The organism is Dietzia sp. NPDC055343 (genome assembly GCF_053645265.1).
The window spans coordinates 111,571-155,137 of sequence record NZ_JBSHMJ010000006.1; the positions used below are offsets into that span (position 1 = coordinate 111,571).

The 43,567-nt window shown below is 69.3% G+C and carries 44 protein-coding genes (1 of these 44 cut by a window edge); 17 read left to right on the forward strand and 27 right to left on the reverse strand.

The features are described 5' to 3' along the window. Positions 1-217, reverse strand: the 5' portion of a protein-coding gene (locus ACWIE7_RS04945; protein ID WP_452099609.1) for an IclR family transcriptional regulator. The gene continues 563 nt to the left of window position 1, outside the view; the window shows 217 of its 780 coding nt (coding positions 1-217); the start codon lies at positions 215-217; the stop codon falls past the left edge of the window. A 121-nt stretch (positions 218-338) separates the two neighbouring features. Here ACWIE7_RS04945 and ACWIE7_RS04950 point away from each other — a divergent pair, with 121 nt between their 5' ends. From ACWIE7_RS04950 to dmpG, 3 genes are all read left to right on the forward strand, one after another. Then, positions 339-1,796, forward strand: a complete 1,458-nt coding sequence (locus tag ACWIE7_RS04950; RefSeq protein WP_454068698.1) for a DUF222 domain-containing protein — start codon at positions 339-341, stop codon at positions 1,794-1,796. A gap of 76 nt (positions 1,797-1,872) precedes the next feature. Continuing rightward, on the forward strand, positions 1,873-2,790 hold the full coding sequence (locus tag ACWIE7_RS04955; RefSeq protein ID WP_454057020.1) for an acetaldehyde dehydrogenase (acetylating): 918 nt from the start codon (positions 1,873-1,875) through the stop codon (positions 2,788-2,790). 5 nt (positions 2,791-2,795) lie between these two features. Beyond that, complete coding sequence (dmpG, locus tag ACWIE7_RS04960) at positions 2,796-3,860, forward strand: 4-hydroxy-2-oxovalerate aldolase (RefSeq protein ID WP_230931043.1); 1,065 nt, start codon at positions 2,796-2,798, stop codon at positions 3,858-3,860. Between the two features lie 92 nt (positions 3,861-3,952). Here dmpG and ACWIE7_RS04965 read toward each other — a convergent pair whose 3' ends face one another. The 4 genes from ACWIE7_RS04965 to ACWIE7_RS04980 form a co-directional block, all read right to left on the reverse strand. Further along, on the reverse strand, positions 3,953-4,474 hold the full coding sequence (locus ACWIE7_RS04965; protein WP_454057022.1) for a flavodoxin domain-containing protein: 522 nt from the start codon (positions 4,472-4,474) through the stop codon (positions 3,953-3,955). Between the two features lie 26 nt (positions 4,475-4,500). Then, positions 4,501-5,562 (reverse strand): 2Fe-2S iron-sulfur cluster-binding protein, encoded by a 1,062-nt coding sequence (locus ACWIE7_RS04970; protein ID WP_454068699.1) that lies wholly within the window; start codon positions 5,560-5,562, stop codon positions 4,501-4,503. Positions 5,563-5,653: 91 nt separating this feature from the next. Continuing rightward, positions 5,654-6,052, reverse strand: a complete 399-nt coding sequence (locus tag ACWIE7_RS04975; protein ID WP_230931040.1) for a hypothetical protein — start codon at positions 6,050-6,052, stop codon at positions 5,654-5,656. Further along, positions 6,049-7,269: a Rieske 2Fe-2S domain-containing protein gene (locus ACWIE7_RS04980; RefSeq protein WP_454068700.1), complete on the reverse strand. Its 1,221-nt coding sequence runs from the start codon at positions 7,267-7,269 to the stop codon at positions 6,049-6,051. The genes ACWIE7_RS04975 and ACWIE7_RS04980 overlap by 4 nt, the downstream gene beginning before the upstream one ends. A gap of 186 nt (positions 7,270-7,455) precedes the next feature. On the opposite strand from ACWIE7_RS04980, the gene hsaA reads away from it, so the two are divergent. The 5 genes from hsaA (at position 7,456) to ACWIE7_RS05005 (ending at position 12,670) form a co-directional block, all read left to right on the forward strand. Continuing rightward, the gene (gene hsaA / locus ACWIE7_RS04985) at positions 7,456-8,631 is read left to right on the forward strand and encodes a 3-hydroxy-9,10-secoandrosta-1,3,5(10)-triene-9,17-dione monooxygenase oxygenase subunit (RefSeq protein ID WP_452099603.1); all 1,176 of its coding nucleotides are present in this window, start codon (positions 7,456-7,458) and stop codon (positions 8,629-8,631) included. Positions 8,632-8,663: 32 nt separating this feature from the next. Further along, positions 8,664-9,566: an iron-dependent extradiol dioxygenase HsaC gene (gene hsaC, locus ACWIE7_RS04990; protein WP_454068701.1), complete on the forward strand. Its 903-nt coding sequence runs from the start codon at positions 8,664-8,666 to the stop codon at positions 9,564-9,566. Between the two features lie 111 nt (positions 9,567-9,677). Then, complete coding sequence (gene hsaB, locus ACWIE7_RS04995; RefSeq protein WP_264886742.1) at positions 9,678-10,262, forward strand: 3-hydroxy-9,10-secoandrosta-1,3,5(10)-triene-9,17-dione monooxygenase reductase subunit; 585 nt, start codon at positions 9,678-9,680, stop codon at positions 10,260-10,262. Positions 10,263-10,273: 11 nt separating this feature from the next. Then, positions 10,274-11,473, forward strand: a complete 1,200-nt coding sequence (locus tag ACWIE7_RS05000) for a hypothetical protein (protein ID WP_452099601.1) — start codon at positions 10,274-10,276, stop codon at positions 11,471-11,473. 12 nt (positions 11,474-11,485) lie between these two features. Further along, positions 11,486-12,670, forward strand: coding sequence for a sulfotransferase family protein (locus ACWIE7_RS05005; protein WP_452099600.1), 1,185 nt, complete (start codon positions 11,486-11,488; stop codon positions 12,668-12,670). 227 nt (positions 12,671-12,897) lie between these two features. Here ACWIE7_RS05005 and ACWIE7_RS05010 read toward each other — a convergent pair whose 3' ends face one another. From ACWIE7_RS05010 to ACWIE7_RS05045, 8 genes are all read right to left on the reverse strand, one after another. Next, the gene (locus ACWIE7_RS05010) at positions 12,898-13,830 is read right to left on the reverse strand and encodes an esterase/lipase family protein (RefSeq protein WP_454057024.1); all 933 of its coding nucleotides are present in this window, start codon (positions 13,828-13,830) and stop codon (positions 12,898-12,900) included. 106 nt (positions 13,831-13,936) lie between these two features. Next, positions 13,937-14,758 (reverse strand): inositol monophosphatase family protein, encoded by an 822-nt coding sequence (locus ACWIE7_RS05015; protein ID WP_454068702.1) that lies wholly within the window; start codon positions 14,756-14,758, stop codon positions 13,937-13,939. A 23-nt stretch (positions 14,759-14,781) separates the two neighbouring features. Continuing rightward, positions 14,782-15,963, reverse strand: a complete 1,182-nt coding sequence (locus tag ACWIE7_RS05020) for an acyl-CoA dehydrogenase family protein (protein WP_454057026.1) — start codon at positions 15,961-15,963, stop codon at positions 14,782-14,784. Next, positions 15,960-16,952 carry an acyl-CoA dehydrogenase family protein gene (locus tag ACWIE7_RS05025; RefSeq protein WP_454057027.1) on the reverse strand — a complete coding sequence of 331 codons (993 nt, stop codon included), beginning with the start codon at positions 16,950-16,952 and terminating at the stop codon, positions 15,960-15,962. The genes ACWIE7_RS05020 and ACWIE7_RS05025 overlap by 4 nt, the downstream gene beginning before the upstream one ends. Before the next feature lie 11 nt (positions 16,953-16,963). Next, positions 16,964-18,133 carry an acyl-CoA dehydrogenase family protein gene (locus tag ACWIE7_RS05030; RefSeq protein ID WP_452099594.1) on the reverse strand — a complete coding sequence of 390 codons (1,170 nt, stop codon included), beginning with the start codon at positions 18,131-18,133 and terminating at the stop codon, positions 16,964-16,966. A 3-nt stretch (positions 18,134-18,136) separates the two neighbouring features. Further along, positions 18,137-19,069, reverse strand: coding sequence for an enoyl-CoA hydratase (locus ACWIE7_RS05035; protein WP_452099593.1), 933 nt, complete (start codon positions 19,067-19,069; stop codon positions 18,137-18,139). Between the two features lie 83 nt (positions 19,070-19,152). After that, complete coding sequence (locus ACWIE7_RS05040) at positions 19,153-19,965, reverse strand: SDR family NAD(P)-dependent oxidoreductase (protein WP_452099592.1); 813 nt, start codon at positions 19,963-19,965, stop codon at positions 19,153-19,155. Further along, on the reverse strand, positions 19,962-21,563 hold the full coding sequence (locus ACWIE7_RS05045) for a FadD3 family acyl-CoA ligase (RefSeq protein WP_454057030.1): 1,602 nt from the start codon (positions 21,561-21,563) through the stop codon (positions 19,962-19,964). The genes ACWIE7_RS05040 and ACWIE7_RS05045 overlap by 4 nt, the downstream gene beginning before the upstream one ends. Positions 21,564-21,994: 431 nt before the next feature. On the opposite strand from ACWIE7_RS05045, the gene ACWIE7_RS05050 reads away from it, so the two are divergent. Together ACWIE7_RS05050 and ACWIE7_RS05055 are read left to right on the forward strand one after the other, a co-directional pair. Next, on the forward strand, positions 21,995-23,227 hold the full coding sequence (locus tag ACWIE7_RS05050) for an acyl-CoA dehydrogenase family protein (RefSeq protein WP_454057031.1): 1,233 nt from the start codon (positions 21,995-21,997) through the stop codon (positions 23,225-23,227). After that, entirely contained in the window at positions 23,224-24,030 is an 807-nt protein-coding gene (locus ACWIE7_RS05055; RefSeq protein WP_452099589.1) for an SDR family oxidoreductase, read from the forward strand. Before ACWIE7_RS05050 ends, ACWIE7_RS05055 begins: the two co-directional genes overlap by 4 nt. A gap of 33 nt (positions 24,031-24,063) precedes the next feature. Here the strand turns inward: ACWIE7_RS05055 and ACWIE7_RS05060 are convergent, their stop codons facing one another. After that, positions 24,064-24,879: a hypothetical protein gene (locus ACWIE7_RS05060; protein ID WP_454068703.1), complete on the reverse strand. Its 816-nt coding sequence runs from the start codon at positions 24,877-24,879 to the stop codon at positions 24,064-24,066. A 102-nt stretch (positions 24,880-24,981) separates the two neighbouring features. Here ACWIE7_RS05060 and ACWIE7_RS05065 point away from each other — a divergent pair, with 102 nt between their 5' ends. Both ACWIE7_RS05065 and ACWIE7_RS05070 read left to right on the forward strand, forming a co-directional pair. Then, positions 24,982-25,563 (forward strand): TetR/AcrR family transcriptional regulator, encoded by a 582-nt coding sequence (locus ACWIE7_RS05065; RefSeq protein ID WP_454068704.1) that lies wholly within the window; start codon positions 24,982-24,984, stop codon positions 25,561-25,563. A gap of 32 nt (positions 25,564-25,595) precedes the next feature. After that, on the forward strand, positions 25,596-26,765 hold the full coding sequence (locus tag ACWIE7_RS05070; RefSeq protein WP_454068705.1) for an acetyl-CoA C-acetyltransferase: 1,170 nt from the start codon (positions 25,596-25,598) through the stop codon (positions 26,763-26,765). A gap of 88 nt (positions 26,766-26,853) precedes the next feature. Here ACWIE7_RS05070 and ACWIE7_RS05075 read toward each other — a convergent pair whose 3' ends face one another. The 8 genes from ACWIE7_RS05075 to ACWIE7_RS05110 all read right to left on the reverse strand — a co-directional run bounded on the left by ACWIE7_RS05075 (position 26,854) and on the right by ACWIE7_RS05110 (position 33,958). After that, entirely contained in the window at positions 26,854-27,714 is an 861-nt protein-coding gene (locus ACWIE7_RS05075; RefSeq protein ID WP_454068706.1) for a hypothetical protein, read from the reverse strand. 250 nt (positions 27,715-27,964) lie between these two features. Beyond that, on the reverse strand, positions 27,965-28,519 hold the full coding sequence (locus ACWIE7_RS05080; RefSeq protein WP_454068707.1) for a hypothetical protein: 555 nt from the start codon (positions 28,517-28,519) through the stop codon (positions 27,965-27,967). A gap of 196 nt (positions 28,520-28,715) precedes the next feature. Beyond that, positions 28,716-29,267 (reverse strand): hypothetical protein, encoded by a 552-nt coding sequence (locus ACWIE7_RS05085; RefSeq protein ID WP_454068708.1) that lies wholly within the window; start codon positions 29,265-29,267, stop codon positions 28,716-28,718. Between the two features lie 228 nt (positions 29,268-29,495). After that, positions 29,496-30,128, reverse strand: a complete 633-nt coding sequence (locus ACWIE7_RS05090) for a hypothetical protein (protein ID WP_454068709.1) — start codon at positions 30,126-30,128, stop codon at positions 29,496-29,498. Between the two features lie 244 nt (positions 30,129-30,372). Continuing rightward, positions 30,373-31,485, reverse strand: coding sequence for an NAD(P)H-dependent flavin oxidoreductase (locus ACWIE7_RS05095; protein WP_454068710.1), 1,113 nt, complete (start codon positions 31,483-31,485; stop codon positions 30,373-30,375). After that, the gene (locus ACWIE7_RS05100) at positions 31,482-32,249 is read right to left on the reverse strand and encodes a CoA-transferase (RefSeq protein WP_344991541.1); all 768 of its coding nucleotides are present in this window, start codon (positions 32,247-32,249) and stop codon (positions 31,482-31,484) included. Before ACWIE7_RS05100 ends, ACWIE7_RS05095 begins: the two co-directional genes overlap by 4 nt. A gap of 3 nt (positions 32,250-32,252) precedes the next feature. After that, entirely contained in the window at positions 32,253-33,095 is an 843-nt protein-coding gene (locus ACWIE7_RS05105; protein WP_380059568.1) for a CoA transferase subunit A, read from the reverse strand. Positions 33,096-33,163: 68 nt separating this feature from the next. Next, complete coding sequence (locus tag ACWIE7_RS05110; RefSeq protein WP_230931014.1) at positions 33,164-33,958, reverse strand: enoyl-CoA hydratase family protein; 795 nt, start codon at positions 33,956-33,958, stop codon at positions 33,164-33,166. A 78-nt stretch (positions 33,959-34,036) separates the two neighbouring features. On the opposite strand from ACWIE7_RS05110, the gene ACWIE7_RS05115 reads away from it, so the two are divergent. Then, entirely contained in the window at positions 34,037-34,828 is a 792-nt protein-coding gene (locus ACWIE7_RS05115; protein ID WP_452099577.1) for an SDR family oxidoreductase, read from the forward strand. Between the two features lie 42 nt (positions 34,829-34,870). Beyond that, positions 34,871-35,788: an SDR family oxidoreductase gene (locus ACWIE7_RS05120; protein ID WP_452099576.1), complete on the forward strand. Its 918-nt coding sequence runs from the start codon at positions 34,871-34,873 to the stop codon at positions 35,786-35,788. 260 nt (positions 35,789-36,048) lie between these two features. Here ACWIE7_RS05120 and ACWIE7_RS05125 read toward each other — a convergent pair whose 3' ends face one another. From ACWIE7_RS05125 to ACWIE7_RS05140, 4 genes are read right to left on the reverse strand one after another with little or no spacing between them, the layout of a single operon-like run. Continuing rightward, the gene (locus ACWIE7_RS05125) at positions 36,049-37,284 is read right to left on the reverse strand and encodes a hypothetical protein (RefSeq protein ID WP_454068711.1); all 1,236 of its coding nucleotides are present in this window, start codon (positions 37,282-37,284) and stop codon (positions 36,049-36,051) included. Positions 37,285-37,327: 43 nt separating this feature from the next. Beyond that, a complete protein-coding gene (locus ACWIE7_RS05130; RefSeq protein ID WP_452099574.1) occupies positions 37,328-37,825 on the reverse strand; it encodes a nitroreductase family deazaflavin-dependent oxidoreductase in 498 nt (165 codons plus the stop codon). Further along, positions 37,822-38,409 (reverse strand): GNAT family N-acetyltransferase, encoded by a 588-nt coding sequence (locus ACWIE7_RS05135; protein ID WP_454068712.1) that lies wholly within the window; start codon positions 38,407-38,409, stop codon positions 37,822-37,824. Before ACWIE7_RS05135 ends, ACWIE7_RS05130 begins: the two co-directional genes overlap by 4 nt. A 1-nt stretch (position 38,410) precedes the next feature. Continuing rightward, positions 38,411-39,577, reverse strand: coding sequence for a steroid 3-ketoacyl-CoA thiolase (locus ACWIE7_RS05140; protein ID WP_452099572.1), 1,167 nt, complete (start codon positions 39,575-39,577; stop codon positions 38,411-38,413). A gap of 166 nt (positions 39,578-39,743) precedes the next feature. Here ACWIE7_RS05140 and ACWIE7_RS05145 point away from each other — a divergent pair, with 166 nt between their 5' ends. Both ACWIE7_RS05145 and ACWIE7_RS05150 read left to right on the forward strand, forming a co-directional pair. Then, positions 39,744-40,988, forward strand: coding sequence for a cytochrome P450 (locus ACWIE7_RS05145; protein WP_452099571.1), 1,245 nt, complete (start codon positions 39,744-39,746; stop codon positions 40,986-40,988). A gap of 127 nt (positions 40,989-41,115) precedes the next feature. Then, the gene (locus ACWIE7_RS05150) at positions 41,116-42,162 is read left to right on the forward strand and encodes an alpha/beta hydrolase (protein WP_454068713.1); all 1,047 of its coding nucleotides are present in this window, start codon (positions 41,116-41,118) and stop codon (positions 42,160-42,162) included. Positions 42,163-42,332: 170 nt separating this feature from the next. Here the strand turns inward: ACWIE7_RS05150 and ACWIE7_RS05155 are convergent, their stop codons facing one another. Then, positions 42,333-43,211 (reverse strand): endonuclease domain-containing protein, encoded by an 879-nt coding sequence (locus ACWIE7_RS05155; RefSeq protein ID WP_454068714.1) that lies wholly within the window; start codon positions 43,209-43,211, stop codon positions 42,333-42,335. A 120-nt stretch (positions 43,212-43,331) separates the two neighbouring features. On the opposite strand from ACWIE7_RS05155, the gene ACWIE7_RS05160 reads away from it, so the two are divergent. Beyond that, positions 43,332-43,567, forward strand: a 236-nt coding sequence (locus tag ACWIE7_RS05160; protein ID WP_454068715.1) for a hypothetical protein, incomplete at its 3' end; no start/stop codon positions are given.

Consider the following 43,567-nt stretch of genomic DNA (forward strand, 5'->3'; position numbering starts at 1 on the left):
GGTCCAGCTCGTGGATCAGCGGACCCAGCCGGTAGTGCTGGCCGATCCGCGTGACCGCGCCGTTGCGCTCGAGCGCGGCGAGGAGCCGCAGTGTCGTGGACTTGGCCAGCCCTGTGGCGCGCGCGAGTTCGCTCAACGTCAGGCCGCCGCTGCCCGCGGCCGTCGCGCGCAGCACGTCGAAGGCGCGATCGACGGGGGACGCGGGGGGCTGTGTCATGTGGCGAGTGTAGCGCGATGCTCCGACACAGTGCCCGGTCTAATTCGAACACTTGCGCGATAGTGGGACGGCGGGTACGGTCGTACATACGTTCTACTGATGTGCGGCGGGGGTGGCGACGATGACGTCGGCGGGTTCGTTGTCTGCGGTTCCCGAGTCCTCCTGCTGCGAGGATCTTGCCGCTGTGAGCGAGGCGGCGCGGTCGGCGACGCTGGCGCCGAATCGGGCCGGGGCCACGCGGTTGGAAGCGGCTGCGTTGTTGGTGCGGCAGCTGGCTCGGGCTGCTGAGGCCGACGATTCGGGGCGGCCGGGGTTTGCGCGGTTGGATCCGCAGGCGCGGGCGCGTGACCATATGGCGGCGGCGTGTCAGTTGACGTGTTGGCATGCGGGCCGGTTGGTGTTGGCCGGGGTGCAGATCCACACCCGGCTGCCGCGGATGCTGTCCATGGTCGGGCGGGGGCTGTTGCCGGAGCAGTTGGCCATCGATATCGCCTGCCGGTTGGCGCAGGTGCCGGACGCGATCGTCTCTGATGTGGAGGATGCGGTCATGGCCCGCGTCGGGCACGATCTGGACGGTGGTGACCGGCCGTCGCGGTCGGCGGTGGAGGCGATGATCGACCGGGCCGTGGAGCGTCTGGATCCCGGGGCGGCGCAGGACGCGGTAGATGCGGCCACAGAGTCGCGCACGGTGCGGTTTCGCCGGGGCCGCGACGGGATGGCCTCGATGTGGGCCAAGCTGCCGATCGGGGACGCGGAGATGCTGCGCTGCAGGATCGAGACCGATGCCGCCGCGGCCGCCGCCGACGGGGTGCCGCGGCCCATGGACCAGCTCCGCGCTGATGCACTGTCGGCGTTGGCGGTGTACTCGCCGGCCGGGCCGGCCGAGGTCGTTGATGGCATCGAGCTCGGCCCGGTGCAGGTCGGGGCGGACCTGCCGCGCCCGACGGTCGGTAACGCCGCCGCGGCCACCGGTCAGCCGATCCGGATCAGTGTGATCGCCGCGGCCGCGCGGGGACTGCCCGATCAGGTGGAGTTCGTCACCGGCGCGTACACCAGCTTCGACTGGCTGTGTCAGGAACTGCTCGAGGGCGATGACGCGCGGGTGCGGTTCGAGATCATCGACCCCGCCCCCGGCGCCCTGGACACCCCGGAGCGGGCACTGCGGTACGTCATCTCCCCGGCGTTGGCCGAGCGGATCCGGCTGCGTGATGGCACCTGCCGCCATCCGGGCTGCGCGGTCGATGCCCGGGACTGCGACATCGATCATGTGATCGCGTTCGACCGGGCCACCCCGGAGTTGGGCGGGCCGACCCTGGAGTGGAACCTGGTGTGCCTGTGCCGCAAACACCACCGCGAGAAGACCTTCGGCACCAACTCCTACCGGCCCGGGCCGCTGGGCGAGCTGATCATCACCACCGACACCGGGCACCAACACCGCACGCGGCCGAAGGGTCCACTGGCCCGGGCACGCGAGGGCATCCAGGAACAGGTCGAGATCATCCTCAACGACAGACTCTTCTCACCCGACGGATACCTCACCAACCCACCCGGAACCGACAGACGCGACCGACCCGCCTGAAGCGTCAGTTCTCTGGTGTTCTACTGAACGGCACACTCGTTTGTGGCGGGGGTTCCGCGCGGGCGAGACTGCTGTCATGACGGAGAAGAAGAAGCTCACAGCCGCGATCGTGGGGTCCGGCAACATCGGTACCGACCTCATGTACAAGCTCGAGCGCAGCGAGTACATCGAGCCCAGGTGGATGATCGGCATCGACGCCGAGTCCGAGGGGATGAAGCGCGCCGCCGAGCACGGCCTCACCTGCATGTCCGGTGGTGCCGACGAGTTGCTCGCCTCGATCGAGGCCGGTGGCGAGAAGCCCGACCTGCTGTTCGAGGCCACCAGCGCCTACGTGCACAAGGAGTACGCCCCCAAGTACGAGGCCGCCGGCATCGTCGCTGTCGACCTCACTCCCGCGGCGGTCGGCCCGATGGTCATCCCGCCGGCCAACCTGCGCGAGCACCTCGACGCCCCCAACACCAACATGGTCACATGCGGTGGCCAGGCCACCATCCCGATGGTCCACGCGGTTTCCTCGGTCGTGCCGGTCGATTACGCCGAGATCGTCGCCTCCGTCTCCTCGGAGTCGGCCGGCCCCGGCACCCGCGCCAACATCGACGAGTTCACCGAGACCACCAAGATGGCCATCGAGCAGGTCGGCGGCGCCAAGCGCGGCAAGGCGATCATCATCCTCAACCCGGCCGAGCCGCCCATGATCATGCGCGACACGATCTTCTGCTCGATCCCCGAGGACGCCGACCACGACCTCATCACCACCTCCATCCGCAAGCGCGAGAAGGAGATCCAGGAGTACGTGCCGGGTTACCGGCTGCTCCAGGAACCGCAGTTCGACCCGCCCACCGAGATCACCGGCGGCATGGCACGCGTGGCGATCTTCGCCGAGGTCGAGGGGGCCGGTGACTTCCTGCCGCCGTACGCCGGGAACCTCGACATCATGACCGCCGCCGCCGCGAAGGTGGGCGAAGAGATCGCCAAGACGAAGCTCGGAGTGTGACAACCATGGACAAGACCAACCCCTACAACGCCGACGCACGGGCGTACAGCTCCGAGCTCGACATCCGCATCACCGACTCGTCGCTGCGGGACGGCTCGCACCACAAGCGGCATCAGTTCTCGGTTGAGGACGTCCGCAACGTCGTCGGCGCCCTCGACGGCGCGGGAGTCCCCGTCATCGAGGTCACCCACGGTGACGGGCTCGGCGGCGCGTCGTTCAACTACGGCTTCGCCAAGTCGTACGACCAGGAGCTCATCAAGGCCGCGGCCGAGACCGCCAAGCAGGCCAAGATCGCGTTCCTCACGCTGCCCGGTCTGGGTATCAAGGACGACATTCTCGCCGCGCGCGACAACGGCGGCTCCATCTGCCGCGTCGCCACCCACTGCACCGAGGCCGACGTCTCCATCCAACACTTCGGCTACGCACGCGAGCTCGGCCTCGAGACCGTCGGCTTCCTCATGATGAGCCACACCCAGCCGCCCGAGGTGCTGGCCAAGCAGGCCCGCATCATGGCCGACGCCGGCTGTCAGTGCGTCTACATCGTCGACTCGGCCGGCGCGCTCGTGATGGACCAGGTCTCCGACCGCGTCGCGGCGCTCGTCGCCGAACTCGGTGACGACGCCCAGGTCGGCTTCCACGGTCACGAGAACCTCGACGTGGGCGTGGGCAACTCGATCATGGCGATCCGTGCGGGCGCCCAGCAGATCGACGGCTCGACCCGCCGCTTCGGCGCCGGCGCCGGCAACACTCCCGTCGAGGCCCTGGTCGGCGTCTGCGACAAGCTCGGTATCACCACCGGCGTCGACTTCTTCAAGATCGCCGACGCCGCCGAGGATGTCGTCCGCCCGCTCATGCCCACCGAGTGCGTCGTCGACCGCCAGGCCATGATGCTCGGCTACGCCGGCTGCTACTCGTCGTTCCTCAAGCACGCCGAGGGGCATGCGCAGCGCTACGGTGTGCCGTCATCCGAGATCCTCATCCGCGCCGGCGAGCGTCGCCTCGTCGGCGGCCAGGAGGATCAGCTCATCGACATCGCGCTGGAGATCCAGAAGGAGCAGGCGAACGCCTGACCCGCGCTCCGCAGCGCCCAGCCGCGCCCCTCAGAGTCAGCCTCGCCCGATATACCCGGGCGGGTGACTCTGAGGGGCGCGGCTGTATGCGCTCACGGATCGACCGCAGCCGGGCCGGTGGCCCAGGCCACGACGGGCTCGAGGGCGGCCTCGTCGACCTGATCGAGGCGCCGCGCCGGCAGCAGCATCCGCGCGGCGGGGGCGTCAGGGGTGCGACGCAGCGATCGGCGCAGCGCGGCCATCAACACGCGGTCCGGCCGGGTGAGACGTGCCGGGTCGAGGTCGCCGCGCAGGTGGAACGTCGTGACGACGCGGTGGGAGGCGGCGACGAGTTTCGCGGCGAGGTCGCCGCGCCCCGGGTCACTGGCGGGGGAGAGGGCGACGACGACGAGGGCCACGCGACCCGGAGCCGACCGGATCGCCCGGATGACCCGTCTCCGGCCCATGATGCGCGTCGCGTACACGGGCGCGAGGACGATCAACGGGTCCGGCCGGCCGGAGGCGTCGAACGAGGACAGCTCCACCGCCGACGTACCCAGACGCTCGGCGAGAGCGAGGGCGTACCGGCGAGTGGAGCCGTACTTGGAGGTGTAGACGATGGCGGGGCGACTCACGCACTCGAGTCTGTCACCCCACCGGGTCACTCGGAGTAGGAGACCTCGACGCGGTCGGTCTTGGGTAGGAGCTGGCAGCTGAGGACGTAGCCCTCGTCGACCTCCTCGGGGTCGAGGATGCCGTTGTGGATCATCTCGACCTCGCCCGATTTGAGGATGCAGGCACACGCCGAGCACTCGCCCTTGCGGCAGGAGAACGGCGCCTTGATGCCCTTGGCGAGCAGGACGTCCAGCAGCGGGGTGTTTCGCGGCCAGTCGACCTCGTGGACCTCGTCGTCGAGTTCGACGATCGCGGTGGCGGGCCCGTCGCCGTCTTCGGACGGGGTGTCGTCGATGACGATCTCGGCGAACGGGTCACCCTCGATCGAGGAGAACACCTCGGTGTGGATGAGGTGCATGTCGGCCCCTGAGCGTCGCAGGCCGTCCTTGACGGTCTCCATGAACGGGGCCGGCCCGCAGATATAGGAGTGACGCTTGGCGGCCACCGGCTGCAGGACGTTGCCGATCATCTCGGCGGTGGGGATGCCGGAGACCGACTCGAGCCAGTGGACCACCGTGAGACGGTCCGGGTGCTCCCGCTGGAGCTTCTGCAGCTCGTCCTTGAAGATCACCGAGTTCTCGTCGCGGTTGGCGTACACCATGACGATGTGTCCGTTGCCCTGCGCGATCGCGGACCGGAGGATGGACATGACCGGGGTGATGCCCGAGCCGGCCGCCAGCAGGATGAAGTCCTGGTCGAGATTCTTGGGGGTGAAGATGCCGGACGGGGCCAGGACGTGCATGTCCATGCCGGCTTCGGCGTTGTCGCACAGCCAGTTCGAGCCGTAGCCGTCAACCGTCCGCTTGACCGTCACCTTGAGCTGCGAGTCCTCGGTGGGCGAGCTCGACAGCGAGTAGCAGCGGGCAACGGATCCGGTCTGGTCGCTCGGGATACGCAGGGTGAGGAACTGGCCCGGCGTGTACCGGAAGTCCGCCTCCGAACCTGCGGGGACGTCGAAGACGATGGACTTGGCGTCCGTGGTCTCCTCGATCACCTCCGCGATCCTGAGTTCGCGAACGAAGGAGCCCAGCTGTGGGGTTTCGGTCATGGGGAAAGCCTATCGGGTGGAGATAGAGGCCCGGCGACGACGATTCCGCGGAGCGGTAGTGCGGCCGCTCCGCGGAATGCTGGTCGGTCGGTCACTCAGGGGCGTAGAACGGGTTGACCATGTGCTCGGCGTCGACCGGGTCGACACCCTCGGCGAGGGTGATCAGGCCCTCGGAGTAGGCGTAGTGGATGCTCGCGAGCATCCGGGGACAGGTGTCCTCGCCCTCGGGGATCTCCCCGCCGGAGCGCCACTCGGAGAGCACGGGGCACTGCTGGTCGCTGCCGTCGCGCCACTGGATGGACGTGTGCTTGTCACTGTTCTTGCGGACGAATGCGCGGGTGCCGCAGCTCCGGCAATCGACAGGTTGGAAGCCGGCGCGCGTGTACGTCTCCCGGTCCAGGCTGGTGTCGGCGTGGAGCTGCGCGGCGCGCGCCGGGTCGGTCTCGTCCCAGGTGGGCGCGCGCCGCGAGTCGTTCTGCTTGAACGTCACTTGTCGGCCTTGGACGCCTTCGCCTCACCGGCGACCTCGGCCATGCCGGTGTACTGGGTCTGCTCGTCGGAGACCTCGGCCTCGCCGGCCTGCTGCTTGCGCATGTTCTCGGCGACCTCCTTCTCCCAATACTGGTTGGCGGCCGTGGTGTCGACCTCGAACTCGAAGCGCTCCTGCATCTCGGGCTCGACCTTGTCGCGGTCCACGTAGAACTGCTCGTACCAGCGGCGAAGCTGGTAGACGGGGCCGTCCTCCTCGCACAGCAGTGGGTTGGCGATGGACGACTTGCGCTGCCAGATGCGGACGTCCTGGAGGAAACCGTCGCCGAAGAACGTGGCGATCTTGGTGGCCATCTTGGTGGAGGTCTCGTCGTCGAACCCTTCGGGCTTCTTGACCATCAGCCCGTACATGAGCACGAACGAGTTCTGGTCGACCGGGTAGTGGCAGTTGATCAGAATGACCTCGGACTCGAAGTCGCCGTACTGCTGCTTGAGCGGGTTGATCATGAACGCGGGCCCGTAGTACGCGGCCACCGACTCGAGCAGGGTGTCGCCGTACTTGCCCCCGGAGGGGTCGTGGTCCGGACGGCCCTTGGTGTTGAGGTACTGGGTGGCGGTCTGGCCCTCGAACACGTTCTTGAAGTAGGTCGGGAACGCGTAGTGGATGTAGAAGAAGTGGGCCATGTCCACGACGTTGTCGACGATCTCCATGCAGTTGGAGCCCTCGATCTCCAGGCGGTTCCACACCCAGTCGGTCCACTCGCCCGTGTCGTACTCGTCGAGGTAGGGGATCGCGTCCTCATCGCGGGGCGGGTTGCCCTCGTGGTCGTGCCAGACGAAGACGAGGCCGTTCTGCGTCATGGTGGTCCAGGCCCGGGTCTTGGCGCGAAGCGGGACACGCTTGGCGTACGGGATGCCCTTGCATTTGCCGTCGCCGCCCCAGCGCCAGTCGTGGAACGGACAGGCGATGTTGCCGTCCTTGATCTCGCCGTCCGAGAGGTCCCCGCCCAGGTGGCGGCAGTAGCCGTCGAGGACGTTGATGCCGTCGTCATTGGCCCACACGACGAGCTTGGTGCCGAACGCGTGGATGGAGTGCGGCTTGCCGTCGGAGAACTCCTTGACGGTCCCGATGCAGTGCCAGCCGCGCGCGTAGCGATCTCGCACCTCGCCGGTGTCGATCTCGCGGATGGCGCCGGGGGCCTGGGTTGGTGTGGTCATGATGAAGCCTCCTGATGGCATGAGCCTGATGAGAACAGGTTATAGAATCGTGTGAGGGGCCACAACCAATCCCGTCGGTGCTGGCACACCGTGCCAGTCCCGGGGGCGGGAGGGTGGTGTCTGGTGCAAAACTGGAACGTGTTCTAGTCTAGATCACACGCCGCACACATGCCAGAGAGGGATCACATGAGCCAGTACGCCAATCACGAGGTCATCGACCGGATCAAGGCCCTGCTGCCCGGCTTCGCCGAGCGTGCCCAGGAGACGGAGGACCTGCGGAAGGTCCATCCGAAGAACATCGCCGAGCTCGATGAGGCCGGCTTCTTCAAGCTCTGCCAGCCCGCCCAGTGGGGTGGGTACGAGGCCGACATGGAGACCTTCTACACCGCGGCGATGACCATCGCGACGGCCTGCCCGTCGACCGGTTGGTGCGCGAGCATCCTCGGGATCCACAACTGGCACCTGGCGCTGTTCCCGCAGCAGGCCCAGGAGGAGGTCTGGGGCGAGGACCCGACCGTGCGCATCTCCTCGTCCTACGCCCCGATGGGCGCGGCCAAGAAGACCGCCGACGGACTGGTCCTCAACGGCAAGTGGTCCTGGTCCTCCGGCTGCGAGCACGCCGACTGGGTGTTCGTCGGTGGCCCGGTTCTCGACGAGAACGACAAGATGGTCGACTTCTGCACCTTCCTGGTCGAGAAGTCGCAGTACGAGATCCTCGACGTCTGGCACGTCGCCGGCCTCAAGGGCACCGGCTCCAACGACATCCTCGTCAAGGACGCGGTCATCCCGGAGCACCGCGTGCTCTCGTTCGGTCTGATGGCCGCCACCAAGAGCCCCGGTCTCGAGGTCAACACCAACCCGATCTACAAGATGCCGTGGGGCACCATCCACCCCACCACCATCTCCACGCCCATCGTGGGCATGGCGTTCGGCTGCTACGAGGTGCACCGCGAGCACCAGCGTGACCGCGTGCGCGCCGCGTTCGGTACCGCCGTCAAGGACGACCCGTTCGCCAAGGTCCGCCTCGCCGAGGCCGCCGGCGACATCGACGCCGCGTGGCTGCAGCTCATGCGCAACGTGCGCGAGGAGCAGGACATCATCACGGCCGGCGGCTACCCGGACATGACCCTGCGTACCCGCGCCCGCCGCGACCAGGTCCGCGCCACCCAGCGGTCGATCGACGCGATCGGCCTGCTGTTCCAGAACTCCGGCGCCCGCGCCCTGCAGGACACCTCGCCGATCCAGCGCTTCTGGCGTGATGCCAACGCCGGCCGCGTCCACGCCGCCAACGAGGCGACGAAGGCGTACATCATGTACGGGCAGAATGAGTTCGGCGAGAAGGTCACGGACTCGATGGTCTGATCCGTACGACGGATCGAAGGGACTGGCAGAAGATGGCAATCAGCAATTTCGGTTACGTCCGGGTGTTCGCCACGGACATGGACGCGTGGCGCGAGTACGGCACCAAGGTGCTGGGCTTCGTGGTGGGCTCCGGTGATGACCCGAACGCGCTCTACTTCCGTATGGACGACCATCCGCACCGCTGGATCATCGTCCCGGGCGAGGAGGACAAGCTCGGCCAGGTGGGCTGGGAGTGCGCGAACGAGGGCGAGTTCGAGGACGTCAAGTCCCGTCTCGACGCCGCGGGGGTCCCGTGGGAGGAGGCGCCGGAGGAGGTCAAGCGCGACCGCAAGGTCCGCGGCCTCATCACCTGCCAGGACCCGGCCGGGTTCACGCTGGAGATCTACCATACGATCGCGCTGCAGCACCGCCGCATCCCGACGCCGTACGGTCACGAGTTCGTGACCGGCGACCAGGGTGCGGGCCACATCGTCCTGTCCACCCCGGACGAGGTGGCGGCGCTGGAATTCTACCGCGACGTGCTCGGTTTCTCGCTGCGTGACTCGATGAGTCTGCCGCCGGAGATCGTGGGCCGCCCGGCCGACGGCGAGCCCGCGTGGCTGCGCTTCCTCGGGTGCAACCCACGTCACCACTCACTGGCGTTCACGCCGTTCCCCAACCCCACCGGGATCATCCACCTGATGGTCGAGGTGTCCTCGGCGGACGATGTGGGGCTGGCCCTGGACCGGGCGCAGCGCAAGCAGGTCCGGATGTCGGCGTCGCTCGGCCGGCACGTCAACGACAAGATGATGAGCTTCTACATGAAGACGCCCGGCGGCTTCGACTGCGAGTACGGCTGCGAGGGCATGCAGGTCACCGATGACGAGAAGTGGGTGGCCCGCGAGTCCACCGCCGTGAGCCTCTGGGGCCACGACTTCTCCGTCGGCCTCAAGTAGACGCCTAGGCTGGGCCCACATCCGTATCGCCCGACGGCGGCGCGGGTGTGGGCCCGGCCGTAGCCGCGCCCTCCGCTCGCCCCGAACAACGTCCATGGGAGGACCGACCCGATGAGCAGCACCGAAGACCGCCCCGAGGGCCAGAATTTCTCGAGTCGGGAGCTGCGCGACGCGCTCGGCCAGTTCTGCACCGGCATCACAGTGATCACCGCGGTGGACGAGGGCGCCCCGGTGGGCTTCGCCTGCCAGTCGTTCTCCGCGCTGTCGCTGGAGCCGCCGCTCGTCTTGTTCTGCCCCATGAAGACCTCCGGGTCGTGGAAGGGCATCGAGAAGGCCGGGAGGTTCGCGGTCAACATCCTCTCCGAGGAGCAGGAGGACGTCTCCTCGACCTTCGGCCGTCGTGGTGACGACAAGTTCGCCGAGATCGACTGGGAGCCGAGCCCACTCGGTTCGCCGGTGATCAAGGGCGTCATGGCGTGGTTGGACTGCGAGATCGACCAGGTCCTCGACGGCGGCGACCACTGGATCGTCCTCGGCCGCGTCCACGATCTCGGCCCCACCAAGCGCGACATCCGGCCGCTGCTGTTCTACCGCGGCGCCTACCTCAGCATCGAGGAGGACGTCGTGGACCCCACGCCCGAGCAGGAGGAGTTGGCCAACTTCATCACCTCGGCCGACTCCTACACCTGGCTGTGAGGTAAGCGGCCATGACAGGGAACACCGCCGGGAACGCGACCGGGCCGCTCGCCGCCGCACTGGCCGAGGCCGAGGGGATCATCAGGCAGGCGCCGCACGTGCGCACCGAGGCCGACGTGGCCGAGGGCCTCGACTACCTGCTCGGCACCCTTCGTGGGGTGATCGAGGGGGGTCAGCACCGGGGCCGCACGCACCCGCAGCTGTTCGAGGCGACGGGCCCCTACACCAAGATGGGCCTGGACAACCCGGACACGCTGTACTTCTACGCGAACCTCGCCGACGACGCCGAGTACGTCGTCGAGGGCCGGCGCGGTACCACGGCGGATCTGTCGTTCCAGGTCATGGCGGGAAACTACTCGGCGGACGAGCGCGCAGCGTCGCACGCGGCTTTCGACGACCGCGCCCTGGAGATCGGCACCGACGGCCGGTACTCCTTCCGGATGGGACCGGCGAGGTACGACGACGACGAGGGCGACCCCGGTTACGTGGTGCTCCACCCCGGCTCGTCGATGATCGCGGTCCGCGAGGTGTTCTCGGACTGGGCGGTGGAGGAGGCCGGGTCGGCCACGCTCCGTCGTGTCGATGCCGCGGGCACCGCACCCGAGCCCGCCACGGTCGCCGGCCAGGAGAAGTTCTACGCCAAGCTGGCGGAGGCTCTGATCGGGCGGCTCCGGACGTGGCTGGCGTTCCCGGGCTGGTTCTTCGGTGACCAGGAGCGCAACACGCTGTACACGCCCCGCAGCACGCCCGGCGGGCTCACCACGCAGTACTCGTCGGCGGGGATCTTCGAGCTCTCCCCGGATGAGGCCATGGTGATCTCGGTGCCCGTCGCCGGGGTGCCCTACCAGGGCTTCCAGCTGGGCAGCATGTGGTATGCCTCGCTCGACTACGTGCACCACCAGACCAGCCTCACCGCCGACCAGGCGCACGTGGACTCCGACGGTATGGTCCACCTGGTGCTCTCCGAGCAGGACCCGGGTCTGGCCAACTGGCTCGAGCTGCTCGGCCACCGCGAGGGGATCATGCAATTCCGGTGGCAGCGGGTCGATGGCCCCATCACCCCGGAACAGGGCCCGACGCTGAAGGTCGTGCCCTTCGATTCGCTGGCCGACGAGGTGCCCGGGTACGCCGACCAGCGGGTGAGCCCTGAGCAGTGGCGCGAGCGGATCGCCGCGCGGCAGCAGGCGTTCGCACGCCGCGGACTTTCGTAGGAGGGGCCTGTCATGAGTGACGACGCCGACCGGGTCCATGTGGGGACCGTCGAGGACCTGCACGCCAGCGCCTCGCGCGCCGTCGGACTGGAGGATTTCGGGGACGGTGCCGACGCCCATCGCGAGGCCCTGGGTGTCCTGCTCGAGTCCCTGCACACCGACGCCGGCCTGACCCCCGCGGGCAGCAAGTACTGGCGCTCGGTCCTCAAGAGCGCGCTGACCGCCAGGCTCATGGCGAACGCCGGGTTCGCGGCCGCGCCGGAGCAGACGGGCGTGGAGATCGAGCGGCCCGTCGTCGTCACCGGGTTGCCCCGCACCGGCACCACGGCGCTGCACCGGCTCCTCGGTGCCGACCCAACCAACCAGGGGCTCGAACTGTGGCTCACGGAGGTGCCGCAGCCGCGGCCGCCGCGCGAGAGCTGGGAGGACGACCCCGCCTACGTCGGGCTGCGCGACCTGTACGCCGGGTTCATGTCCGAGAATCCCGACTACGGCGGTGTGCACTACATCTCCGCCGACGACCTCGAGGAGTGCTGGCAGCTGCTCCGTCAGTCGGTGACGTCGGCGTCGTACGAGTGCCTCGCCCGGCTCGACGGCTACTCGAGCTGGCTCCAGGGTGCCGACTGGGCGCCCGCGTACCGGCGGCACAAGCGCAACCTGCAGCTCATCGGGGCCAATGACCCCGGACGTCGCTGGGTGCTCAAGAACCCCAGTCACCTGTTCACGCTCGACGCGCTGCTCGAGGTGTATCCGGACGCCGTGGTGGTGCAGACGCATCGGGATCCGCGGAAGTCGATGGCCTCGATGTGCTCGCTCGCGCACCGCACCGCCGCAGACTGGTCGACGCGTTTCACGCCCGAGTACATCGGTGAGTCCCAGCTGGAGATGTGGGCGCGTGGCGTCGAGACCTTCGATGCCGTTCGGACCCGGCACGAGGCGGACCCGGCGTCGAGGGCGACGTTCGTCGACGTGGAGCACCGTGAGTTGGTGCGCGACCCCGCCGGCGTGGTCGAGCGCGTCTACGCGGCCGCCGGGGAGACGCTCGACGACGATGTGCGTGCGGCCGTCGAGGCGGAGAACTCCAGGAGCCTGTCCGGTGACCGCGCGCCCGCTCACAGGTACACGCTCGCCGACTACGGGCTGAGCGAAGCGCAGATCGCCGAGCGCTTCGCCGGCTACCGCGGCCTCGACACCTGATCCCTCCCGCCCGCGCCGCCCCTCACGCCCGCCCCGCCGCCCCGCCGCCCCGCCGCCCCGCCGCGCCGCTGCCCCGACGCTCCGTGCGCCTCGTCTCGGCCCCCAGCAGGCGGTTGCAAGACACGCCCCTCGAGTTGCACGACACGTGGAGCGAGAAATCGCCGTAGAAGCGCACCGGATGTCGTGCTTCTGGCTATTGATGTCTTGCAACCGCGGTGGGCGGTGAATCAGCCTCGGGGCGGTACCGGACCCGGCAGGCCGATCACCGGCAGTGTCGGCAGGCAGCGCGGGGTGACCGCGCTGTCCGGGTCGATCGCGTTCAGGGTGAGGTCGATCGTGCGCGGGTCCACGGCGAACGACGCGTGGTCGGCCATGTCCTGCGGGCAGCCGTCCTGGACGACGATCTGGGTCGCGCCCGGGGCGTGCACGAACGCCGCCGACGGGGGAGAGGCCTGGTCGTGGATGCCGGCGAGGATCGTGTAGTCCGTCTCGCGGTGGAACGGGGTGTCGCCCACGGCCCAGAGGTCGTCTATGAAGGCCGCGTCGGGCAGGCCGTCCCCGAACGGGCTGGCCCGGAATGTGTTCTCCACGGACGCCCCGGCCTCCGGGCCGGCGCCGGGGATGAGGTCGGCATTGCCGTAGAGATTGCCCGCGAGCAGCACCGCCCGCCCGACCTTGCCCGGCCGGTCGACCTTCGCCAGGTGCGCTGCCACCGGCACGCCGGCGGACAGCCCGATCAGATCGACCTTCTCCGCACCGGTACCCGCGAGTACGCGGTCGATGTAGTCGGCCATCTCGTCCTGCGCCTGACGGAAAGGGGCTCGGGTGCCGATGCCGGGATGATCGGGCAGTGCGCCCCAGGTGGGGGCGAACACGCAGTAGCCCTCCTCGACCAGCGTCGGCACCATGCCGCTCCACTGGTTGAGCCCGTTGCCGCCCATGCCGTGCAACAGGATCACGGGATTCGGGTGCTCGGCGGACGGGCGGCAGGACCAGTCGTCGGTGCCGGGCCACGGCTGGCCGGGATTCAGGAGGTTGAACATCCCGCCGGACGCGTTGGTGTGGTCGATCGACGCTGCGGTGGCGGCGCCCGAACCCATGACGAGCGCGGCGGCGGCAGCCAGTAGGGCGCGGCTGACGGATGGACGGCTGACGGGCATGCGGCGCTCCAGGACTCAGGTGCGGGTGAGCGCAGACGCTAGCAGCCGCGACACGCCCGTGGTGGCCGCTTCACGCACCCCCGTGTCGGCCCCGGCGCGCCTGAGGCTAGAGGTACTTGGCCACGGCACTGACGATCCGGTCGGCCACTTCCGGCTTACACACGAGCAGGTCCGGGAACTCGATCTCGTCGACGTTGTACTGCAGGTCCGTCCCGTCGAGGTGGCTGGCGTGCAGGCCGCGCTGCGTCACCACACCGTAGGTCGCGGCGGAGTCCCACTGATGGTGGCCGCTGGTGTGGATGAAGGCATCGCACTCGTCCTCGACCACCGTCGCGGTCTTGCCGCCGCCGGAACCGAGGTGGGTGAGTGTGGCGTCGAGCTCGGCGGCCAGTTCCTCGGCGAACGCCGGCGGCTCGGCCTCGGACACGGCGATGCGGAGCCGATCGTCCGCGCGGGGAGGGACCAACGGCCCGGGCCGGGGGCCACGGATGATCGACATCGGCTGATAGGTGGTGGCGCCCCGCCCGGTGAGGACCCGGCCGTACGCCGGCATCGCGATCGCACACGCGGTGATGCCGCCGACGCCCTCAGGGTCCTTCTCCCACAGCGCCACCTGCACGGCCCAGTCGGGGCGGCCCTGAGCGACGTATGAACGCACCCCGTCGAGGGGGTCGAGGAACCAGACCCGATCGGCCTCGAGCCGGGTCCGCGACTCCGGATCCCATTCCCCGAACACCACGTCATCGGGCCTGGCGACGGCCAGCCGGTCGACCATGACGGCCTGCGCCTCGCCCTCGGCGAACGCGCCCAGATCCTCCGGCGCGACCCTGGAGACCCGGAGGTCGGTGAGCAGGCGCCCGGCCTGAGCTGCCAGGTCCTCGGCGAGTCGTTGGTCGTTGGTCCGTCCGTGCTCGGGGAAAGGGCTCATGGGGCCGATTCTAGAGGTCCGGGCTAGAGCCCCGCGGCGACCTCCAATGCCGAGAGGAGCTCGTGGGGCTGACCGAGCAACTGCGCGGTGCCGTGCGCTCGCTTGAAGAACAGGTGGGTGTCGTACTCCCACGTGATCCCCACGCCGCCGTGGAGCTGGATCGACTCACCTGTGATCCACTGCAGCGCCTCCGAGCAGTAGACCTTGGCGGCGGCCGCCTCGATCTCCGCGGCGTAGGCGGCGGCATCGGCCTCGGGGCCGTCCCCGAGCTCCTGCGCCTGCGCGACCAGCGCGGCGGCGGAGTAGGACAGCGAGCGGGCGGTCTCGACACGGACGTACATCTCCGCCATGCGGTGCTTGAGCGCCTGGAACGAGCCGATCACGCGGCCGAACTGCTTGCGCTCCTGCGTGTACTGCACGGTCGCGTCCAGCACGGCACGGGCGGCGCCGACCTGCTCGGCCGAGATCGCGGCCCACGCCGCGGCCCGCAGGCGCGACAGGAAGCTGTCGCGGGTGGCGACCGGGGCCGCCGAGGCGGAGTCGAACTCCACGCGCGACAGAGTGCGGGTGGGATCCATGACCGGCACGCGCGTGATGGTCACGCCGTCGGCGGAGGCGGGCAGCTCGAACAGACCCACGGTGTCGCCGGTGACGGCCACGACCAGCAGCGTCGACGCGGTGTCCGCGCCGAGCACATGGTGGGCGGTGCCGGTCAGTGACACGGAGTCTGCGCCGGCGGGGGAGTCGGCGCGCACACCGGGGCTGGCCCAGCCGCCCGCGCCGGCCCAGCACAGCGCGACCTGCTCACCGGCGGCGATGCCGGGCAGGAGGCGGGCGGAGGCCTCGGCGTCGCCGGCGGCGAGCACGGCCTGCGCGGACAGCACGGCCGAGCCGAGCATGGGCGACGGGGTGAGCCGACGGCCGAGCTCCTCGCACACCAGGTGCGTCTCGACCCAGGTGGCGCCGGCGCCGTCGAACTCCTCGGGGATCGACAGCGCGGCGGCGCCGATCTGCTCGACCAGCGTCGACCACAGTGCCGGGTCGTAGCCGTCGTCGGAGTTCATCGCCGCACGGACGGCCTCCGAGTCGGACTTCTTCTCCAGCAGCGAGGCCACCGACCGGCGCAGGGCGGCCTGTTCGTCGGTGTCGACGCCGGGGGAGGCGGCCGGGACTGAGTCCGCGGAGGAGGTGGCAGACGCGGTCATCGCGCGGCCTCCAGCGAGTCGAGCACGCGGCCGCGGTGGTAGCTCTGCGTGCCCCAGGCGGTCTGCAGGGCGCGGGTCTTGGTCAGCCACAGCCCCAGGTCGTGCTCGAGGGTGTAGCCGATCGCCCCGTGGACCTGCAGGGCGGTGCGGGCCGACAGGTAGGCGGCGTCGGCCACGGCCACGCGGGCGGCGGAGACGTCGCGGACGGCGGCCTCCGGATCACCCGGGTTCTCGGCGATCGCCAGGGCGCCCGCCCACAGTAGCGGCCGTGCCATCTCCAGCGCGATGGCCACGTCGGCGAGCTGGTGCTTGAGCCCCTGGTACTCGCCGATGAGCTTGCCGTACTGCTTGCGCTGCTTTGCGTAGTCGACACTCATGGTGAGCATCGCCTGGCCCAGTCCCATGAGCTGGGCGGCGGTGCCGATCGCGCCGTGGTTGATCAGGTCGACCGTGCTGTGGGCGGCCACCCGGCCGCCGCGGGTCGGGGTGGTGACGGTGCGGGCCCGGTCGACCGACCGGCGGGACTCGTCGGCGGTGCCGGTGAAGACCTCGTCGTCGTCGACAACCCACAGGTACTGCGCGGCGTGGGCGTCGGGTGCGAACGGGGAGACCCCCGGCGCGGCCACCGAGGCGAGCGTGCCAGCGGCGAGCTCGCCGGCGACGTCGCCGAACTCGGAGTCGCCGCCGAGCGCGGCGGCGATGCGCGGCGCGACCATGACCGACTCCACGACCGGGCCGGGCACTGCGTGGCGACCCAGGACCTCGAGCGCGGTGACGGCCTCTACGGCCGTGGCGCCTGCCCCGCCGGCCTCCTCGGGCACGAGAAGCGCGGCGGCACCGGTCTCGGCGATGCGGCCCCACACGGCGGTGCCGGGCGCGGTGTCACCGTCGGCCCAGGCGCGGATGACCGACGGCATGTCGGACTTGGCCAGCAGGGAGTCGATGCTCGCGGCGAAGTCGGTGATGTCGGGATCGAGTGCGAAATCCATGGTGTCCCCCGTTATCCGCGCGGAAGGCCGAGAAGGCGCTCGGCGATGATGTTCTTCTGGACCTCGTTGGTGCCCGCGTAGATGGGCCCGGAGAGGGCGAACAGGTAGCCGTCCATCCACTGCTCACCGGCGAGCTCGCCCGCGGTGTCGAGAATGTCCAGCGCCGTCTCGTGGGTCGCGATGTCCCACTTCGACCAGAAGACCTTGTTGATGGAGGACTCGAAGCCCAGGTTGGCCCCGCCGGTGAGCTTGGTGACCGTGTTCCAGGTGCTCAGCTCGTAGGCGCGGGAGCCGATCCAGGCGTCGACCACGCGGTCCGCCAGCGCGCCACGGTTGCGCTCGTCCAGCTCGGACTCGGCGCCGGACCACAGCTCCAGCAGCCGGTCCGTGGTGGCCAGGAACCGACCGGGCGAGCGCAGCGACAGGCCGCGCTCGTTGTTGGCGGTGGACATGGCCACCTTCCAGCCCTGGTTGACCTCGCCGATCACGCCGGACTCGCCCGGGTTCGCGGGATCATCGGGAACGAACACGTCCTCGAGGAACAACTCGGCGAAGCCGGGCAATCCGTCCAGCTGGTCGATCGGACGCACGGTGACGCCCTCGGCCCGCAGATCGAACATGAAGTAGGTCAGGCCCTTGTGGCGCGGCTCGTCCGGGTCGGTACGGAACAGGCCGAAGCCCTTGTCGGCGAACGAGGCGCGGGTCGACCACACCTTCTGACCGTTCAGGACCCAGCCGCCGTCGACGCGCTTGGCGGTCGAGCGCAGCGAGGCCAGGTCGGACCCGGCCTCCGGCTCGGACCAGGCCTGCGCCCAGATGTCGTCGGCGCGGGCCATGCGCGGCATGATCCGCTCGAGCTGCTCGGGGGAGGCGTGGTCGAACAGCGTCGGGGCCAGCAGGAAGATGCCGTTCTGGCTCACCCGCAGGGGCGCGCCGGCGCGGAAGTACTCCTCCTCGAACACCACCCAGTTGACCAGGCCGCAGTCGCGCCCGCCGTACTCGGCGGGCCAGGACACGACCGACATGCGGGCGTCGGCCATCTTCGCCTCCCACGCGCGGTGGGCCTCGAACCCCTCGGCGGTGTCCATGTGGGGAAGCGGCTCGGCCGGCACGTTCTCGGCCAGCCACTGCCGCACCTCGAGGCGGAATTCCTCGGTCGCGGCGTCCAGATCCAGGTCCACGCCTCAGCTCTCCTTGTTCGTGTCGGTGTTGCCCTTGTTGGCGCTGTCGCGCATCGAGCGGGCGTCCATGCCGCCGAGGGAGGCGGAGAACGAGTCGGTGTCGTCCGGCTCGGCGTTGGCGGAGTGGGAGAACATGTGCCAGCCGAACGCGGTGTCCAGCGAGGTCTGCAGCCCCATCTGGTCCTCATTGGAGTTGATGACCTTCTTGGCCAGCGTCAGCCCGAACGGCGGCATGCCCTTGATCTCGCCGGCGATCTCGTCGACCTTCGCCTGCAGCTCGTCGCGCGGCACGACGTGGTTGAGCATCCCCCAGTCCAGCGCCTCGGCGGCACCGAACCTACGACCGGTGTAGAGGATCTCCTTGGCGCGCCGCGGCCCCAGCACGAAGGCGTGCGCGAAGTACTCGACGCCCGGGATGCCCATCTTCACCACCGGGTCGGAGAAGAACGCGTCGTCGGAGGCCACGATGAAGTCGCAGACCCACGCCAGCATGAGTCCGCCGGCGATGCACGCGCCGTGCACCTGGGCGATCATCGGCTTGGGGATCTCGCGCCAGCGGCGGCACATCTGCACGTAGACCTCGGTCTCGCGCGCGAGCCGCCGGTCGCCGCCGCCGCGGGTGGTGTGGTCCCACCAGATCGAGGCGCGGTTGGTGTACTGCACGTGGTGGTCGCGCTCGGTCGTGCCGATGTCGTGGCCGGCCGAGAAGTGCTTGCCGTTGGCGCGCAGGACGATCACGCGTACGTCCGGGTCCTCGACGGCCTTGATGAACGCGTTGTCCAGCGAGTACGTCATGACCGAGTTCTGCGCGTTGCGGAAGTCCGGCCGGTTGAGGGTGACGTACGCGGTGCCGTCGGTGACCTCGTACGCCACGGGCTGCGTGTCCGGACCGAGGTCGTCTACCTCGAGGACCGGGGGGATGGGTGCGTCGGTCATGAGCTGGGACTCTCCTTACCTAGCAAGTGCTTGGTTGGTACTGTACCGGACTTCGCGCGCGGGCCCGATTCAGACGCCTCGTCTCAGACGCCGTAGCCGCCGTCGACGTCGAGCTTCTGGCCCGAGATGAACCCGGCCCGGTCGGAGGCGAGGAACGTCACGGCCTCCGCGATGTCGCCGGCCGAGCCGAACCGCCGCAGCGGGATGTTGCCGCGCGTGATCTCCAGCGCCCGCTCGTCGAGGTCGCCCGAGGCGATCAGCCGCGACGCCATGCCGTCGGTGAGCATCCCCGGCCCCACGCAGTTCAGGCGCACCCCGTACCGCCCCTCCTCGGCCGCGAGGCCGCGCACGAGCTGCTCGACCGCGCCCTTGGGGCCGGCCGACAGGCCGTCGCGTACGGGGTAGCGGGTGGTGGCGGCGGTGGTGACGACGACGACGTTGCCCGCCACCGCACGCAGATGCGCCAGCGCCGGGTGCACCAGCGCGAAGAACCCGGCGGCGTCCTCGTCCAGCTGGCGCCGGAAATCGGCCGGCGATACGCGCGACAGGTGGACCATGGGCACGTGCGGGCCGGCGCAGTGGGCGAGGACGCGGATGCCGCCGAAGCGGGTTCCGATCCGGTCGACCGTGGCCGCGAGGGCGGCGTCTGCGTCGTCGTCGTTGTCGTCGTCGGAGTCGTCATGGACCGCGAGTCGTTCGCACTGCACGGTGCGCCCGTCCCCGCCCAACTCCCGCGCCAGGTCGACCGGCTCGGTCGAGCGGTACCCCAGCACCATCGGCGCGCCCGGGAACTCGACGGCCAGGCGGCGCGCGACGGCCGCCCCGATCCCGCCCGAGGCGCCGGTCACCACCACGGCGCCAACGGTGGGGGCGTCCGCATCTGCTGCGCTGCTCATCGCAGGTCCGTCTTGAGGATCTTGCCGGAGGGGTTGCGCGGGAACGCGTCGAGGAACTCCACCGTCCGCGGCCGCTTGAAGTTCGCCAGGTGCTCGGCGGCGAAGTCCATCACGTCCTGCTCGGTGAGCTCCGAGCCCTCGCGGCGCACGACGAACGCCTTGCCGACCTCGCCCATCCGCTCGTCCGGAACGCCGATCACCGCGGACTCCACCACGCCGTCCAGGCGCGCGAGCGTCTGCTCGATCTCAGCGGGGTACACGTTGAAGCCGCCCGTGATGTACATGTCCTTGAGCCGGTCGGTGATGCGCAGGTTGCCGTTCTCGTCGATCTCGCCCACGTCACCGGTGTGGAGCCAGCCGTCGGCGTCGAGCGTAGTGGCGGTGTTCTCGGGGTCGTCGAGGTAGCCCTGCATGACCATGGGGCCGCGGGTGAGGATCTCGCCCTTCTCGCCGATCCGGATCTCCATGCCGGGGTACGCGCGGCCGCAGGTGGTGGCCACGGTGACGGCGTCGTCGGTGGGGCGGCAGGTGGTGATGAAGCCCATCGTCTCGGTCTGCCCGTAGGCGGTGATGACGGTCTCCAGGCCCAGATCGGACTGCATGCGCTCGACCAGAACTACCGGCACCACGGCGGCGCCGGTCACGGCCAGCCGCAGCGACGACAGGTCGTACTGGCCGCGCATCGGCTCGTCGAGGAGGGTCTGGAAGATCGTCGGCGCGCCGGGTAGGACGGTGGCGCGCTCGTCCTGGATCAGCCGCAGCGTCTCGGCGGTGGAGTACACGGCCAGCGGGATGATCGGCGCGCCGAACAGCACGCACACCAGGAAGCCGGCCTTGTAGCCGAAGCTGTGGAAGAACGGGTTGACGATGAGGTAGCGGTCGGTCTCGGTGAGCTCGCCGTTGCTGCCCCACGCGTGGGCGCCGGCGACGGTCTGGCGGTGTAGCGCCACGACGCCTTTGCTCTTACCGGTGGTGCCCGAGGTGAAGAGGATGTCGGCCACGTCGTCGCCGGTCACCGCGTCGGCGCTGGCGTCGGCGCGGCTGAGGAGTCCGTCGGTGGCGCGGGCTCGGAGGTCGGAGTAGTCGACGACGTCCACGCCCGCACCGTCGGCGGTCACCGTGTCGCCACCGTCGAGGGGGATCCGCACCACGGTCTTGAGTTGCGTGGACTCCGCCAGCGAGCCGCCGGCCGCGGCCGTGAGGTCCGCGATCCGCTCGGCGCCGAGGAACGCCCCGGCCACCACGGCGGCGACCGCGCCCGTGCGCTGGATCAGCTCGAGCGTCTCGCTGCCGGTGTAGCGGGTGTTGGCCGGCACGACGGTGGCGCCGACGTACTGCGCGCCGAGTGCGGCCACCACCCAGTGGTGCGTGTTGGGCGCCCAGATGACGATCCGGTCGCCGGCCTCGACCCCGCGGTCGAGCAGGCCGGCGGCGAAGTGGCGGACCTCGTCGAGGAGCTCGGCCCAGGTCCAGCGGGTGTCCTGGCCGGGTTGGACGTCGATGATCGCCTCGCGGTCCGCCCACAGGGTCGCTGCTCTTCGCAGCGCGGCGGGGATGGTGTCCACGGGCTGGCGGTCGGCTGGTGCGCGGTCGGTCATCGCGGGCTCCTCAGGGCTGCGGGTGTGGCGGAGGCAACCCTACCAAGCAAGTGCTTGGTGGCGCGGTCCGCCGTGGCTGGCTGCGTCTGCGCCATCCCGCCGCCTCGCCGCCTCGCCGCCTCGCCGCCTCGCCATCCCGCCGACCCGCCGTCCCGCCGCCGCGGCGCCGCCTCGCCATCCCGCCGTCCCGCCGGCCCGCCGGCCACCCCGCCCGGTTGCAAGACATGTGCTCGCGCTTGCAAGGCAATCGGGGCGAGATCTGGCCCCGGAATCGCACCGGAGGTCTTGCGAGTGGGGAGGCGTGTCTTGCAACCGGGGGGTGGGAGCGTTCGCGGTCCGGGGGAGGGCATGCGGCGGACGGGGAGGGGGCCGCGACTGCCGGGTTGGGCGGCCCGGTGCACTACCAAGCAAGTGCTTGGTAGTGTGTCGGCATGACCGAGAACACCAGGCCTGCGTCGGAGATGTCCGACGACGAGTTCGCCGGCCAGTTCCGCGCCTGGCTGGACGCCAACCTCGTCGGCGAGTTCGCCGAGATCAAGGGGGTCGGCGGGCCGGGCAGCGAGCACGAGTTCTTCCCCCAGCGACTGGCCTGGGAGCGACACATGGCCGCCGCGGGCTGGACCTGTGTCGGCTGGCCGGTCGAGTACGGCGGCCGCGGCGCGAGCCTGAGTCAGCAGGTGCGCTTCCACGAGGAGTACGCCAAGGCCGACGCCCCGGCGCGCGTGTCCCACCTGGGCGAGACGCTGCTCGGGCCGACACTCATCGCGCACGGTACGCAGGAGCAGAAGGACCGTTTCCTGCCGAAGATCGTCGACATCACCGAGCTGTGGGCCCAGGGTTACTCCGAGCCGGGCGCCGGCTCCGACCTGGCCAACGTCGCCACCACCGCCCGGTTGGGCGAGGACGGCAAATGGCACATCGACGGCCAGAAGGTGTGGACCTCACTCGCGCACCTGAGCCAGTGGGCGTTCGTCGTAGCCCGAACCGAGGAGGGCACGAGCCGCCACAAGGGACTGAGTTTCCTGCTGGTGCCGCTCGACCAGCCGGGCGTCGAGATCCGTCCCATCCAGCAGCTCACCGGCACCTCCGAGTTCAACGAGGTGTTCTTCGACGACGCGGTCACCGACGCGTCGATGATCGTGGGGGAGCGCGGCGAGGGCTGGAAGGTCGCCATGACCCTGCTCGAGTTCGAGCGCGGGGTGTCCACGCTCGGCCAGCAGGTCGGGTTCGCCCGCGAGCTCGACGAGATCACCCGGATGGCGCACGCGAACGGCAGCGCGCAGGATCCGGCGGTGCGCGAGCGCATCACCCGCGCCTGGATCGGTCTGAAGGTCATCCGCGCCCACGCCCTGCGCACGCTGGCCGACCGCGACCCCACCGGCGGCACCGCCTCGGCGGCCAAGCTGCTGTGGGCCAACTGGCACCGCGACCTCGGCGAGCTCGCGATGCTGGTCCAGGGTGCGGAGTCGCTCACCGGACCCACCGAGACGTCCGAGGGCGTACCCAACGATCTGCGGGACCCCGAGAACGTGGAGCTGGCGCTGTGGCAGCGGCTGTTCCTGTTCACCCGCTCCGACACCATCTACGGCGGATCCAACGAGATCCAGCTCAACATCATCTCCGAGCGCGTGCTCGGACTACCCCGAGAGGCCAGGCCGTCATGACCGAGCAGAAGTCCCCCCTCGCCGTCGTTCCCGAGGAGACCCCGGGCCACGGCCTGCTCAAGGGTAAGAAGGTCGTGGTGACCGCCGCGGCCGGTACCGGCATCGGCTTCTCGTCCGCCCGTCGCGCCGCGCTCGAGGGCGCCGACGTGCTGGTCTCCGACTTCCATGAGCGGCGCATGAACGAGGCCCGCGACGCGCTGGCCGCCGAGTTCCCGGACCAGCAGTTCGAGGCGATCACCTGCAACGTGCAGTCCACCTCCGACGTGGACGCGCTCATCACCGGCGCCGTGGAGAAGCTCGGCCGGATCGACGTGCTGATCAACAATGCCGGGTTCGGCGGCGAGGCCGAGCTCGTCGACATGACCGACGAGGACTGGGACCGCGTCCTGGACATCACGCTGAACGGCACGTTCCGCGCGACCCGCGCCGCGCTGCGCTACTTCCGCGACGTGCCGCACAACGGCGTGATCGTCAACAACGCCTCCGTGCTCGGCTGGCGCGCGCAGCGGGCGCAGGCCCACTACGCCGCCGCCAAGGCCGGCGTCATGGCGCTGACCCGGTGCTCGGCCATCGAGGGGGCGGACTACGGCGTGCGGATCAACGCCGTGGCGCCGTCGATCGCCCGGCACAAGTTCCTCGAGAAGTCCGCCTCCTCGGATCTGCTCGACGAGCTGGCCTCGAAGGAGGCCTTCGGCCGCGCCGCCGACGTGTGGGAGGTCGCCGCGACCATCGCGATGCTCGCCAGCGACTACACCACCTACCTCACCGGCGAGGTCGTCTCGATCTCCTCGCAGCGCGCCTGATCTCCGCGGAGCTCCGCGTCGCGGCAGGGGCGATCAGGCCGCGGCGCGGACCTTCTCCGCCTGCTTGACGAACGTGTCCATCGCTGTGGCCTGGGCCTCCGGCGAGACCTCGCCGGCGGGGATGGTCGCGGTGACGGAGACGCCGATCCCGCGGACCGTGCCGGTGACGATGAGGTTCCCGCTGGTGACGTTCTGGCCCATCATGTCCATCGAGCTGTCCTGCTGGACCGCGACGAAGTTCTCGACCCCGGCGGGGGCCTCGACGTCCAGCACCGTGTTGGCGGTCTCGGTGACCAGGTCCTGGCCGCCTTCGCCGAGCGGGAAGCTGACGGTCATGACCGGGCAGTCCTCGATCGCCGCGGCGCGATCCGGCAGGCCGTCGATCACCGTGGTGACGGCCACCGCGTAGGCGATGTCGTCCTTCTGTCCGGCCTGGATGGCCATCGTCCCCGGCTCGGACTGCGCCATCAGGGTGTCCTGGCTGAACTCCGCGCAGTGCGGCGGCTCGACCTTCAGCCCCTCGGTGAGGCCGCCGATCATGTCCATCCCGCCGGCGATCTCCTCCGGGGACACCGGCTGCAGGCCCAGGTCGGGAGCGTCCGCCGCGGTGAGGATCAGCTGGTCGAGCGCCGTGGCGGGGGCGGCCTCGGAATCCGCTTCCGCTTCCGTCGGCTCGGCCGACCCGGTGGCCGAGGTCTGCTGGGTGGCGGAGGTGTCGGTGGCCGCGGCGTCGTCGTCGACCTCCCCGATCGTGCAGGCGGACAGGCCCAGGGCCAGGCCGAGCGCTGCGGACGCGGCGAGGAGGCGGCGGCCACGCCGGCGGGGCAGGGTGGTGGCGGAGGAAGTCATGGAGCAGAGTCTAAGCAGGGCGGCCGCCCGGCGGGCGGTGGCGGTGGCGCGTCGAGCGCGGTCGACTGCCCAAACAAGTGCTTGGTTGGTATTGTGTCCGGTATGACCGCCACGAACAGACGCGACGAGCTCCTGTCGATCGCGGCCGGCCTCTTCGCGGAACGCGGCCTGCGCGCGACGACCGTGCGCGACATCGCCGACGCCGCCGGCATCCTCTCGGGCAGCCTCTACCACCATTTCAAGTCCAAGGAAGCCATCGTCGACGAGATCCTCCGTGGCTTCCTCGACGCGCTGTTCGGCGACTACCGGCGCATCGTGGAGTCCGGGATGGGCGCGCGCGAGACGCTGGAGGCCCTGGTGGAGGCGTCGTTCGAGGCCATCCACGACCACCGCGACGAGGTGGCGATCTACCAGGACGAGGTCAAGCACCTGCGCGGCAACGTGCGGTTCGACTACCTGGGCGAGCGCAACACCGAGTTCCGCGAGATGTGGACCGGGGTGCTGCGCCGCGGCATGGAATCCGGCGACTTCCGCGACGACCTCGACGTGCGCCTGACCTACCGCTTCCTGCGCGACACCGTCTGGGTCGCGGTGCGGTGGTACCGCCCCGAGGGGGACGACGACCACGGCGCGATCGCCAACCAGTACCTGAACATCGTGCTCGACGGACTCGCCGTCAACTGAAGAGCCCCAGCACCACTGAGGAGAGACCAGCCATGACAGAAGTGACCGGCCGCGAGGCCTACGTGATCGACGCCGTCCGGACGCCGGTGGGCAAGCGCGGCGGCAGCCTGGCCGCGCAGCACCCCGCCGACCTCGGTGCCCACGTCATCAAGGCCGTCGTCGAGCGAACCGGCATCGACCCGGAGGTCGTCGACGACGTGATCTTCGGCTGTGTCGACACCATCGGCCCGCAGGCCGGCAACATCGCCCGCTCGTCCTGGCTCGCCGCGGGCATGCCGCTCGGTGTCCCCGGCACCACCGTCGACCGCCAGTGTGGCTCCAGCCAGCAGGCCATCCACTTCGGCGCCCAGGCCATCATGTCCGGCACCCAGGACGTGATCCTGTTCGGTGGCGTCCAGAACATGAGCGCCCTGCCCATCTCCTCGGCCATGCTCGCCGGCCGCGAGTACGGCTTCGACGACCCGTTCTCCGGCTCCACCGGCTGGACCGAGCGCTTCGGCACGCAGGAGATCTCGCAGTTCAACGGCGCCCAGATGATGGCCGACAAGTGGGACATCTCCCGCCGCGAGATGGAGGAGTGGGCGCTGCAGTCCCACAATCGCGCGCGTGCCGCGATCGCCGAGGGCCGCTTCGGAGCCGAGTACGTTCCGATGGCCGGCCTCGAGGCCGACGAGACCACCCGAGAGACGACACTCGAGAAGATGGCCTCGCTGCCCGTGCTCGCCGAGGGGGGTTCGCTCACCGCGGCCGTCGCGTCGCAGATCTGTGACGGCGCCTCCGCCGGCCTGCTGGCCTCCGCCGAGGCCGTCGAGAAGTACGGTCTCACCCCGCGCGCCCGCATCCACCACATGACCGTCCGCGGCGACGACCCGGTGATGATGCTGTCCGCGCCCATCCCGGCCACCAAGCACGCGCTGGCCAAGACCGGCCTGACGATCGACGACATCGACGTGGTGGAGATCAACGAGGCGTTCGCGCCCGTCGTGCTCGCCTGGATCAAGGAGACCGGCGCCGACCCGGCCCGCGTCAACCCCAACGGCGGCGGCATCGCCCTGGGCCACCCCCTCGGCGCCACGGGTGCCAAGCTGTTCACCACCCTGCTCAACGAGCTCGAGCGCACCGGCGGCCGCTACGGCCTGCAGACCATGTGTGAGGGCGGCGGTACCGCCAACGTGACGATCATCGAGCGCCTCGACCGCTGATCTACACGGCCTTCTGAGCCCAGCCCTGAGCCCCGCACCGGATCATCGGTGCGGGGCTCTCGCGTCTCGCGCCTTCGAGGCCCACCCATCAGGAGCCGGGGAAGCTCATGTCTCCGACACTGTCACTGATGTTGCCGGCCAGCGGGATGATGCTGCCGACGTCGATGCTGCTGCCGTTGCTCGAGCCCTCGGGGAGCTCAACACTGCCGGTCAGGCTGCTGGTGTCGAGTGCTCCGGTGTTCGCGCCGTCGATGCTGCCCTGACCCGACCCTGCAGCGGCTTCGCTGCCCGAGCTGCCCGCCCCGGCGTCCACGCCGAGGCTTCCGCTGACGTCGGCGATGCTGCCGTGGAATCCGATGTCGACGGTGCTGCCCTGGTCTGACCCCGAGGCGCTGCCCAGCTCGATCATCCCGTCCGTCGAGCCGACGCCGAGCTCGGCGCTCCCGAGGCCGATGCTGCTGCCCTCGGCGGAACCGGAGCCGCCGACGCTTCCGGTGACGCTGCCCTCGAACGCCCCCAGTGGGTTGCCGACCTGGGTGAGGAAGAGGTTGATCTCCATCGGTGCCTCGTCCCTGCCGCCTACGCAGACCACGGGGGCGGCATAGAAGTCGTCCCGTACGCTATCTGCCTCCAGCGTGCCCGCGACGCCCGGGAGCGTGACCGGGGAGAGAGTATTGGCCAGGAGCAGGATGGTCACCTGGTCATTCAGGTCGCCGAGGGCGGCGATGATGTTCATGATGTCTCCGTCGAGTAGCGGAATGACCTCTCGGGCGACATCGGGGATGGCGTACAACGGGACGAGCGCGCCAGCACAGGACTGGCCGAGCACCGGGGGCCAGCCGAGCTTGCCCGGAATCGGGTTGTCGATTCGGACGGATACCCGGTTGTCCTCGACCGCCGGAAGGGATACGTCCGCGGCTAACGCCACGCCGCTACCGGCGAGCGCCATGCTCGCTACGGTGGCTACTGCCACCGACAGGTGAGTGATTCTTCTGACTGTGCGCATGTGATCTCCCGATGATTGGCCGTCGCCTCGTGAAGATACGCATATCCATGCTTGTCGTGGCGTGAAAGGCTGTTCGGGGGAGCACGCTGCGAGTTGCCGGATCGGGGGCTCGGACGAAGACGCGAGCCCCGCACCTCGGCAGGGTGCGGGGCTCGCGGGGCTCAGCGCGTCAGCGAGCTGACGAGAGAATCGATCAGGAGCCGGAGCTGCTCGATCCGGCGCCGTTGTCGGTGGGCGCGGCGGGCCCACCGATGCCGGTGCTGCCGGAGGCGCTACCGGCGAAGGCCTCCATCGGGTTGCCGACCACGGCCGGGAACAGGTGCGGCTCCATCGGGCCGTTATGACCCATGCAGATCACGGCGAGCGCGTAGATGTTCGAGGGCACGTTCTGGGCGGACAGCCAGCCGTCAACGCCGGGGATCGTCATGGGCAGGTTGAAGCCGAGGGCGCCGGGTCCATCGAGGGCGATGACATCGGGGTTATTGCCGAGCGCCGCGACGATCGGCATGAGGTTGCCGCCACCGGCGACGGCGGCGCCGGCGATGTCGGCCGCAGCGTACGGCGGAACGAGCATGCCCATGCAGGACTGGCTGGGGAGCGGGGCGGTGACGTGCACGTTCACCGTGTTGCCCGCGATGTGGACGAACGGCGTCGCGGCGTTGGCGGCGCCGGCGCCGGCGACCGAGATGCCCGCGGCAGCGGTGGCGGCGACAGCGAAGCCCGCGGCTGCCTTCTTCAGGTTGGTCATGGGAAGCTCCTTAAAGGGTGCCTTGAAAACAGTGGTCTCCCTCACTGAGTCGCTCAGCGGACTGTAAGTGTTACATCAGCCGAGGCTCCGTATCGGCAGATTGACCGATCACCCTTCTCGACCCACACGACAACGCCCGGCCCGCAGAAGCGGACCGGGCGTCTCAGTCTCAGTTAGAGAGCAGTGGTTCTGGCGGTCACTCGCCGCCGACTGCGGAGGACAGGATGGCGCCGAGGCCGCTCTCGTCGCCGCCCTGCAGGAGCGAGGACGCGGTATCGAGCAGGCCGTCCGAGCTCAGACCGCTGATGATGTCGAGCGGGTTGCCAACCGTGACCGGCTTGAAGGACGGCTTCGAATCGTTGGTGCAGACGGTGATCAGCGCATACACGTTGTTCGCGACCTCCTTCGCCGTGACAGTGCCCGACGGGGAGGCGGTGGTGAGCGCGACACCGGGCAGCGTGCCATTCTTCAGAATGGTCACGCCCTCGAAACCCTCGATGTCTTCGATGCCCCCCGTGCCCTCATTGATCGTCTTGATGATCGATTCGACGGCGGTCGGAGGAACGAGGGCAGCGGCGCAAGCGTCCGTGGACTCACCCTCCTCGAGGGTGAAGGTAGCGGAGACGGTGTTGCCGTCGACATCGTGGTCGACGGTGGTGGCCGAGGCGACGCCGGCGCCGGCGAGGGCGAGTCCGGACGCGGCGGCGAGGACGCCGAGGCTACGAAGGGCGGTACGGGACTTCGACATGAGGGAAAAGCTCCATTCGGAGATGAGGGGGAGGGGAAGTGCGAATGGGGGCCGTATCTGACCGACCCTCTTTCGCTAGTCAATCTTAACCGGACTCTCAGCCTTCTGAAAAGGGTTCGCGGCCAAGAAGGCTCGAAGGGGGGTGGCTGGCGGCGCACCAAGTGCCCGTGGATATGACGACGCCCAGCCGGTCGGGCCGGCTGGGCGTGATCGACGTGCGAAGAGGAGTTACTCGGCGTCGCCCGTGGCGGATGACAGGGTGCCGAGGAGGTCGCCCTCCTCGCCGCCGCCGATGGCGGACGAGAGGATGCCACCGAGGCCGCTGTCGTCGCCGTTGAGGACGGAGGAGAGGGTGCCGAGACCGTCGCCCGAGCTGCCCATCTCGACGGAGCCCATGATCGCCTCCATCGGGTCGCCGACGATGACACCCGGGTTGATCACCGGCTCGTCAAGCGTGCACTTGGAGATGAGCGTGTACACGTTCGGGTCTAGCTTCGCGTACACGGTGTTCTTGCCGACGGCGACGGAGATGAGCCCGGTTCCGCCACCCTGGCCGTCCTCGGCGGTGGTGAGCGCAGTGACGGCCGTGTCGCCCTTGATGATGTCGAAGAGATCCCCGAGGTCGCCGGTAGCCGCACCCTGAACCTGGCTGATGACGCTGGCTGCCCCCGCCGTGGGAACGGCCACGGCAAAGCAGAGCGAGCCGTCGTACCAGGTGTCCTTGGTGAAGCTGACAGACAGTAGGTTGCCGTCGACCTCATGCGTCGTGGCGGCCATCGCGGCGCCGGCTCCGGCGACGGTGAGGGCGGTGGCGGCGCCGAGCACGGCGGCCGAACGGGCGAAGGTACGGGTGACAGTCAAGGGGGTCCTCCGGGGAGTGGCAGGCGAGAGGGTCCCCGCCGCTGACGATAAGGCGATGCTCACGCTACCTGAGGATTCGATGAATGACTCCCGATACGCTTCATCTCCGTGCGCCGGTCCGGGAGGACGGTGACAAGACAAAAGGGTGCGCGCCCAGAATGGTTCATCCTGGGCGCGCACCCTCGTCGTTAGCGCGCGATCCGGGCGCGTAGGTCCCCAGCGCGCAGCGGTGCGCCGGGCTGGCTCAGCCCAGGTCGCGCAGCGCACCCAGGCGGCCGTGCGCCTGCGTCATGATGCGCTGGATGAGCTCGTCACAGCTGGGCAGGTCCTCGATCATGCCGACCACCTGCCCGGAGGCCAGCACGCCGGCCTCGGTGTTGCCCTCGACCAGCCCGGCCTTGAGCAGCATCGGCGTGTTGGCGGCCATGACGATCTGCTGCCACGTGCGCTCGGACGACTTCTTCATGTTGAGGCCGTCCTTGGCCAGCTGCTGCCACTTCATGCCGGTCATGGCCTTGAACTTGTTGGCGTTCTGCACGGCCGCGACCATGCCCTTGACCGGGCTGCCGGACTCGAGCGCGTTGACCAGCCCGGTGCGCAGCACGCGGTGCGGCATGCCGTCGACGCGGGTCGAGACGACCGTGTCCTGCAGGCCCCGCTCGAGGTACTGCTGCTTGACCGCGTTCGGCACCTGCGAGTCGCTGGTGAGCAGGAACCGCGTGCCCATCGCGACGCCCGCGGCGCCGTAGGACAGCGCCGCGACCAGCCCGCGGCCGTCGAAGAAGCCGCCGCCCGCGACCACGGGGATCGACGTGTTGCCGGCCCCGCCCAGGGCGTCGATGACGCTGGGGAGGAGCAGCGTGGTGGCGACCTGACCGGTGTGACCACCGCCCTCACCGCCCTGCACGATCACCGCGTCCGCGCCCCAGGACGCGACCTTGACGGCGTGCTTCGCGGCACCGATCGAGGGGACGACGACGAGGCCGTTCTCCTTCAGACGGGCGATCAGCTCGGGCTTCGGTGCGAGCGCGAACGACGCGACCTTCACCCCGTGGCGGATCATCAACTCGCAGCGCTCGGCGGCGTCCTCGGCATCGGCCCGGAGGTTGACACCGAAGGGCTTGGAGGTGAGTTCCTTGGTCCGGATGATGGCGGCCTCGAGCTCCGAGTACGTCATGGTCGCGGACGCGATGATGCCCAGGCCGCCGGCGTTGGCGGTGGCGGCCGTCAGCTCGGGACCGGATACCCAGCCCATGCCCGTCTGGACGATCGGGTACTCCACGCCGACGAGACGGGTGAAGTCCGTCGACAGTGTGGCGGCGCGAGCGGTGCCGGTGGCGGCGTCGTCGTCGCTCACTTCTTCTCCTCCGCGGGGACCTCACGGTTACGGAAGCCGCGCGGATCGATCACCTCGCGGATCAGACGCAGCTCCTCCGCGGACGGGTCGCGTGTGACGCCCGCCTCGGCCAGACCGGCAACCTCGAAGCCCGTGTTCTCCGCGACCTCCTCGGCCGTGACACCCGGGTGCAGGGTGACGGCGCGCATCGTGCGGCCGGGGCCCTGGAAATCGAAGACACCGAGGTTGGTAACGATCTTCGGGATGTGGTGGAAGCGGAAGGCCGGGTCGCCCTCGGTGTAGCGGTCGTAGCCGATGCCGCACACGATGTCGACCTTCTCGGGGAAGACGCGGGTGCTGTGCTTGCCCACCCAGTAACTGGTGGCGTGGGCGATCGAGTTGCCCGGCGCGCCACGCAGGCCGAACATCTGGCGCGTCGGCTTCTGGACGTCGTCACCGAACGCCGAGAGGTTCTGGTTGCCGTACTTGTCGATCTGGTTGGCGCCCATGACCACGTGGCGGGCGCCGGCCTGCAGCACGTCGAAGACGCGCGGGAACGGGATGTAGCCCTCGAAGTCGATGAGCTTGCCCAGCGGCGGGGTCTGGCCGAGGAAGCGGTACTCGCCATCGGTGATGAGCAGGTCCGGCTCGGTGGTCATCCGCGCGAGGCGGGCGCCCAGGGTGGCCATCGGGGTCATGGGGGAGGCGAAGATCTCCCCGGCACCGGCGAAGATCTCGGCGCAGGCGATCGCGCAGTACTCGGCGCGCGTGATGTTCTCGCTCACGTGTCAGCCCTCCTTCTCGGCCGCGATCTTGGCGGCGAACTTGGTTACGGCCTCCTGGTACGCGGCCTCGTCGCCGGACAGGAACTCTTCGGTGAACGCGGCCCAGGACTGCTCGTCCTTGGCGGCGGCCGCGTAGTGCTTCTGGAACGCCTCGTCGCGGCCGTAGCCGCCGGCGAACGTGAAGTGCGCGCCGTTCGGGGCCTCGGAGACGGTGTCGACGAACATGCGGCTGATCAGCATGCGCTGCGGGCCGACCTCGTTCATCAGCGCATCCGCCGAGTCGACGATCTCGTCGGTCTCGAGCAGGACCGTGTCGGCGGCCATGGCGTACAGGTCGTCGAAGTAGCCGTCGGCGCCGGTGAATGCGGCGTTGCCGTGCTTGTCGGCCTTGTCCAGGTGGATGAGCGCGGCGTCCATGCGCAGCGCGGGCATCGCGACCAGGGTCTCGGTCTTGCCCTCGAAGTCGTACGGGGAGTCGACGGTCTTGAGCTCGTCGCCCCAGAACCGGAAGACGTCCGAGCCCAGGCCGGCGCGCGTGGGCAGGAACGGCAGGCGCTGCGCGGCGGCGGTGAGGCCGGCGCGGACCATGCCCTCGTCCATCTCGCGGGAGATGATCGAACCCTCGGTGCGGCGCTTGGCGAACCACGGGTCGTAGAACGGTGCCGAGTCCAGGGTCACGAAGCCGTAGTACGCCTTCGAGACCTTGCCCGCCGAGCAGAGCAGGCCGAGGTCCGGGCCACCGTAGGTGATGACGGTCAGGTCGGTGAGATCCTCGCGGCGGAGGATCGCCCGGACCAGGGCCATCGGCTTGCGCCGCGAGCCCCAGCCGCCGATACCGATGGTCATACCGCTCTCGAGGCGTGCGACGGCCTCGTCGAGGCTCGTGCGCTTGTCGCGCGGGGTGGGGGTCGTCGTCACTTGTTCTCGCCCGTCCTCTCGGATTGCTTGACTCGTTTATCCAGGTTCGTACCGCTCTTGACGAACTCGTCTCGGTGCTCATCGGCCACGCCGGCGAGGTTGAGTTCGAAGGTGAAGCCCTGCTCCATGCGGTACGAGGACTTCACGTCGACCGGGTCGATGTGGTTGATGGCCTCCTTGGCCGCCCGGATCACGCGGGTGTCCTTGGCGGCGATCGCCTCCGCCAGCTCGCGGGCCGCGGCGTCGAGCTGGTCGCGAGGGACCACCTCGTACACCGTTCCCCAGTTGTGCAGCTGCTGCGCGGTGACGTTGCGGGAGGTGAAGTACAGCGTGCGCATCATGTGCGGCGGCACCATGCGCGCGAGGTGGGTGGCCGCGCCGAGCGCGCCCCGGTCCACCTCGGGAAGTCCGAAGACCGCGTCATCGGAGGCGATGATGCAGTCGGCATTGCCGACCAGCCCGATGCCGCCGCCCACGCAGAAGCCGTTCACGACGGCGATCACGGGGACCGCGCATTCGTAGACGGCGTTGAAGGCCACGTAGCAGCCGCGGTTGGCGGCCAGCAGGTGGTCGAAGCCCTCGAAGTCCTGCATCTCCTTGATGTCGACGCCGGCGTTGAACCCGCGGCCCTCGGCGCGCAGGATCACGACGTGGACCTCGGGGTCCCGGCCGGCGGCCAGGATCTGCTCGCCGAGTTCGAACCAGCCCGCGGACGGGATGGCGTTGACGGGGGGATAGTCGACGGTGACGGTCGCGATACCGTCTGCGCCCTTGTCGACGCTGATGCCCATTGGTGCTCCCTTCGCACGCCACCGCCGCCTGAGACGGTCCGGTGACTAACCAAACGCTTGCTTGGTAGGCTAGCACGCATGACGAACATCGATCTTGGTCTGGCGGGGAAGGTAGTCCTCGTCACCGGAGGCGTCCGAGGCGTCGGCGCCGGCATCAGTCGAGTATTCAGAGATGCCGGCGCCGTCGTCGTCACCTGCGCCCGGCGACCCGCCGACGAGGGCTCCGATGTCGCGGACCTCGAGTTCCACCCGGCCGACCTCCGCGACCCCGACGCGGTCCGCGAGATGATCGACGCGATCGTCGCCAAGCACGGCCGCCTCGACGTGGTGGTCAACAACGCCGGCGGCGCCCCGTTCGCGCTGGCCGCCGACGCCAGCGCCAACTTCCACGCCAAGATCGTCGCGCTCAACCTGCTGTCCGCGCTGACCGTCGCGCAGGAAGCACACCGGGCGATGACCGCCGACGGGCCCGACGGCCAGATCGGCGGCGTGATCGTCAACATCTCGTCCGTCTCCGGCCACCGCCCCTCGCCCGGCACCGCCTCCTACGGCGCCGCGAAGGCCGGCATCGACTCGCTCACCCAGTCACTGGCCGTCGAATGGGCCCCGGCGGTGCGTGTGAACTCCGTCGTCGTCGGCCCCGTGAAGACCGAGCTCGCCGAAATGCACTACGGCGACGCCGAGGGCGTGGCCGCCGTCGACGCCACCATCCCCATGGGGCGCATGGCCGAGCCCGCCGACGTCGGCCGGGCCGCCGCGTTCCTCGCCTCGCCACTGGCCGCCTACATCACCGGCGCCGAGCTGCTGGTCCACGGCGGCGGCGAGAAGCCCGCGTTCCTCTCGGCCTCCACCGCCGAGAACAAGCACTGACCGAGAACACCCGCACCGACCATTTCAACCAAGGAGACATCAATGGGAATCTGCGACGGACGCGTCGTCATCGTCACCGGCGCCGGCCGCGGAATCGGCCGTGAGCACGCGCTGGCCTTCGCCGCCGAGGGGGCGAAGGTCGTCGTGAACGACCTCGGCGCCGGCATCGACGGCACCGACGTGGGGGAGCACCCCGCCGAGCAGGTCGTCGCCGAGATCAAGGCCGCCGGCGGTGAGGCCGTGATCAACGGTAACGACATCTCCTCGTGGGAGGGCGCGCGCGAGCTCGTCCAGCAGGCCATCGACACCTTCGGCGGGCTCGACGTGCTGGTCAACAACGCCGGCTTCCTGCGCGACAAGATGCTCGTCGGCATGACCGAGGAGGAGTGGGACAAGGTCACCACCGTGCACCTCAAGGGCCACTACGCGCCGCTGCGTCACGCCGCCGAGTACTGGCGCGCCGAGTCCAAGGCCGGGCGCCCTCGGGCCGCGCGCGTCATCAACACCTCCTCGGGCGCCGGGCTGTTCGGCTCGGTCGGCCAGGGCAACTACGCCACAGCCAAGGCCGGCATTGCGCTGCTGACCATCCAGACCGCGGCCGAGATGAAGGGCTACGGCGTCACCGCCAACGCGATCGCCCCGTCCGCCCGTACCCGAATGACCACCTCCGCCGGTGAGGCCATGGCCGCGCAGATGGCCGCCCCCGAGGACGGCTCGTTCGACGTGATGGACCCGGCCAACGTCTCCCCGCTGGTCGTGTGGCTGGGCTCCGAGGAGTCCGGCGACGTCTCCGGCCGCGTTTTCGAGGTCGAGGGCGGCAAGGTCACCGTGTGCGACGGCTGGCAGCGCGCCGCCTCCGAGGACAAGGGCGCCAAGTGGGATCCGGCCGAGCTCGGCTCCGTGGTCCCGCGCCTGCTGTCCGAGTCGCCGACCCCGGTTCCGGTCTACGGCGCCCGCTGAGCTGACGCCGGGTCCCGCTTCCGGCTCGGCCACGCGCCCGGCCCCCCGTGCCGCCCCGCGCGGTTGCAAGACATCGCCGTCCATCTGCAAGACAGATTGGTCGAGATTCCGGACTGGAATCGCATCTGGTGTCGTGCAGATCGTGAGGGCTGTCTTGCAACCGAGGTTCGGGTGGCGAGAGCAGACCGTGAGCGAACAAGAGGGAGCCCCGCACCTTTCGAGGTGCGGGGCTCCGTCAGTTTCCGGCCGACCGGATCAGGTCAGGGGCGCGGGCAGTTCTGGGCGTCGACCGAGCCGAGGCCGGCGAGCTGGTCGATCTGCGCCTGCGGCAGGTCGCACAGCGGGAAGCCCGGCAGCGGCGGAAGCTGGACGTTGGCACCGGCGGCGGCACCGACGGCCGCGCCGCCGAGGGCAGCAGCGCCGCCCAGCGACAGGATCGGCAGCAGGCCGCCGCCGACGCTCATCTCGACGCTGTTGACGGTCTCGAGGGAGGACATCGCACCGACCGTCGAGCCAAGATTTGTCGAGGCGGTGCTCATGTCGAAGGCATTCTCGATCGAGCCGGTGAGCGCAGTGAGCGAACCGTTGACGGTCACAAGCTCCTGGGCGGAGCCGACAACGACGTAAGCGCTGTCGCTGGTGACGTTTCTGATCGCATCGGAGCTCGCGCCTGTCGAACCGCCGTTGCCGGTGACCGAGCCGAGAAGTCCGGTATCAGGATTGGACAGCGATCCGGAGGTGTTGGCGATCGAGCCCGCAGTCGCATCAGTGATGTTCTCGAGTGAGCCCCCATGCTCGATCGACCCGCCCAGGGCGCTGGTGATGTCGCCGGCCGAGCCGCCGTCTCCGATGGAGCCCTCGATGCCCGCCAGCACACCGGCGAGTGAGCCGCCGTTGCCGATGGCATCCGCGATGGCCCCGGTGATCGCGGTAGCGGAGCCGGTGTTGTCGATGGAGCCGGTGAGGGCATCGGTAAAGGCGCCGGTCGACCCGCCGCTGGCGTTGACGGAGCCGGTGATGGTGGTGACCGAGCCGGCGACATTGGTGAGGATGCTCTCGAGCGAGCCACCCTCGACGGATCCCGCGATGCCGTTCGCGATCGTGCCCGCAGAGCCGCTGATGTTCGCGGAGCCGCCAAGCTCAGTGGAGCCTGTGCCGATACCGGTGGTGGAGCCTTCGGGAATCACGCCAGCGGAGCCGGGGATCAAGCCCGCCGAGCCCGGAATCGACACGTCCGAGGACTGCAGGCCGTCCAGAATGCCGATGTCAAAGGTCGACTGAGCGTTAGCGACACCTGTGGCGCCGGACATGGCGAGGGCCGCCGTGGCGGCGGCCGCGGCGGCCCTGGTCATTTTCTTCATAAAAGTGGATCCTCTCGGCGAATCGCGGCACCAATGTGCCCTTTGGCACATGAGAATCCCCTGAATATGAACTTTTGTCAATGCCGCCACGCATGCCGATCGGATTGAGCGGTGTTCACGCCGCACACTGCTCATGACGTGCACAGCATGACAGGTCAGCCATTCGGCGAGCGTTCGGCTAACGCACGGGTTCGCAGATCACCACGGGTATGACGCGGCTGGTGTTTGCCTGATACTCAGCGAAATCCGCGTAACGCTCGACGAGCCGAGGCCACAACTCCGCCCGCTCGGCCGGAGACGCCTCCCTCGCCGTCATCGACCTGACCCGGCGACCCACCTGAACGGTGACGGCCGGGTCCGCCAAGACGTTGCGGTACCACTGCGGATGAGAGGGCAGCCCGCCTTGCGACGCGACCAACAGGACGCGGTCGCCGTCCGGGAGGTGCAGCAACGGGACCGTGCGTGGTTCGCCGGATTTACGGCCCGTCGTCGTCACCAAACACACCGGAACCGGCGCCCGCAGCGCCGACCCCACCCGCCAGGTTCCACCGATCCGACCGCCCGTGCGCTGGTACAGCCACGTGTTGGCCCGCGACATCACCTTGATCACGCCGACGACCCACGGCGCGCCACGCCGCGGGTCGTCGGTGCCGGTCTCGGGCTGCTGATCCGTCACTTGCCGCCGGCCATCGGCGCACGGACGATCACGTGCTTGCCGGGGAAGAACGCCGCGAGCTCACGGCGGCTCTCCTTGAGCGCCATCAGGCCGTAACCCTTCTTCCGCTCCTCTGGGTGGATCCAGATCGCAACGTCAACGTCGCCGTCGTTGACCTGCTCGCCGAACACGAGTCCCACCTGGGTGCCCCGCGCGCCGTCGACGGCGACAAACCACATCGCCGACTCGGCGTCGATCCGCTTCAGTCCCTCGCGGCGCTCCTGCTCCGTGCGGCTCTCGTCCCACGTGCCGCCGGTCGCCGACGAGGCGTCGGTCGAGCGCGCCTTGTACAGCGCATTGTGCTCGTCCGAGTCGCGAAACGGGTGCAGGGCGAAGCTTGACGGACTCGAGGCCTCCGGTTGCTCGGTGGTGCCGCCGACGAACGACTCGAGCGGGGCGCGCAGGACCTCGCGGGCCTCGTCCGTCGAGACCGCCAGGAGGTGGGACACGGCCTTGACCGCGTCGTCCGTGCCGGTGGCGGACGAGATGGCGGCAAAGATCTCCTGCCGACGTCCCGCGGCCGCCTCGATGACGTTGCTGCTCATGTCAGATCCTCTCGATGATGCTGGCCGAGGCCTGGGCGCCTCCCGCGCACATCGTGATGAGCGCGCGCTCGCCGTCCGTGCGCTCGAGCTCGTGCAGGGCGGTGGTGATGAGCCGCGACCCGGTGCTGCCGACGGGGTGGCCGATCGCGATGGCGCCCCCGTTGACGTTGACCTTGTCCATGTCGGGCCCGTGCACCTGCGCCCAGCTTAGGAGCACGGAGGCGAACGCCTCGTTGCATTCGAAGAGATCGAAGTCGGAGATCGACATGCCCGAGCGGTCGAGGACGCGCTGAGTGGCCTGGACCGGGCCGTCGAGGTGGTACTCGGGCTCGCCACCCACCAGCGCCTGGTGGACGATGCGCGCGCGGGGCTTGAGGCCGTGCGCCTTGGCGACGTCCTCGTCCATGAGCAGGACCGCGGCCGAGCCGTCGGACATCTGGCTCGAGGTGCCGGCGGTGTGCAGGCCGCCCTCGAGGACCGGCTTGAGGCCGGCGAGCGCCTCGGCGGTGGTCTCCCGCAGGCCCTGATCGCGGGTGACGGTCACCGTCTCGCCGGTGTAGGTGCCGTCCTTGAGGCGCTCGGGGGCGTCGACGGCGAAGGTCTCGCGATCGAACCGGCCTTCGTCCCACGCGCGCTGCGCATTGGCCTGCGACCGGACGCCCAGCTCCTCGAGGTCGGCGCGGCTCAGTCCGCGACGCTTGGCGATCCGGTCGGCAGCCGTGAACTGGTCGGGCAGATCCACCGTCCAGTCGTCGGGGCGGGGCATGCCGTTCTCGCCGTTGCCGACAGCCGCACGGAGCGCGATCCAGCTCATCGACTCGACGCCGCAGGCGATGCCGACGTCCATGGCGCCCGCGTGGATGAGGTTTGCGATGAAGTGGTTGGCCTGCTGCGCGGACGAGCACTGGCAGTCGATGGTCGTGCACGCGGTCTGCCAGGGCAGGCCGGAGGCGAGCCAGGCGCCGCGGGTGACGTTGTTGCCCTGTGCGCCGGCCTGGGTCACGCAGCCCCCGACGACCTGCTCGACCAGGGCGGCGTCGATGCCTGCCCGGCGGATGACCTCCTTCTGGGAGGCGCCCAGCAGGTGCGCGGGGTGGAGGCCCGACAGCGCGCCGCGTGCCTTGCCGATCGGGGTACGTACGGCCTCGACGATGACGGGATTTCCCATGGTTTTCCTTCCGGGAATCCGGCCGGAGGTAGACCTGGCCGGAACTGAACGTGTTCTAGTATGGTGCGTGGAACGTGTTCTAGATTACAGCCCGGGCGAGGGGTTCGCAGTATCCGGGTTGTGTGAGTGAACACCTGACGCAAACCGACGCGGCCAAGGAGTGCCAGTGCAGCCAGTCACCATTCCCGAGGGGTTCGACTTCACCGACCCGGAGCTCTACCAGAAGCGCCTTCCGCATCCGGAGTGGATGCACCTGCGGCAGACCGAGCCGATCTGGTGGTGCGCCAACGAGCCGGGTGCGGACGGATACGACGACGACGGCTACTGGGTCGTCACCAAGCACGCAGACGTCAAGGAGATCTCCCGGCGCACCAATGAGGTCTTCTCCACCTGGGAGAACACCGCTATCCCGCGCTTCGCGCCCGGGACGGAGCGCGAGATCGTCGAGATGACGCGCTTCCTGTTCATCAACCAAGACGGCGACGAGCACAAGAAGTACCGCCGCATCATCTCGAAGGGGTTCACCCCGCGGAACATCGAGAAGATGCGTGAGAACCTCGCCGAGAAGGCGCGGAGCATCGTGGAGACCGCAGCCGCCAAGGGCGGGGGAGACTTCATCACCGAGGTGGCCTCCGAGCTCCCGCTGCAGGCCATCGCCGAGCTCATCGGTATCCCGCAGGAGGACCGCCACCAGATCTTCGAGTGGTCCAACAAGATGACCAGCTACGACATCCCGGAGCTGGCGGACGAGTCCAACGCCGCCAACGCCGAGATCCTCGGCTACGCCATGGAGTTGGCCGCCAAGCGCGAGGTCGACCCCCGGGACGACCTGGTGACCAAGCTGGTCCAGGCCGACGTCGACGGCGAGCAGCTCACCGCGGACGAGTTCGGCTGGTTCGTGGTGCTGCTCGCGGTGGCCGGCAACGAGACCACCCGTAACGCGACAACCCACGGCATGATCGCGTTCCTGGAGAACCCGGACCAGTGGGAGCTGTTCAAGGCCGAACGCCCGGAGACCACCTACGACGAGATCCTCCGCTGGGCCTCGCCGATCTCCTCGTTCCAGCGCACCGCCACCGAGGATGTCGAGATCGGCGGCGTGACCATGAAGAAGGGCGACCGTGCCGCGATCATGTACGGCTCGGCGAACTTCGACGAGGACGTCTTCGAGGACCCGTTCAGCTTCAACATCCTGCGCGACCCGAACCCGCACCTGACGTTCGGCGGGAACGGCCCGCATTACTGCATCGGCGCCAACCTGGCGAAGCTGCAGATCGAGTTGATCTTCAACGCGATCGCGGACCACATGCCCGACATCACCTCGATGGGTGACGCGACCCGCCTGCGTTCGGGCTGGCTCAACGCCATCCAGGACTGGAAGGTCGACTTCAAGTGCCCGGTCCGGGCCTGATCGACTGACCCACAGCACGCACGGTGACGGCCCCGGCGCACCGCCCACCGGGGCGGAGCGCCGGGGCCGTCGGCGTCTCCTACGACCATCGCGCCGAATCCCCCACAGAACCAGGCAGGGTGACATCATGATCGACCCCCGAATCGACGACCCGTCCTTCCTCGAGCACCGCCACATCGACCGCGACGGCGTGGGCATCCACTACGTGGTCGCCGAACCGAGCGCGTCCGCAGACCAGCGCCCGGGCACCGTCGCGCTTGTTCACGGCTTCCCTCACTTCTGGTTCACGTGGCACCGCATGATCCCCGTCCTCGTGGACGCCGGGTGGCGGGTCATCGCGCCGGACCTGAGGGGGATGGGCGGCTCCGACGCGCCCACGAATGTCGAGGACTACGCGCCGCGCGAGGTGGTCGACGACCTGATCGCGGTACTTGACGATGCACTCCCGAAGTCGGAGAAGGTCGTGCTGGTGGGCTTCGACTTCGGCGCGGGCGTGGTCTACGACGCCTGTCACCTGGAGCCGGGGCGGGTCCGCGCGGTGATCGGGATGGAGAACCCCTTCATGGGCACCGCCGGGTCGGTCTCCCCTCTGGAGGGCTCGGCGATGATCGCCGAGAAGCACTTCCTGCATCTGCACTACTTCGCGCAGCCGGGCGTCGCCGAGGCCGATCTCGAGGGCCACGAGCGCGACTTCCTCGCCCGCGTGTTCTGGGCCCTGTCCGCCGACTACCACTACCTCGATGTGTGGCAGCACCCGTCGGGCACGACCTACCTCGATGCGCTGCCCGAGGCGCCGGAGCTGCCGTGGCGCTGGCTCACCGCGGAGGAGTTGGACCGCTACGAGACCGAGTACGTCCGCACCGGGTTCGCCGGTCCGCTGCAGTGGTACCGCGCGATGGACGCGTCCTGGTACGCCCGCAAGGAGTTCGAGCGTCAGACCAACCCCGTGCCGTACTACTTCGTCTACTCGGAGCACGATCCCGACCTCGAGGGCTTCCACGGCCGCGAGCCGCTGAAGAAGCTCGACCGATATCACGACGACGTCCGCCAGGTCCGCAGCGTGCCGCGGGCCGGCCACCTCATGCATCTCGAGGCCACCGAGGACACCCACCGCGAGATCCTGGCCTGCCTCGACGACATCGCAGCGACCATCAGCGCCGACCCCGGCGTGTAGCGCAACGCATCGCAGCCCCGCCCGCCCACTCGACGCAGCCCCCGCAGCCCCAACCCCTCCGGTTTGGACGACACTGTGCAGGGATTCGGGCCGAGAGCCGGCTCTGATGTCGTCCAAAGCGGGCGGCAAGGCGAGGGGAAGATGGGTGGGAGGGGCGAGGGCTGGCTGCATCACGCGGCTCCGGTTCGAGTGGCCCTACCTACGGCCGACGAGACGTGCTGGACCACTTCTTCGGCACTCATCCCGGCCGTGATTCGCACGACCTGCCAGCCGAGGTCTGCGAGTCTGGCGTTGACACGGAGATCCCATCGCCACTGCTCAGGGTTGCCGTGGTGGCTGCCGTCGTAGAAGATCGCCACCTTCCACTCGGGGTAGCCCAGGTCCGCAGTCGCGATCTTTCGACCGTCCGCGTCTCGGATCCGGAGCTGACTTACGGGGGCGGGCAGCGGGGACCGGGCGATGCGGAGCCGGACGAGAGTCTCCTGTGGTGAGTCGGCTCTCGGGTCGCAGTCCGACAGATGGGAAGCGACGCGACGTACGCCGTGGAGTCCGCGCATCCGTTCTGCCGCGGCCTCGACGGCGGCGATCGGCGTGCCCGTGGCGTTGCATACTGAGTCTACTGCGCAGACCATGTCGTCCACCGAGACCGCCCAGCGGGCGACATCGACTGCGGTACGGGCAGGAGAGGTCACGGTGATACCGCCGATGTCGATCTGATCGCTCACAGTGAGCGGTCGCCGAGGGCGCCGCCATCGCACGAGCGCGGGAGCCCGGGGATCGTGTGTCGAGTAGATGTCGATGCGTCGGTTCGCGTAGCCGGTCGAGTACCAGCGCTCACCTTGGACGTGGGCGGCCGCCCAGCCGGCGACGACGGACTCGTTGGGCGCCCACTTGCTCACGGCGGTGATCTCGTCCCATCGGGACAGGGTCTTGTCCGATGCCGCGTAGATGCACGGGACGATCTGGGTGTACCTGGTAGCCAGAGCGTGCCGGGAGAGAACTCCTGCAGAAAGGGCTGCGCGAGAGTCGAACGGTCCTCCGGCGCGCACTTCCTCTTCGATATCCCTGGGCAATCGTGCGGGGACATTCCTGTTGAACCGAGATGATCGCATGACAACAAGACTGGGCGATCGAGTACCGGTCTGAAGCGGTCACGAGGCAGCCTGTGGATGAAGCTGACGACCATCCACAGGCATGACATCCGAGGAATGTGCGTCCGGGCAGTATCCACCATCAGTTTGGACGACACCAGTCGCGAGATTTCGCTGAAATCCCTGCGCGATGTCGTCCAAACCGGGAGAGGGGCCGGCCCGGGGAACTGTCAGTCGGTCAGGCCGTACTTCGCGCCGAAGTTGGAAATGGACTCGAGCTTCTGCTCGGTGGAGCAGTCGAAGCCGTGTCCCTC

Coding starts and splice junctions, on each gene's coding strand:
- ACWIE7_RS04950 (WP_454068698.1), top strand. CDS start 339: ATGACGTCGGCGGGTTCGTTGTCTGCGGTTCCCGAGTCCTCCTGCTGC.
- ACWIE7_RS04955 (WP_454057020.1), top strand. CDS start 1,873: ATGACGGAGAAGAAGAAGCTCACAGCCGCGATCGTGGGGTCCGGCAAC.
- dmpG (WP_230931043.1), top strand. CDS start 2,796: ATGGACAAGACCAACCCCTACAACGCCGACGCACGGGCGTACAGCTCC.
- ACWIE7_RS04970 (WP_454068699.1), bottom strand. CDS start 5,562: ATGACCGAAACCCCACAGCTGGGCTCCTTCGTTCGCGAACTCAGGATC.
- ACWIE7_RS04980 (WP_454068700.1), bottom strand. CDS start 7,269: ATGACCACACCAACCCAGGCCCCCGGCGCCATCCGCGAGATCGACACC.
- hsaA (WP_452099603.1), top strand. CDS start 7,456: ATGAGCCAGTACGCCAATCACGAGGTCATCGACCGGATCAAGGCCCTG.
- hsaC (WP_454068701.1), top strand. CDS start 8,664: ATGGCAATCAGCAATTTCGGTTACGTCCGGGTGTTCGCCACGGACATG.
- hsaB (WP_264886742.1), top strand. CDS start 9,678: ATGAGCAGCACCGAAGACCGCCCCGAGGGCCAGAATTTCTCGAGTCGG.
- ACWIE7_RS05000 (WP_452099601.1), top strand. CDS start 10,274: ATGACAGGGAACACCGCCGGGAACGCGACCGGGCCGCTCGCCGCCGCA.
- ACWIE7_RS05005 (WP_452099600.1), top strand. CDS start 11,486: ATGAGTGACGACGCCGACCGGGTCCATGTGGGGACCGTCGAGGACCTG.
- ACWIE7_RS05010 (WP_454057024.1), bottom strand. CDS start 13,830: ATGCCCGTCAGCCGTCCATCCGTCAGCCGCGCCCTACTGGCTGCCGCC.
- ACWIE7_RS05015 (WP_454068702.1), bottom strand. CDS start 14,758: ATGAGCCCTTTCCCCGAGCACGGACGGACCAACGACCAACGACTCGCC.
- ACWIE7_RS05020 (WP_454057026.1), bottom strand. CDS start 15,963: ATGACCGCGTCTGCCACCTCCTCCGCGGACTCAGTCCCGGCCGCCTCC.
- ACWIE7_RS05025 (WP_454057027.1), bottom strand. CDS start 16,952: ATGGATTTCGCACTCGATCCCGACATCACCGACTTCGCCGCGAGCATC.
- ACWIE7_RS05035 (WP_452099593.1), bottom strand. CDS start 19,069: ATGACCGACGCACCCATCCCCCCGGTCCTCGAGGTAGACGACCTCGGT.
- ACWIE7_RS05040 (WP_452099592.1), bottom strand. CDS start 19,965: ATGAGCAGCGCAGCAGATGCGGACGCCCCCACCGTTGGCGCCGTGGTG.
- ACWIE7_RS05045 (WP_454057030.1), bottom strand. CDS start 21,563: ATGACCGACCGCGCACCAGCCGACCGCCAGCCCGTGGACACCATCCCC.
- ACWIE7_RS05050 (WP_454057031.1), top strand. CDS start 21,995: ATGACCGAGAACACCAGGCCTGCGTCGGAGATGTCCGACGACGAGTTC.
- ACWIE7_RS05055 (WP_452099589.1), top strand. CDS start 23,224: ATGACCGAGCAGAAGTCCCCCCTCGCCGTCGTTCCCGAGGAGACCCCG.
- ACWIE7_RS05060 (WP_454068703.1), bottom strand. CDS start 24,879: ATGACTTCCTCCGCCACCACCCTGCCCCGCCGGCGTGGCCGCCGCCTC.
- ACWIE7_RS05065 (WP_454068704.1), top strand. CDS start 24,982: ATGACCGCCACGAACAGACGCGACGAGCTCCTGTCGATCGCGGCCGGC.
- ACWIE7_RS05070 (WP_454068705.1), top strand. CDS start 25,596: ATGACAGAAGTGACCGGCCGCGAGGCCTACGTGATCGACGCCGTCCGG.
- ACWIE7_RS05075 (WP_454068706.1), bottom strand. CDS start 27,714: ATGGCGCTCGCCGGTAGCGGCGTGGCGTTAGCCGCGGACGTATCCCTT.
- ACWIE7_RS05080 (WP_454068707.1), bottom strand. CDS start 28,519: ATGACCAACCTGAAGAAGGCAGCCGCGGGCTTCGCTGTCGCCGCCACC.
- ACWIE7_RS05085 (WP_454068708.1), bottom strand. CDS start 29,267: ATGTCGAAGTCCCGTACCGCCCTTCGTAGCCTCGGCGTCCTCGCCGCC.
- ACWIE7_RS05105 (WP_380059568.1), bottom strand. CDS start 33,095: ATGACCATCGGTATCGGCGGCTGGGGCTCGCGGCGCAAGCCGATGGCC.
- ACWIE7_RS05110 (WP_230931014.1), bottom strand. CDS start 33,958: ATGGGCATCAGCGTCGACAAGGGCGCAGACGGTATCGCGACCGTCACC.
- ACWIE7_RS05115 (WP_452099577.1), top strand. CDS start 34,037: ATGACGAACATCGATCTTGGTCTGGCGGGGAAGGTAGTCCTCGTCACC.
- ACWIE7_RS05120 (WP_452099576.1), top strand. CDS start 34,871: ATGGGAATCTGCGACGGACGCGTCGTCATCGTCACCGGCGCCGGCCGC.
- ACWIE7_RS05125 (WP_454068711.1), bottom strand. CDS start 37,284: ATGAGCAGTGTGCGGCGTGAACACCGCTCAATCCGATCGGCATGCGTG.
- ACWIE7_RS05135 (WP_454068712.1), bottom strand. CDS start 38,409: ATGAGCAGCAACGTCATCGAGGCGGCCGCGGGACGTCGGCAGGAGATC.
- ACWIE7_RS05140 (WP_452099572.1), bottom strand. CDS start 39,577: ATGGGAAATCCCGTCATCGTCGAGGCCGTACGTACCCCGATCGGCAAG.
- ACWIE7_RS05150 (WP_454068713.1), top strand. CDS start 41,116: ATGATCGACCCCCGAATCGACGACCCGTCCTTCCTCGAGCACCGCCAC.